This is a genomic window from Corynebacterium sp. MSK218 (assembly GCF_030232655.1).
Taxonomy (GTDB): domain Bacteria; phylum Actinomycetota; class Actinomycetes; order Mycobacteriales; family Mycobacteriaceae; genus Corynebacterium.
The window spans coordinates 225,620-281,180 of record NZ_JASPGN010000001.1; the positions used below are offsets into that span (position 1 = coordinate 225,620).

Consider the following 55,561-nt stretch of genomic DNA (forward strand, 5'->3'; position numbering starts at 1 on the left):
ACGCGCGGTGCGCCGGTGATTCGGCGCGGGGAACGAGGATTAACCCGGCGGCGGATCGGGCGGGCCAGTGCTAGCCGAACCACCGGGCGGTGAGGACGAGCGCGGCGGGTGCGCGGGGCTGGGAATTGGAACGGGCGGGCCCGCCCACGGCGGCAGGTAATGCACGCGGCCGTCGATGCGGTCCAAGCGGCCGCGGCCAGTTGGGTGCCGTGGGTCATCGTCGTTGACCGCATTGTGATACGCGCACAGCGGCACCATGTTGGCCATGTTGGTCGGCCCACCATCTTGGAAGCGGATGAGGTGATGAATCTGCGAATCCTCAGCAGGCGCATTGCAACCAGGCCACGCACACGTGGGATGCTCTGCCGACAGCGCAAGACGCTGCTTCGGGCTGGCAAAGCGGCTAGCCATGTAGAGGTTGACGGGGCCGTGGTGGGGATGGATAAGGGTGATGAGGCCGACGTCGGCAAGCTTTTCGCGCACAAACTCCGCACCCGTCATCGTGGCACCGTTGGTCAGCTGCAGCTCAATCTCCTCGCCATCGCCATCAATGATGCGGTCCATCTCATCGAGGCGCACGATGACGTTGGATTGGAGCTTCTGGCCTGAGCCGCCCCCGCCGCGGAACACGGTATGCGCCGCGGTGAGTAAGTCCTTGTCGGTCGTCTTGAGCACGGCCAGCAGCTTCGAGATGTTCAATGAGCTATCCGTGATGCTCAGCGTGTGGTTGCGGCCCTCCCGGCGCGTCACGCGCACGCCCGGGGCGGGGTCCTTGGGCGGGCGCCATTCCTTGAGCTTCGCTTTCGCCACCATGGGGATCTTCTCCCGCGGGGTAGCGGCCAGCAGCTGGCGCAACTCCCAGGCCTTGCGTGCCTTGAGCCGAGAACAGTAACGCTCGATGTCAAGGAGCGTGAACACATCGTGGCGCGTGCGGCGCGCTTTGCGCTGCCGGGAGCGGAACATGGTGTCGCCGAAGTACACCTCGTGCAGGTTGAGAAGCTTCGCCGCGAAGTCCGGCTGCGCGCCCATCTGAACCAGTTGTGCGCGCGTCACATCGGCGCACTGCTCGACGATGTCGAGCCCATGCGCTAGTGCCTGAATGTAACCCCCCAGTTGCATAGGCCACAGCCTAAACTAGGTCGAGCTATCGCGCTACTTGAGTGAAGAAATCGCAGTACACAGCTTATCGACGTCCCCCTCCTCCGTCGACCACGCCGTACAGAAACGCACCACGCGCTTATCCTCATGCTCGCCGAAGAATTCGCACACGAAGTCTTTCTTGAGCTGGTCTTCCTGCTCGCGGGTAAGAAGCGCAAACTGCTGGTTGGTGGGGGAGTCAAAGAGCATCTTGATGCCAGCGCTATGGAAGGCCCTCGCGATGCGCTGGGCCTGGGCGTTGGCGCGGGCGCAGATCTGCTCGTAGAGCGTTGCCGGAGCTGCAGCCTCAGCCTCAGTGAGCGCAGGATCACATGCACGATCAGGCTCAGGAGTGGCCGTGCTGAAGAGGGCGGAGAACTGCGCGCCGAGCAACCATCCTTTAGCTAGCAGCCCGCCGTGTTGTTTCATGGCGTGGCGGAAGCGCGGTGCACCTGTGGGGAAGACGATGGCCTCGCCGAAGAGGGCACCGCATTTGGTGCCGCCGATGGTGAAGACGTCGACAAGCGCGGCGAGATCCGGCAGGGTGACATCCGCGGCAGAAAGGCCGTAGCCGAGGCGGGCGCCGTCGACAAACAGGCGCAACTCGTACTCATTGCAGACGTTGCGTAAGTCGATGAGTTCTGCGCGGGTATAGGTGGTGCCGTATTCAGTGGGCTGCGTGATGTAGACCAGCGCGGGTTCGGGCATATGTTCCTCAATCCCGGAGGCGCGGTACTCCTCCACGCACGCGCGGACCTGCGCGGCGGTGATTTTCCCCAGCTGGTTCGGCAGGGTTATGACCTTGTGGCCGGAGTGTTCGATGGCGCCCGTCTCGTGCGTGGCGATGTGCCCGCTATCGGCCGAGATGACAGCCTCCCAGGGGCGCAGATGGTAGGCAATAATCGTGGCGTTGGCCTGAGTGCCGCCGACCATGAAGTGCACCTCGGCATCCGGCGCCTGGCAGGCGGCGCGCAGAGTATCGGCGGCCGCGGCGCACAGCTCATCGGCGCCATAGCCAGAATGCACGCCGCCTACCTCCGCGATGGCTTCCAGAACGCGGGGGTGGGCTAAACGGTGGTAGTCGTTGCCGAAGTGAATCATGCGGGCAAGTTTAGCCGGTGACGGTGAGCTCGCCGATGCCCTCGTCGATGTGGATATCCAGCAGCGCATTATCGTCATGGCGGTCCGTGCAGTTGCTTTCGCCCAGTCCGCCGTCACACGTGAGTGATACCGGGACGTCCTTCGGGAGGATGACCTCCACGGTGCCGATGCCGATATCGATGGTGACGTCGTGTTTGTCTTTCAGATCGTGGAGCTGGCTGAAGTCTACCGTTGAGGTACCGATACCCAGGTCATAGTGCTCTTCGAGCTCGTCCGCACTGGTGGGGGCGATGTGCTGAGAACCGACGTTAAAGCGGGCACTGAAGCCGGATTCCTCGTCAGCCTCGGAGACGAAGGAGACCCCAAGGAAGGCAATCGTCAGGGCGGCGCCCACGGCACCGAGAGCAATTGCTCCCTCAACCCACTGCGCACCGCGCTTCTTTTTCGGCTCTTCCCGCGGGCCCGGCTCCGGCAGGTCCCAGGCATCGGGCACTACGCCGAGAGGATCCCACGACGGCGGAGTCCTACGCCCAGGTGGGAAGGGGAAGCCCTCCGCCGGGCTATAGGCGTTAAGGTCAACCGGCTCTTCGCGCACGGGCTGTTCGGCCGCCAACAGCCCGCTGGGCGGCAGCGGCTCACGGCTATGCAGGGCGTACCACGCCAGCGCCATCAGCCCAAAGGTCAGCACGGCAGGGGGAAGGCCGCTGAGGAATTGCCCGCTCAAGAATAACGGGCCGGAGCTTAAGGTAAGAAGGACGCCAATAATCAGCATCCAGCCGAGCTCCTGCTCCTCCTTAGCGCCATCTTTGCCCAAGGCCGCATCGAGCGGGCAGTAAGGCGAGCCATAGCGCGGCATGAGCGCCCATGCGGTGAGGTAGGCGGCGATGCCACCGCCGAAAGCAAGTGTGGCGACCACAAAGGCCACGCGCACGATCGTCGGATCAATCTGGTAGCGCACCGCGATGCCTTCGCAGACACCGGCGATGTGGGCGTCGCCGCCCTGCTTTTTGGGAATACGGACAGGTCGGGTCGACCACATCTGGTTGAGTGTGTTGTTCTTCGTCATGCTTTTATCGTGCCGCGCGGGGCCTTGTGGCGAAATCGGTAATCGCCCTGATTTTTCCACCTCAGGGTTGTCCCTGATGTGCGTGAGGGGGTCACCGTGCGACTATAACGAGTATGACTTCGCCCTATGTGCCTGCAGAGAACGCAGCACCGTATCCGTTGATGTCGCGCCCCCAGTCTGGTCGCGTGGTGGCCGGCGTGGCTGCGGGGCTCGCGCAGCATCTGCAGATTCCGGTGCTCTACGTCCGCATTGCGCTTACCGTGCTGACGGTGATGGGCGGGGTGGGAGCGATGGTCTATGCCGGGCTGTGGATGTCCACGCCTGCGCTTGACGACGGCCCCTCCTCCCGCAGCCCCTTCTCCCTCCTGCTGGTGTTCTTAGCGCTGGTGGGAGGGGTAATTGGGGTGTTGGGGGTATCGGGGGCGTCGCCAAGCGCAATGGTGCCGTTGGCTGCTGTGGGCGTCGGTGCGGTCCTGGCGTGGCTAGCCTACGACCGCGGCTTGAATACGCCGGTGGGCATGGTGAGCGTCGTGGCTGGTGCCGCGTTGGTCATCGTGGGCGTTGTGGTGGCGGCGGTGACGTGGGAGAGCGGATCCGGTTCGGCGATTGTGGCTACGGCGCTGACGCTGGTGGGTTTTGGTGCGCTGGTGGTGCCGCTGGTGCTCAAGCTGTGGCGTTCCCTGTCGCAGGAGCAGGCGGCGAAGGCGGTGTCGGAGGAACGCACGGAGATTGCCTCCCGCCTGCACGATTCGGTGCTGCAGACGCTGGCGCTCATCCAGAAGCGCGCGGAGGATCCGCGGGAGGTGACGCGTTTAGCGCGTGCCCAAGAACGTGAGCTGCGGGCCTGGCTTTTCGACGCCCCCTCGTCGGCCCCCACCACCTGTTTCGGTGCTCTCGACGCGGCATGCGGGGAGGTGGAGGACCTTTTCGACCTGCGAGTCTCCCCGGTGACGGTGGGCGAGGACGCGGAACTGACGGAGTCCGCCAAGCTGCTTATCCAAGCGGCGCGCGAGGCCATGGTGAATGCCGGCAAACATGCGGGCGTGGACATGGTGGATGTGTATGCGGAGCTGCTGGCCGGCGAGTTGAGCATTTTTGTCCGTGACCGTGGAGTGGGTTTCGAGGTGGAGGACATTCCCGCTGATAGGCACGGCATTCGTGAGAGTATTCGCGCGCGCGTAGAAGGCGCTGGTGGGCGTGTGAGAATTACCTCGACCCCGGGGGAGGGCACCGAGGTGGAGCTCACGGTAGCGTTGTGAACATGGTGAAGGTCTTTCTGGTTGATGATCACTCCGTCTTCCGCGCTGGCGTGCGCGCTGAGCTGGCGGCGGCCCCGGAGATCGAGATCGTCGGGGATGCGGGCACCGTTGCGGAGGCGCTGGAGGGCATTGCGCGTACCTCGCCGGACGTGGTGCTTCTCGACGTCCACATGCCCGACGGCGGCGGCCTCGCCGTCATTAATGCGACGGCACAGCAGTCGTCGCGGCCGGTGTTTTTGGCGCTGAGCGTGTCGGATGCGGCAGAAGATGTCATTGCGCTGATTCGGGCGGGCGCGCGTGGCTATGTCACCAAGAATATTTCCGGCCCCGACTTAGCCCAAGCGATAGCGCAGGTCAACAGTGGGGACGCGTATTTCTCACCGCGGCTGGCGGGTTTTGTCCTTGATGCTTTTGCCTCCGGCGCGCCCGCCCCGGAGCCGGAGGAGGGCCAAGACCCAGTGGTGGATGCGCTCACAAGGCGTGAGCTGGAGGTCTTAAGGCTGCTTGCGCGCGGCTATACGTACCGCGAGATTGGCAAGCAGTTGTTTATTTCGGTCAAGACCGTGGAAACGCATGCCTCCAACATTTTGCGCAAGACCCAGCAGTCCAACCGCCACCAGCTCACCCGCTGGGCTACCTCACGCGATTTGGCTTAAGGTGTGTTAGGCGTAGGCGAGCCTGCGGGAGCCGTCCACATGTGGGAACAGCAGGAACGCGGCCCCGAAGACCAGTGCCCACACCAGGGCGCTGCCCCAGGCTGGTAGAGCGATAAGTGGGGCGGCCATGATGGCGAGCCACAGCACCATGAGCGGTAGCAGCTGTGCTATGGAAGGCAGCAGGGAGACGTTGTGATCCTCGGCGAACTCGCGCATACGCTGGCGGTAGGGGTGCAAGAATACCAGCGTGCAGGCCGCAAGGATAAAAACCAGACTGAGCCCGAGCGCTAGGCCGAAGTGGATACGGCTCGTGCCCACCGCCACGGCGGCACCGGCCAGCAGCGAGGCGCCGAGGCGTACCCACAGCGGAGCGGGGATGGGGGTGGTGTGCGCGTGGAGGGGGTTCATGGCGCCTAACGCTACCAGTGCAATTGCGCGTGTCCGGTGAGAGGTTCATAATAGGAGCTATGAATCAAACAGGTGTTCGCGTCGCGGGTGGCTCACGGGTCGACCAGATCGCGGCTTTGCGCGCCCAGATTCAACGTCTGGAAACACCAGACGTGGCGGCGGATGTCCAGCCAGATGTGGACATGCTCACCGTCCCCGAAGGTCTATCTTTGCTGCTACCAGGCGGTGGTTTGCCCCGAAAGCAGGCCACCGTGTGTGCGGAGTGTGCGGCTTTGGTGGTGGAACTCGTGAGCCATGTTAGCGCGGCGGGCGGACACGTGGGCATCGTAGGTTGGCCAGACCTCTCGCTCGCACAGGTGGCCGAGGAAGGAGATGTCTCCCGGGTCATCGTTGTGCCCGATCCGGGAGCCGAGCCGTGGGCAGTCGCCGGAGTGTTGTGTGAGGGGCTGGATCTTGTCGTGCACAAAGGCTTAGGCGAGCTTAGCCCCACGCGAGCGCGGCCAGTTCTGGCCAAGGTGCGCGGCGGACAAGCGGCACTGCTGACCGTCGGCGCGCGGCTACCGGGCACGGTCACGGAGATTGACGCAGATGTCGTGGCGGTGCGCGGTGTAGGTCGCGGCAGCGGGCGTATTAGGGGAGTGGACATTGAGGTGCGGGTGGCGTCGAAAAGCGCACGCCCGCGCCGAGGGGTGCTCACCTGCGGCGAGAGGGCTGAGCGCCCACGCCTGGAGGTGGTATGAGAGTCGCGGCCCTGTGGTTCCCGGATTGGCCTATCCAGGCGCTGCAGGACGCTGATAGGCCAGCATGTGTGATTGCCGCGCAGCACCACGTAGTGGTGTGCAATGCGGCGGCGCGCCGGGCCGGAGTGCGCCGCGGGATGCGCGTGCGCCAAGCCCAAGCAGTGCTGCCGGATGTGCGAGTGGAGGAGGCTAACCCGGACCGCGATGGTGCGGTCTTCGCCGAGATTGCCGCGGGGCTTGATGCGGTGGCGTCCTCGGTGGAGGTCCTGCGCCCCGGCCTGGTTATCGTGGATGCGGGTGCTGCGGGGCGTTTCCACGGAAGTGAGGATAGGGCAGTGGAGATGCTTGTCGACGCCTCCTCGAGAGCCCACCTCGACGCCACCGTCGGCGTTGCCGACGAGATTGCTACCGCGCTCATTGCCGCGCGCCACGACAACCTCGGCGCGGTGGTTTCCCCAGGTGGGTCGCGGGAGTTCCTGGCGAATCAACCAGTGGGAGTACTCGCCGCGGAGGTGGCATTGGGCTGTCCGCCTGATGTAGTCCATACCGTGCAGCGCCTCGGTGTGCGCACATTGGGAGAGCTTGCCGGCTTGCCGCTGCGCCAGGTCACCACGCGCTTCGGGGAAGCCGGGCGGCGTTGTCACGCGGTGGCCTCGGCAGCGCCCGATCGGCGCGTGGCGCCGGAACTACTTCGCCCCGACCTAGGCGTGGAGCAGGCCTTTGAGGAACCGCTCGAGCGCGTGGACGCGGCGGCGTTCGCCGCGCGCCAGCTGGCGGCACGACTACACGCGGTGCTCGATCACGCGGGCCTTATCTGCATGCGCCTGCGCGTCATCGCCGAATTTGAGGGAGGCACGCGTCTCGAGCGCATTTGGCGCACCCAGGAGGCACTGAGCGAGGCCGCTACGGCAGACCGCGTGCGTTGGCAGCTCGATGGGTGGCTGAGTAGTGCGCGGGCGGGCGAAGGTGGGGGCGTCGAGAAGCTTGTGCTGGAACCGGTGGAAGTCGCCCCACCTGGGGATAGTGTGCTTTGGGGCGCGAGTGAGTCAACGGAGCAGGCCAAGCGGGTCATCGCGCGCGTGCAATCGCAGCTCGGTGTGGACCGTGTGCTGCAGCCGCGCCCGGCGGCGGGCCGTGGGGTAGCCGAGCGTATCGAGCTGATTCCCTACGGCGAGCAGCGCGACCCTGCCCCGGAGGGCACGTGGCCCGGGCGCATCCCCGCGCCGCTGCCGGCGAGCCTGGCGCACCCCGCCGCGCGCATCCGGCTTATCGACGCCTCTGCAGCCGACATCATCGTCACCGCCGAAGCCCTCCTCTCTGGTGAACCTGCGGGCCTAGGGTGGGGGCGCCACCGCTACCGCGTGACCGGGTGGGCCGGCCCCTGGCCAGTGGATACCGGCTGGTGGGATCCGAACGAGGCGCAGCGCTGTGCGCGCCTGCAAGTCGTGGGAGAAAACGACAACGGCCAGCGCGCCTGGCTCCTCGTGTGGGCAGGCGGGCGCTGGTCGGTGGAGGCGACGTATACCTAGTTCTGGATATCGATAACCAGACGCGTCGGTGCCTTAAGTACCTGGACGGAGTAGGGGTGGCGCCCGGCAAGGCCGATGACGAACTGCGAACGGGCCTCGAAGGTGCCGGCGTTAACCACCTGGGTCACCATGCCGCCAGCGCCCTTGACCGTGCCGATGTTCGGGTCTTCCATATCGAGCTGGAAAGGATATGCTGTGCCGTCAATGCTGACGTTCAGCGCCGTGGCGCCCTCATAAGAAATCGGGTTGCCCGAGCCTTGTTGGGCGGGGGAGTCGGCGTAATCAATAAACCAGCCCGGTGAGCCATTGCCGGTGAACTCGAAGACGACGCGGTCAAAACCGTCGTGTTTGCCCACGCGCACATCCGTGACCACCAGCTCGGACGGCACTGGTGGGCGGAGGGTTTTCATCTCCAGGTTGGCATCGCCTAGTGGGGTCAGCCCGGCGGGCGCCGTGGCGTTCTGGGCAGTCGAGGTGGACGCGCCGGACAAGGTGGCGTCGACGGTAGCGGTCGGCGCGGAGGTGTCGTCGGAGGACACGGAGCAGCCCTGTAGCACGAGCGCACTCGAGGCGACGAATGCCGCCACGGAAGTGGCTGCGCGCGAGAGAGTGTGTTTCGGCATAACGTTGAGCGTAGCTGCCCAAGGCGGAATTCCTGGAACCGAAGTGAACATCGTAACCACATTGTTGTGAAAGAAGTGATGACAGTTAAACTGGCGCCATGACCTTCTGCTCCGATATCCAGGTAGAACCCCTGGCTGGTACCGCTAAGCAAGAATCCGTCTACGTCCTCTTCGAGTGGCCCGCGGCGTGGTCCCGGGATGTGCTCGACGGCCACACTTTCGGCCCCGGCCTTACGGAGAAGCTTAAGGCCAAGCTCAAGGGCGTAGCCGGCCTGCAGCTCATCCGCCGCCCAGGCCGCGCTGGTCGCGAGCGCGATACGGGGCATTTCCGCTGCTTCGTGGTCTGGGCCCGCGAGGGCCTTGTGCAGGACTACATTCTCAACGGCCCAGAGGACATTCTGGACCTTGACTTGGAGAATCCGCGCGGCACGTGCTTGCCGTTGGTATTGGTGTGTACTCACGCCAAGCGCGATGCCTGTTGTGCGGTGAAGGGGCGTCCACTGGCTGCCTCGCTCGCCTGTGAATACGAGGAGACCGTGTGGGAGACCTCGCACACCAAGGGCCACCGTTTCGCGCCTTCGGTGTTGCTCATGCCGTGGGGCTACTCTTTCGGCCGCCTCAACGTAGAGGCCGGCCGCGAGCTTGTGGGCAAGGCTTTGCGCGGTGAGTATTTCTACCCGGCCAACCGCGGCTCGGGGTTGAATACGCCGAAGGACCAGGTGGCAGAACTCGCCGTGGCGCGCGAGCTTCTCGACGCCTCCGAGAACCTCCACTACGGCGACCTCCACGTCGCCGCGGCGGATGAGCCCGCGGCGGAGGCAACTGCCGCGGAGGATAGCGTCACCGTGCGCCATCGCGATGGCCGCGCGTGGGTAGTGGAGCTCGAAGAAAAAGAGGCCTCCGGCGTCGTCTCCTCCTGCGGAGACGAGCCAAAGACCTCTTCCTACTTTGCCGCGCGTCGCGTCTTGCGACGCGACGCGTAGGGGACGGACGCGGCGCGGTTAGCGGCGCATAATCTTCGCCGAGAGCCAGTTGCCAAAGAACTGGGCTGCCTGGACCAGCACGATGATGATGAGGGTAGCCACCACGGTGACTTCCCACTCGAAGGCGCGGTAGCCGTAAACAATGGCGAAGTCACCCAAGCCACCGCCGCCGACGTAGCCGGCCATGGCGGACATGTCGACGATGCCGATAAACAGGAAGGTGTAGCCCAGCACCAGCGGGCCCAGCGCTTCCGGAATGATGACCGTGGTGATGATCTTCCACGGCGAAGCACCCATCGAACGGGCCGCTTCAATCACGCCCGGGTCGAGCGCCACGAGGTTCTGCTCCACGATGCGAGCCACCGCGAAGGTCGCCGCAATAACCATGACGAACGTGGCGGGTTCGCGGCCGATAGAACTTCCCAAGACCGCCACCGTGAGCGGCTGGACGAAGGCCAGCAAAATGATGAACGGAATCGGGCGAACGAAGTTCACCAGGATGTTGATGATGAAGTAGATGACTTTGTTCTGCAGGATTCCGCCCGGGCGGGTGGTGTAGAGCAGAATGCCGAGAACCAAGCCGATGATGCCTGCAAGCACCATGGTGGTAGCGACCATGATGAGGGTGTCTTTAATGGCGTCGACAAGCGTGCCGCCCAGCCGGTCCCAATTGGCTTCTGCGAGGTAGGTGACGTTCATCGTTGAATCTCCTCAATCTCGGTGGTGCGTTGCATGTGCGCGTAGAACTCTTCGATAGCAGCATCCGGGCCGTTGAGGCGCACGGTGATCTTGCCAAAGGAATGCTTCTGCAACGTCGTAATACCGCCGTGGACCACGGCGATGGACACGCCCGCGTCCGCAAGCTTGCCGGCGGCGCCGAAGAAGCCAGAATTTTCGGTTAGGTTGATGGTGAACAGGCGTCCCTCGTGGGCAAGCAGGTCATCGGCCTCGACCACGTCCGGGGTATTGCGCAGCGAGGTAGCCACGAACTTCTCCGCCACGCTGGTCTGCGGATTGGAGAAGACCTCGTAGACGCTGCCATCCTCAATGACGCGGCCATTTTCCATAACGGCGACCTTGTCGGCGATGGACCGTACAACGTCCATCTCGTGGGTAATGACCACGATGGTGATGCCGAGGTCGCGGTTGACCTTGCGCAGTAGGTCGAGGACCTCGTGCGTGGTAGTCGGGTCGAGGGCCGAAGTGGCCTCATCCGCCAGCAGCAGGGAAGGGTTGTTAGCCAAGGCGCGGGCGATGCCCACGCGCTGTTTCTGGCCACCGGAGAGCTGCTCCGGGTAGTTATCGCCCTTGTTCGCCAGGCCGACGAACTCCAAAAGCTCCTGGACGCGCTTCTTACGCTCCTGCTTCTCGACGCCCTGCAGCTTCAACGGGTACTCAATATTGCCCGCCGCGGTGCGCGAGGACATGAGGTTGAACTGCTGGAAAATCATGCCGATGTTACGGCGGATGCCGCGCAGCTGCTTTTCGGGCATGCCGACGACATCGGTGCCGTCGAGAAACAGCTGACCCGACGTCGGGGTGTCCAGGCCGTTGATCATGCGCACCAGCGTGGACTTGCCGGCGCCGGAGAAACCGATGATGCCGACGATCTCGCCGGACTCGACGGTTAGGGAAACATTGTCGAGCGCTTTCGTCGTGGTCTTTTTATTCTTGAAGACTTTGGTGATGTTGAGGAACTCAATCCGGGTGCCGCGAGGGGCGCCAGTGTGGTCAATCACGTGAGGTGTCCTTGTGGGGTTATATGAATCATGTGTAACGGCCAAATCCCCCGGCCACGCACCGAAGCGTGAACACGGGGGCACATATGGCGTATCAGGGCGGCGAGAGCTTAGGCTTCCTCTTCGAGGCGGTCCAGAATCTCCTGCAGCTCTTCCTGCGGGCGGTCCACAGCCACGGCGGTGTCGCCAGAGGACTTCAGGACGGCTTCGGTGACCTTCGGATCCTTCCACAGCTTGGCTAGCTCGTGGAGGGTCTCGTTGTCAGCATCCTCGGCACGTACGGCCCAGACGTTGATGTAGGGCTCTGCCTCGGTGGAGTTCGGGTCATCTTGTGCCACAGCGGACTTCGGATCGATGCCCGCGCGCTCCAGGAAGGAGTTGTTGATGACGGCCGGCTTGCCCTCGCCGTAAGCGGCTGGGGTCTGAGCGGCATCCACCGGGGTGACGGTGACCTTGGACTTCTTCTCGTCGACGTCGAGCGGAGTCGGAATCAGCGGGCTGTCCTCCTTGAGGGTGACCAGGCCCTCCTGAGCCAGCAGGCCAATGGCGCGGCCCTGGTTCGTGGAGTCATTCGGGATGGCCACTTCCTGGCCCTCAATGCCGGAAAGGTCCTTGTGGTCCTTCCAATAGATGGCCAGCGGGTAAATCTCGGTGGAGGCGAGCGGGACGAGGTCGGTGCCGTTGCCCTGGTTGTACTTGGCCAAGAACTGCAGGTGCTGGAACTTGTTGGCGGTCAGCTGACCCTGATCCAGCGCCTGGTTCGGGGTGTTGTAGTCCGCGAAGTTCTCCAGCTTCACGTCGTAGCCGGCCTCCTTGGCCAGGTCCTGGAAGACAGCCCATTCTTCCATGTTGGCATCGGTAGTGCCGATGGTGATGGTGGAGTCCTTGGTGATTTCCTCGCCGGAGCCCTGCGCTTCAGAGTCCGAGGAGTCGGAGGAGCAGGCGACCAGGCCGGTAGCGGCGATGACGGCTGCCGAGGTGGCAGCAAGTACGCGACGGATGCTCATGATGGGTCTTAGTGTCCCTTCTTCTTGGTCGTGCGGCACGTGGTGGGGCACCGCAGGTGATTACACTGCTCGAAAAACTAGCAACGATTGAACCGCTTTGTCTATTCCACTAGTTGTCCAACAAAACCTTGACGGGAACTATTGTTCGATTATAGGGTGTGGGGCTATGAGGTTCAATGGGGGTGCAGCGCTACCGTGGTCCCGCGTCGAGCGGATTTTGTCTGGCCGGCCGGGGCCCATTCCGGTGCCGGTAGATCACCTACCGGACTCCACGGATGCTCCGAAGGCGGGGCGCTCTGCCGTGCCCTTTGCGGAGCTGCATGCGGTGAGTTCGTATAGCTTCCTGCAGGGAGCTTCCGAGCCGGAGGAGCTTGTGGCGCGGGCGGTCGAGCTAGGTTTAAAGGGAATGGCGCTGGTAGATAGGGATGGATTCTATGGGCTCATGAAGTTTGCGGAGGCTGCCGCCAAGGTTGGCCTTCCTGCTGTTTTCGGCGCGGAGCTTAGTCTCGAGCCGGCGCCGCTGACTGTGCTGGCGCGCACTCCGGAGGGGTATCGTCGTTTGTCGCGGCTCATCTCCCGCGCGCGCATGGAGGCGGGGGAGAAAGATGCGGTGGTTTATCCGCCGTTGGCGGACATCGCTGCGGAGTTGCAGGAGCATTGCCTCTTCCTTGTGGGCTGGGAATGGGCAGGGAAATTCGATTATCTGCTCGAAAGAATTAAAATAGACAGCATGGTTTTGGAGTATGCCTGTACCCAACTCCCGGAGGACGCTGACCACCATGCGCTGCTGGATTCCTGCCCGGTTCCGCGCGCTATCGCTACGGCCCGCCCTGCTGCGGCAACGCGGGACCGTGCCAGGCTGGCCGGAGCCAAACAGGCCTTGTCTCGGCGCCTCGCGCTTGTCGACGCCTCCCCTAGCACCCACCCCATGGGCTCGCCCTGGCTGCGCTCGGGGGAGCAGATGGCGCAACTGTTTCCGGACCGCCCAGAACTTATTGCGGAAACCGTCCGGGTACTGGAGGAGTGCAGCTTCACCTGGGAAGCCTTGGCCCCCAACCTGCCGGATTTCGATGTGCCGGAAGGGCACACCGAGATGTCCTGGCTAGAACATCTCACCTTCGAGCGCGCGGCCGAACGCTATGCCACGCGCTCGGAGGAAATTCGGGCTCGGGCCTGGGAGCAGATGAGGTATGAGTTGGGCGTCGTGAAGCAGCTCGGTTTTCCGGGCTACTTCCTTATCGTGTGCGACTTCGTGGATTTTTGCCGGCGGGAGAACATCCTGTGCCAGGGGCGGGGCTCGGCGGCAAACTCCGCGGTGTGTTTCGCGCTGGGGATTACGAACGCGGAGCCGATTTCCGCGGGTCTTCTCTTTGAGCGCTTCTTGTCCCCGGATCGCGATGGCCCGCCGGATATCGACATCGATATTGAATCAGGCCGCCGTGAGGAGGTCATTCAGTACGTCTATGCCAAGCATGGCCGCGAGCGTGCCGCGCAGGTGGCTAACGTGATTACGTATCGCCGCAAAGGTGCACTGCGGGATGCTGCGCGGGCGTTGGGCTATCCGCAAGGCTCGGCCGATGCGTGGTCGAAAGGTGTGGCGCCTGCGCCTAGCGACGTCGAATCCTTAGCTGAGCAGTTCCTCGGTCAGCCGCGCCACCTGGGCATTCACTCTGGTGGCATGGTGCTGTGTGACCGGCCGATTGCGGATGTCGTACCTGTGGAATGGGCACGTATGGAGAATCGCTCGGTGCTGCAGTGGGATAAGGACGATTGCGCCGCAGCCGGGCTGGTGAAGTTCGACATGCTGGGGTTGGGCATGCTCGAGGCTCTGCACCACATGATGGACGTGGTGGAGGAGACCACCGGCAGGGTAGTCAACCTGTGGGAGCTGAACCTGGCGGACCCAGAAGTCTATGACATGCTCTGCCGCGCGGATGCGGTGGGGGTGTTCCAGGTGGAATCGCGCGCGCAGCTCAATACGCTGCCAAGACTCAAGCCGCGGGTCTTCTTCGACCTCGTCGTGGAGGTCGCGCTCATTCGCCCCGGACCTATTCAGGGCGGGTCGGTGCATCCTTACCTGCGCCGCCGGGATGGCAAAGAAGCGGTGGAGTATGACCATCCGGTGTTGGAAAAGTCCTTAGGCAAGACGCTGGGCATCCCACTCTTTCAGGAGCAACTCATGCAGATCGCTGTCGATGCCGCTGGTTTCAGCGGTGCGGAGGCGGACGATTTGCGGCGCGCGATGGGCTCGAAGCGTTCGCCGGCCAAGATGGCAGCACTCAAACAGCGTTTCTACGACGGATTGCAGGAGACCAACGGGATTACCGGGGAGGTCGCGGACAAGTTGTGGGCCAAGATTGTCGCCTTCGCCGCCTATGGTTTCCCGGAGTCGCACTCGCAGTCTTTTGCCTCCTTGGTGTACTTTTCGGCATGGTTTAAGCGCTATTACCCGGCGCAGTTTTGCGTGGGCCTGTTGCGCGCGCAGCCGATGGGTTTCTATTCGCCGCAGTCTCTTATCCAGGATGCGCGCCGGCACGGCGTGGAGGTGCTGCCGGCCACTGTCAACGATTCAGGCCGCGAGGCCCGCGCCGTGGTGGGCAAGGACGGCGAGGTTCGCATCCGCTTAGGCCTCAACCTCATCAAAGGCTTGGGGGATAAGGCTGCCGACCGCATTGAGGCGGCCGCGCCGTTTGCCGACGTCCCCGATCTCTCCCGCCGCGCCGATCTCACCGTCGATCACGTGGAGGTCCTCGCGGTGGCGGGGGCCTTGGAGGTCTTTGGGGTGGATCGTCGCCAAGCGCTGTGGCAGGCCGGTGTTGCCGCGACGGAACAGGCAGGGATGCTGCCAGGGCTTTCTGCCATCGAGGCGCCGTCTTTGCCGGGAATGAGTGCTTTCGAGCTCATGGCGGCGGATGTGGCGAGTACCGGCGTTACCCACAACCAGCAGCCCATGGAGCAGGTCCGCGGGGCTCTGCGTGCCCGCGGCGTCCTGGCGGCGGCGGACCTTCCAGCTGTGGAGGACGGTACCCGCGTGCGCATCGCCGGGGTGGTCACACACCGCCAGCGCCCGCAGACCGCAGCCGGTGTGGTGTTCTTCGGCCTGGAGGATGAGACCGGGCTGATGAACGTGATGGTCTCGCCCGGCCTGTGGGCTCGGGATAAGGTGACGGCTCGGACGGCTCCTGCGCTCATCGTGCGCGGAATCGTGCAGAATGCCTCCGACGCGGTCACCGTTGCTGCGGACCAATTGGAGCCGCTGGCCTTCGGCGAGGCACTCTCACGCGGCTCGCGGGACTTCCGTTAAGGTTCTTATTCCTTCGAGATGAGCTCGTCGCGGTTCATTTTGCCAGCCAAGGAACGCGCCACGGAGAAGGGCACCCATACCATGAGCAGCAGGATGATCTTGAGGTAGAGCTGGGATACAAACACGCCGTCCATCATGGGCATGGTCCGCGCGCCCCAGGCGATAAGGCCTGTGACTGGCAGCAAGATAACGAGTGCAGCGAGGGAGAATTTGAGGCCGTCGTCGCGGGCCTCGAGGTGCTGTTGCATCTCGTACTCATCAAGTTCTGTCCTGGGCAGGTCTGCCGCGTTGATGGTGGTGCGCAAACGTGCAGTCAACAGTGCACACAGCAACGTGCCGAGGCAGGCCACCATGAGCGAGGTGAAAGGGCTCCAGAACTGCAGTGGGATGGATGCGATGATAAGGACGGTGGACAGGTCGGTCAGAGTGATGTAGCGCTTGCGGGTGGTGACGGAAGTGGGAATAGGGGTGGACATGCGGGGCTTAACCTTTTCGGTAGATTTCGGAGGACATGGGGGTGAATTCGGTCCGGGAGAACACGGCTTCCACGGGTAGATTGAAGACTTCGCAGATGTTGAAGGCGAGGTCCAAGCTGGGGGAGTGGTCGCCGCGCTCGAGCGCGCCGATGGTTTGGGGGTTGACCCCGATGGCGTCGGCAAGCTGTGCGCGCGTCATGTCCCGTTCAACGCGGAGCACGCGGACCCGGTTAAAGAGTGGGCGGGTAGGTTTCTTTTTTGGGGACATACATCACAGTGTTGTATAAACCCAACAACTTGTCAAGATTTCGTGTTAGGGTGTTGGCATGAATCCCGTATCCCCGTCACTCACGAAAGCCCGCTACATCACGAATTTGAGCTGGGACATTATCCTCGCCGCCCTCGCTGCCGCCGCAGCGTATTTCTGGTGGGACTGGCTCTATTGGGTCGCCGGCGCGCTCGTTGCGTGGGCGCTCTATGAACTGTGGCTCATCCCCGCACAGGTCAAAAACTTAGGCTGGCAGGAAACCGCCGACGAACTCCTCGTCACCCGCGGCAAAATCTGGCACACCTTCACCGTCGTTCCTTATGGCCGTATCCAGTTTGTCGACGTCACGGCCGGCCCCGTGGAGCGCGCAATGGGGCTGAAGAAGGTGAAGCTGCACACGGCGTCGCCCAGCAGCGACGCCACCATTCCCGGCCTGGTTGCCGCAGACGCCGATGCCCTGCGCGAACGCCTCGCCATCAAAGCCCGCGAGAGGATGAGTGGACTGTGAAGGATCGTGCGCTTATCGACGCCGACGGCTATACCCGCGTCCACCGCCTCACCCCCCTGCTGCGCTTTTGGTCGCTGATTCTGGCGCTGCTCGCCATCTTTGTTCTCAATATCAACGCCTCGATGATCGAGGACGTTGTGTCCTACCTGCAGGGCGGACATCTGGGCGAGGTGGGCCGCAGCACTCTGCTGGCAATCGGTGGTTTTGTGCTGGTGTGTGCCGTGATCTGGCTGGTGTCCGGAGTGTGGTGGCGCAAGCTGGGTTACAAACTCACCGACGATGAAGTCGCGCTGCGTCACGGCGTGATTTCAACGTCTTTTCGCTCTGCGCGCTATGAGCGCATCCAGGCGGTGGATGTCGTTGAATCCATCATCGCCCGCCTGTTGGGGCTGGCCACGGTCCGAGTGGAAACCGCTGGCGGTAACGCCTCTGTAATCAAGATTGAGTACCTCACCAAGGCGAAGGCGGAGGAGTTGCGCGCTGAGCTGCTGCGCCGCACGAACGGTGGGCAGGCTGAGCAGCCAGAACAGGCAGTGGAAGAGGTAGCAGAACCGGCTCTTATTCCGGAGATTCCCATCCTGCGTACCATCGCTGCGGAAGCGCTGCGCCTGCCGACGCTAATTACCGCACTCATCATCGGCGGTTTGCTCTTCATCCCCGGCATGTGGACCGCATTGTTGCCCATCATCGTGGGCTTTGTGGGCCGTGTGTGGAGTCTGGTGGACTCCTCGTGGACCTTCACCGCGCTTCACGACGCCCCCTCCCACGCCCTCAACATCTCCTATGGCCTCGCCGACCGCCGCCGCCAGACCATCCGCATTGGCCGCATCCACGGCGTGCGGGTAAGCCAGCCTTTCCTGTGGCGGCGCCTCGGCTGGTATGAGGTGCACGTGTCCGTCGCCGGCTATGGCACTAAGGGCGGCGGCAAACAGTCCGGCTCGACGCGCATCCTGCCCGTGGGAACCCGTGAACAGGCGCTGGACTTGCTGGCGCTTATTTCGGATCTGGATCGCGCACAGATTGAGGATTATGCCCGGCCCGAGGGCCACACGCAGCCCACGTATACCTCGCCGCGCCGGGCGCGGTGGGTTAGCCCTATCGACCGCAAACAGCAGTCGGTAACGCTGGTGGATTCGCCTGAGCCTGTCACCATCGTGCATCGAGGCCGCATCAACCGCCGCGTCATGGTGATTGGCACCCCGCATATTCAGGAGCTCACGCTCAAGGTGGGGCCGCTGAGCCATCTTGCGGGCGTGCGTACCGTGCGCTTCGACCTCGTGGCGGGTCCCGTCAGGATGGCGGGCCAGGATCTTACGCCTGCCGACGCCTCCGAGCTCCTCACCCGCCTGCGCACCCGCCGCCTTCCGGTTCTGGAAGGCCCGCTTAACGGCCCGCTGGGCGGCGAAGCTTAAGCAACACCGGACCGCGGGTGCTGCTGGGGCCCGCGCAAGCCGACGCCGCCGAGCACGACCCGCAGCCGCCCGATGGGCACGAGCCCAGCGGTTCCATATCCAGCACCCCGCTGGCGGTGAGGTGGTCCAGGATGACATCGACCGTGCCGGGTTCCAGCCCCGTCTCCGTGGCGATGGCTGCCCGCGAGCGCACGCCAGATTCGATGGCTTCCTGCACGGCCTGGATGGGGGAGGTGGGCATTAGATAAACACCTTCAGAATCTGGAAGGCGCCCACTGCCAGCAGCCATGCGGTGGCCAGCTGAACACCGAAGCCAAAGAGCGTCCAGCGCCAGCCAATCTCGCGGCGCTGCGCGGCAATCGTGGCCACGCAGGGAGTGTAGGCCAGCAGGAAGAGCATGTAGGCCCACACTGCCGCCAGGGTATGCCCGCCGGAAGACTTCTCGAAATCTTCACGCACGTGGTCGCTGAGCGCGCTGTGGGATTGTTCTTCGGCGGAGGCGTCGGTGACGTCGTCGACGGCGTAGGTCTGTGCCCACGTCGAAATCAGCGCCTCCTTGGCCACGAAACCAGTGACCAACGGGCCGGCCAGGGACCAGGAATCGAAACCAGCCGGGGCAAAGGCCGGGGCGATGGTGCGCGAGACCGCGCCATAGGCGGAATCCTCCGGGGCCGGGGGCTCGCCCAAGGTGGTGTCGTGGGCGGCCGCGCCAACTGGGATGGCCATGAGTAGCCACACCACGACCACGGTAGTCACGATGATGCCGCCCGCAGTCTGCAGGAAACCCTTCAAACGCGTCCACATCACACTCAGTGCCAGGCGCACCGTGGGCAGCTGATACGTTGGCAGGTCAATAACGAGCGCTTCTTCCGGAACCGCGCGCCACAGCGTCTTGCGCAGCGCCAACCCGACCAGCACGAGCAGCGCGATGGAGATGACGTACATAACAAACACCACGCTGCCAGCATGTTCCGGGAAGAACGTGGCCGAGAGCATGACGAAGACTACCAAGCGCGCCGAACACGACGTAAACGGGATGAGCAGCGCGGTCATAATGCGGTGCCGGGGGCTGCCCAGCACGCGGGTGGCGGAAATCGCCGGCACGTTGCAGCCAAAGCCCACGACGATCGGGATAAAAGCCTTGCCCGGCAGGCCGATGGCCCGCATGAGGCGGTCGGTCACCACCGCCGCACGCGCCATATAACCGGAATCTTCCAGCACCGCCAAGCACAAGAACATCAGCGCCATGAGCGGGGCAAAGGTGAGGACCATGCCGACGCCGCCAATGAGGCCGTCGACAAGCAAGCCCGTAATGAGAGGGTGACCCAGACCGATAGCCCCGAGCCCCGCCCGCGCCCAGTCGCTCAAGGGGCCAGACACCAGCGCCTCCAAGCCATCCTGGAGGGGAGCTGCCACCGTCGTTGTGATTTGGAAGACCAGCCACATCACGGCCAGAAACAGCAGTGGCCCCACCACCGGGTGGAGGGCCACCGCATCGAGGCGGTGGGACAGGGGTGTGGCATGCTCGACCTCGCTTACTGAGGCCTTCGCCGCCGCATCCAGCTCCGCAAAGCGCCCCTCCAGGCCAGTGTCCTCGCGCAACTGCATGGGCGCAGACGCCAAAGACTCGAGCACGACCTCGCGCAGCTTCTCGACGCCCTCCCGCTTACGCCCATCCACAACCACCACCGGGATGGAGGTGGCCTCGGCCAGCGCGGTGGCGTCGACGACCTGCCCCTGGTTGAGCGCTACATCCGTCTTCGTCAACGCGATGATGAGGCGGTAGGGCTGTTCCGCTAGCTGGAGCGCCACGTTGAGACCGCGGGCCACGGCGGTGGCGTCGACGACCACAACGACGGCGTCGGGGCGCTCATCCTCCGCGCACTCGATGAGCATAGCGCGGGTCAGTGCCTCATCCGGGCTGAGCGGATCGAGCGAATAGGTGCCGGGGAAATCGATGAGATCGGCGGTGCGATCGCCCAGTTTCCACGCGCCGCGGCTGACCTCAACCGTGGTGCCCGGCCAGTTGCCGGTTTGCGCCTTCGCGCCGGTCAGTGCATTAAAGAGCGTGGACTTTCCGGAGTTAGGGGAGCCGACGAGAGCGAGGATAGGCGCGCCGGCAGGGGCAAGCGCGCCGCCCGGATCGCCGTGGCAGCTCGGGGAAGAGGCCATGGCTAGACCTCGATAGCTTTGAGCGTTGCCTTATCGATGGCATAGCGGCAGCTGCCCACCGACACAACACGTGCGCCGCCGGCTACGCGCGGACCCATGGTCAACGTAGCGCCGGGACGGATTCCCAGCTCCCCGAGACGTACTGCCAAAGCAGCGTCGCACGTGCAGGAAATACATTCTTTACCCAAGGTAACGGTGCATCCCATGGGGATGGCGTCGGCAGTTTGCCGTGGGCACCCAGACAACATATCGGTCGGCTCTCTTCCTATCCTGTTTACCCATATAGGGTACCCTAAGCAAAGATAGGCAGGTCTAGTCTTTGGGGTGAGAATCTTAGGTGATCCTCACCACGCGGCGCGTGGAGTTGAACTAGTTAGTCCAGCTGGTCACCTGACGCAGCATCTGGCGATTCTTCAAGCGCGAGCGGCCGAGCTTGCGCGACATTCGGTCCAAGATGCGGATGGCCTCCGTAATGTGCGGGCCCTTGTTGAGCATGACGCATTCCGCACGCAGCGCATAGCCGGCATCGGTGATTTCGGCACGCGAGGGAAGGCCGGTCTTCGCCAAGGTCTCCAGCACCTGTGTGGCCATGATGACGGGGATGTGCGCTGCCTCCGCGAGCTTCATGATGCGCCCCGGAACCTGCACCATGCGCTCAAAGCCCAGCTCCACGGCGAGGTCACCGCGAGCAATCATGATGCCGAATTTCTCGTGGCGCATGCCCTCCAACAGTACGGCGCCCAGCTGCTGGTACGCCGGGACCGTTTCGATCTTGAGCACAATTCCCAACTCACGCACGCGCTGCGCCAGCTCCTCCGACTCCTGCTCAGCAGCGATCTCCTCCACCGTGTCATAGAGGAAGGCCACATCGGAAGGTGTGCGGATAAAAGATACGGCCGCGATGTCGCAGTGCGTGGCCACAAAACGCAACGCCGCAATGTCCTCCTCGGTAAGGCTCGGCAGCGGAACCTCGGTATCGGGCAGGTTGATGCCCTTATACGCTGCCAGGTTCGTGCCGGTGGGACCTGCATGGTCGATGGTGATGACAGCCTCGCGCTCGGCCCCGTTGTCCCGAACCTCGGTAACGCGGCCGGAGATGGCGCCGTCATCGAAAATTACGGCGTGCCCCACCTCGAGCGCGGTGACCACCTCCGGGAGAGTACAACCAATCGTCGTCACCTCTCCCTCCACGACTCGCGCTGGCTCCTGCGACGTGCTTAAGACCAGCTCGTCTCCGCGGTGCAGACGAATCTTCTGCTCGAGCGCCGGAACCCCGCGCACCTGCGTCGTCGCCGCTTCATGGCTAAAGACCGTGCCCTCAGCCAGATAGCAATTGCGCTCGCCGCGCAGCACGGCAACGCCGTCCTCGACAGACTCCACGGTGAAGCTACGCGAACGGCCGCGTGCCTCAGCAAACCGCACCTCATCGCCCGGCTCCAGCGCAGCTACCCACTCGGTGTCTACTTCGAGTGCTACAGCCGGACGCGCCGCGCTTGCCGACGCCCCTCTCGCCACCTCCTGAGCTTCCTCGGCCCGGGAGACGTCGGAAAGCACCAGCGTCGGGTAGGTCAGAGGCTCGCCCGCAGCGGTGCGCTCGCCGCGCACACGGACAACCTGCGGCCCCGGCTCAATGGCACCGGTGCGCACCTTGGGGCCTGCAATATCGCAGGAAATGAGAATCTCGCGCCCCACCTCCTCGGCGGCGCGGTGGACGTTCTCAACCATCTTTTCCCACGCAGCTTCGCCATCGTGGGCGCAATTGATGCGGGCCAGCTCCATACCGGCGCGGGCAAAGTCCAACACGAGGTCATAGTCCTCCGCCGCCTCAGAAGGAAGGGTCACCATGATGCGGGCATGCGTGCCGTCCTGTGTGGGGCCGAGAAGTGCCTGCGTGTTGGCGTCGAGGATGTCATCGGCATCGGCATACGCCGAGGCGATGGCCTGCATCGGGTAGGTGGGGGCTTTACCGTCGAAAGCATCAAGCACGTTGCGCGCCGCATGGAGGCGCTCCAGCACCGCCGGCTCCGGATGGCTCAAGCTCGTCGCGCCCAACGCACTGAGGCCTTCTTGCAGCTCCACGGCGTCTTGGGAGCGCAGTGCCATGTAGCGCACCAGGTTCACCGCGCCGGGCCGGTGAGTGGGCGCGACCTGGGCAATCTGCTCGGCGTACTCGTTCGCGGCGTTCTCAACGCGCAGGGTGAGGGAATCAAGAAGTGGGCGCAAGTTCGACATGGTGCTCCTTCGTCGTGGCTGTCACCCACATTGTGCCGCGACTTCCTAGACCGCGCCACGGAAGCCGAGCTGGCGCCAGGCCTCATACACGGCTGTCGACGCCGCGTTAGACAGATTCATCGAGCGCCGCGCCGGCATCATGGGAATGCGCACGCGTTCGGTGACGCGCGGGTGGAAGGCGTGCTCCTCCGGCAGGCCGGTGGGTTCGGTGCCGAAGAGAAGGACATCACCTTCCTGGTACTCGACGTCCGTGAACCACTTATCCGTGTGGGTAGTAAAGGCGAAGACCCGCGCGCCGGGAAGAGCGTCCATGCAAGCATCGAAATCTTTGTGGATTGTCAGGTCCGCCAGGTCATGGTAGTCCAAACCTGCGCGCTTGAGGTGCTTGTCCTCGAAGTTGAAGCCGAGTGGCTCAATGAGGTGCAGACTTGCGCCCGTGACGGCGGCGGTGCGGATGGCGTTGCCGGTATTGGTGGGGATCACGGGGTTGTCGAAGACGATGTGCAGGCGGCTCATAGGCATCAGTCTAGGATGGTGGGCATGAGCGCTACCAAACTAGATGGCAACCTGTACCGCGACGAGATTTTTGAGGACTTGGCCCAGCGCGTGGCCGCTCTTAAGGAGAAGGGGATTACCCCGGGGCTGGCCACGGTCCTGGTGGGCGATGACCCAGGGTCGCATTCCTATGTGAAGATGAAGCACCGCGATTGCGAGAAACTCGGTATTAATTCGATTCGCAAGGACTTGCCTGGCGACGTTACCCAGGAAGAACTCGAGCGCGTCATCGAAGAGCTCAACCATGACGATGCCTGCACCGGCTACATCGTCCAGCTGCCGTTGCCGAAGCACTTGGATGAAAACCGCGTGCTCGAGCTCATCGACCCGGCCAAGGACGCCGATGGTTTGCACCCGATTAACCTGGGCAAGCTGGTCCTCAACGAGGACGCCCCGCTGCCATGCACGCCGAACGGCTGCATCCACTTACTGCGCCGCTTCGGTGTGGAGCTTAACGGCGCAAAGGTGGTCGTCATCGGCCGCGGCGTGACCGTGGGCCGCCCAATTGGCCTCATGCTCACCCGCCGCAGCGAAAACTCCACGGTGACGCTGTGTCACACCGGCACCAAGGACCTTGCCGCGGAGACCCGTGCGGCCGACGTCATCGTTGCGGCCGCCGGCAAGGCACACATGCTCACCGCCGATATGGTCAAGGAAGGTGCCGCGGTTCTCGACGTCGGCGTCTCCCGCGTCGACGGACAACTCGCCGGCGACGTCGCCGAGGACGTGTGGGACAAGGCCGGTTTCGTCTCCCCGAACCCGGGTGGCGTGGGCCCGCTGACGCGTGCGTTCCTGGTGAGCAACATCGTCGAGCGCGCTGAGAAGCTGGCTGCGCAGTAAGACTGAGCACTCAAGGTCTATGACTACGCAGGGTCCAGGGGAGGGGCGTCGAGAAGCGCCGCCGGTGTCGTTGTCGAACCCACACGACGCGCACCTGAAGCCTTCGCCGTTGCCCCCGGCGGTGCAGTGGGTCGCCATCGGCCTGTTCGTGGTGGCGGTTGTGGTGTCGGGTTTTTATGCCGTGTTCGAGCACTGGCGGCGTGCCACGATGCTGCTGGGAGGGGCACTCCTGTGGCTCACCGTGGTGCGCCTGACTTGTGATTCCTCACGCGTTGGCGTGCTGGCGGTGCGCTCGCGGCGCTTCGATGCCTGCTTCACCGGCATCTTAGGTGCGGCGATGGTGTTCATGGCCTTGTCCATCGACGCGCTTGGATCGTGACGCGTTTGGCTCCTGGAAAGAACCACACGGCTTCTTAAATGAAATACTCGTCGCCCACGTAGGCCGGTCCCACATCAAGGCCATTCGGCGCTGACAGCAACAGGAAGTTGCGCAGGATGCGGTTCATCTGCCGGGTTTCGGTGAGGAAGGCATCGTGGCCCACGGGGGAGACAATTTTGGCCATGGCTAGCAGCTGGTTGACGTTGCGGGAGATGTGCTCCTGCTGGTGATAGGGATAAAGGATGTCCGTGTCTACGCCCACGACCATGGTCGGCACTTGGGAGGCGGCCAAGGCCTTGATGAGCCCGCCGCGCCCGCGGCCGACGTCATGGCGGTTGAGCGCCTCCGTCAGCGTGACATAGGAACCAGCATCAAACCGTTCCGTGAGCTTTTTCCCCTGGTAATCCAGGTAGGAGTTCACCGCAAAACGCTGATTGAGCCGGCGGTGCGGGCCCAAGGGGTTTTCGCCCTGCTGCGCGGACGCGCCAAAGCGCTCATCGATTTCCTGCTCACCGCGATACGTCAGGTGCGCAATGCGGCGCGCGGCTGCCAAACCATCGCACGGGGTTTTATCCGTGTGGTAGTAATTGCCACCATGCCAGAAAGGGTCGCGCTCGATGGCGGAAATCTGCGCCGATTGGATGCCAATCTGCCAGCCGGACGCCCGGGCCGACACCGCAATCACGCACACCGCAGACACACTGTCTGGGTGCATGAGGCTCCATTCCAGCGTGCGCGCTCCTCCCATCGAGCCACCGATGACCGCATGGACGTGGGAAATGCCGAGCTCTTGCAGGCACGCGTACTCGGCCTCCACCAAGTCCCGAATGGACAGCGCCGGGAAGCGCCCTCCCCACGGCTGGCCATCCGGGTGCAGGCTGCTCGGCCCGGTGGAGCCATTGCAGCCGCCCAGCGCATTGGTCGCGATGACGCACCAGCGCGTGGTGTCCAGGGCCTTGCCGGGGCCGACCAAGTCGGACCACCAGTCGGCTACGTTGGAGTCTCCGGTCAATGCGTGCTCGACGAGCAGGACGTTGTTAACCCCGTCCGGGTCGCCGGCGAAGGCTCCCCAGCGTTGGTAGGCCAGGGAGGCGTCGGCAAGCACGGCGCCTGCTTCGGTGGTGAAGTCGCCGATGGGGACGTGGGCGAGCTCGCCTTCGGGCGCGAGTTCCGGAATCGGGTTAGCCAATGGCCGCGAACCCACGCTCGAGGTCGGCGATGATGTCGTTGACATCCTCGATGCCCACCGACAGGCGCACCGTGGCCTGGGTAATACCCGCGGCCTGGAGCGCAGCTTCGTCGGACTGGGAGTGCGTGGTAGTGGCCGGATGCACCACCAGCGAGCGGGTATCGCCGATGTTGGCCAGGTTGGAGTGCAGTTTCAGCGCATCGATGAACGCCCATGCCTCCTCGCGGCCGCCGTCGATGTCGAAGGAGAGCACGGAGCCGGTGTAGGCGTACCCCAGCTTCTCCTTGGTGGCCTTGTACGGCGAGGATTCCAGGCCGGCGTAGTTGACCTTCGTGACCTTGGCGTGGGACTCCAGGTACTCGGCCACGGCCTGGGCGTTGGCATTGTGCTTATCGACGCGCAACTGCAACGTCTCAATACCATTCAGCGTCAGCCACGCATTGAAGGGCGAAATGGCGGCACCCGTATCGCGCAGCAGGCCCGCGCGCGCCTTGATAGCGAAGGCGGGAGCGCCCAGGTCAGCGTACTTGAGGCCGTGGTAAGCCTCGTCCGGGGTGACGAAGTAAGGGAAGACGGGGTCGCCGTCGCGCTCGACGGTCCAGTCGAAGGAGCCGCCGTCGATGATGGCACCGCCGATGGCGGAACCGTTGCCGGTGTAGAACTTCGTGGTGGAAACCACGACGATGTCCGCGCCCAACTCCAGCGGGCGGGCCAGTGCGCCGGTAGCGATGGTGTTGTCCACGATGAGCGGGACCTGGTTGTTGTGCGCTACCTCGGCGATGGCGGGGATGTCGAGGACATCGGCGACCGGATTGCCGAAGGTCTCGCCGTACAAGGCCTTCGTGTTCGGCTGGACGGCGTCCTGCCAGGAGGCTGGGTCATCGGGGTTCTCGACGAGGGTGACGTCGATGCCCAGGCGCTTCAGCGTCACGGTAAACAGCGTGGACGTGCCGCCGTAGAGGCGCGGGGAGGTGACGATGTGGTCGCCGGCGGAAGCGAGATTCAATATTGCCGCGGTCTCGGCGGCCTGGCCGGAGGCGAAAGCCACGGCGGCGACGCCGCCTTCGAGCGACGCCAACCGGGCCTCCAACGCATCCTGCGTGGGGTTGGTCAGGCGGGTATAAATCGGGCCGGCGTCCGAGAGGTTAAAGCGATTAGCGGCATGTTCGGCGTCGTTGAAGACATAAGACGTGGTCTGGTAAATCGGCACGTTGCGTGCGTTGGTGGAGCCGTCCAGGTTCTGGCCGGCGTGAAGGGCGCGGGTGGCAAAAGACCACTCGCCTACTGCGGAATTATCGTATTTGGTGCTCATGTGCGGCAACGGTAGACCAAGCGGTTCATAACTGTAAGTGTCTCGTCAAAAACCGCAGGCGGGCGTAAGAATAAAAATAGACCGAGCGGTTGGTTGATGATCGTCTCATCGTGTTCGAAGCTCCCCAACGGAGTTGATAGATCTTTTCCAGTTTCGTGGTCGGATAAGCACGTAGGCGATAAAATCTAGAAAACCGGAGGAGCGTCTTTATGGTGTCTACTGTTGATCGCGGAGTGTTGCTGATACATAGGTTCGTGGTCGGCTTGGCAGTCATAGTGTCCTGCGGAGCGGCACTTGCCGCGTGGAGTGCAATGAGTCTTCTCTGGTTGCTGCTGGGCTTGGGGGTGGCTATCTCTAGTATTCGTCCACGTGCTTCCATAGCGATTGTTTTTGCTCTGTTTCTTATCCTTAATGCTCAAGGGCTCAATGGATACGCGTTGAACGCGGTCAGTGCATTGTTCATTTGTTGCTTAGCTGTTCTCGGTTTTGTGCGAACAGGGCTTGTAGGAATCTTTCTCGTTGGATATGTTCCGCTGGTGTTTGTTCTTGTTCCTGCGTGGACAGATCCAGGAGAACCATTTTCTACGTCCCCTTTTGCGGCGTCAACAGCAGTGATGGGAATTGCTGGGCTCTTATGGGTACTAGGATTTGGCTTGCAGGCAACGGTGAAACGAAGCACCGATGTCCGGCGTGAACAAGAGGAATCACTGCGGGAGTACTTGCATGACAATGTGGGTAATCCATTAAGCATTGCCACGTTGGGTGCGCAATTGGCGGCAGCTCAGCATGGTGATTCGGGGCAGTTAAATCTTGTTATGCAGGAAGTTCAACGGGCTGCTGAGGCATTATCACATGTCGCAAGCCAAGCGGGGAAAGGCCGTAGACGCACTGTTCGAGGCGCGGCGATGGAATGGGCTGACAAGATGCAAGCATGTGGATTGTTCCCGTCAGTGTCGTTGGAGAGTAGCGCGAGAATTTCTGAAGTGCACAAAGCAGTTCTTCTCAGAGCAATGGATGAGCTGTGCTCTAACGTGATAAGGAATTCCGAAAAGGGAGCCGTAGTTTCACTCAGGCTTGAATCGAATCGGTCGACCCATGCTTTAACTGTCTCTAACGAGCTTTCATCATTGGGGCACCCTGCGGGTGTCAGTGGGATGGGAATTGGCTTAGACAATCTCGAGAAGGTTGTACGCGCGCACGGCGGAACAATGGTAGTGAAGAGGGAAGCACATCAATGGGTCAGTGAGATCCGGCTTGAACATGAAGAAAGCGGTGAAATCGGGTATGGGAATATCACTGCTTATCGTGGAAGATGAAAAGAAGTTCGCTGCGCTTCTCCAGTCGATTTTTTGGAACCACCCCGATATTTCACATGTAGAGACAGTCCATGATGCTGAGACTGCCGCCGAAAAGCTGAGGGAGGCAACCTACGACGTTGTGCTTACAGATTTTCGCCTTCCAGGGGCTGATGGCTTTGAATTGATGTGCTCTCAAGACGGGAGCGAGAAGGCGCCTCCGTTCGTCGTAATGACCTCCTTTGACACCGATGAAGCGCTGCTTGAAAGCTATTCACTTGGGGCAATGGGATATGTTCCCAAGACGGCTGGCCCCGAAGCTTTCGTTTCTAGCGTTGTCAATGCGGCTGTGGGTAAAAAGACCATCGAGGCCGATGTGGCACAGCGGGTTCTCGCGAACAGTTTTGGCTCACCGAGAGTGCAAACTACTCAAAAAATGGTTCGACGATTAAAACCAGAGGATCAGAGGGTTCTACGGCTACTAGTAGAGGGGCACTCAAATTCCGAAATTGCTCAAAAGCTTCACTATGCGGAATCAACGATTAAACAAAAGGTACGCGTGCTGTTCGATCACTTTGGTGTGACCTCGAGAACCAAACTTATTGCCCGGCTCCAGGGTGTCCCTCTTGGACTTTTGCGCTGAGAGTTTGGGATTCTTGGTCCCGAAGCGGCAGTGGGTGGGACCCTTGTTCTGATTTAGGGCCTTTTCCTATTTTTCTTCCTCCGGCGGAGGTCATCAAGCCCCTCGGCCGAATTGCCTACTTTCGTCGGTGAAAGGACGAAAACTCTTGCAGGGAGTTAATGGCGCCACAGATACTGTGCCTGTCAGTTATCGAAAGAAGGGAATCCTGAAATGAAGAAGCTTGCCTTGGGCGCTGTCGTGTTTAGTGGGGTGATCGCCATGCAGCAGTCAGTCGCAGTTGCGCAGGAGCGACCTCACGAAGTTTCCGTTGAGCAGCTGCTGCAGGTCAATGGCAATGGGTACGAGTCCAATTTTGAAGCTGAGCTTGAGCCTTACAAGTATTCGATTGGCGCAGAGATGCCCCTGATCGATGTGGAGAGAGCAAAAGAAGATGGGCTATCTATCGAGGCAATTCAAGTAGCAATCTATTACAACGATATCGTCTCGCATGATTACGGTAGCGGGCCCAGAGACCGTGCTTCTCTAGCCGATAGGTGGAACTGGTGTGGAAAGTACCGGACTGGAGGGAACGTACTAAATAGTGCGGATGGAGTGTGTAAGCGTCACGATTTATGCCTAGCTAATGCAGGAAATCAGAGGGCAGCAGAGATCGCGTGTGATAACCAATTCATTGACGGGATGAACAAGGTCAAGGGAAGCTACCGCGGCGCTGATCGCGTATATATTGAAGCTGCAATTCTGGCAATTAAGGGAGCCCGAGTCTGTCGGCCGGGCTGCTAAAAAGTTAAGAGCGATGAAGTAAAGAGGAGTGTGACAATGCTAGGCCTGCTTTTTGGAGTTTTGCCACTATGCGCTGTAATCGGGCTGACATGGTTCGTTGTGGCTAATTCACAGAACTTTGCGCTCCGAATCCCCTGGATTGGAGCCTTAGCCGGGCTCGGTATTGCCCTGTGGATTGTATGTGCTCCCGAAGCCGTGAGTGATTCCTGGTGGGAATACCTAGTGCCGCTTTTCCTTGTGGTGATTGCCGCTTGGGTGGGGGCGCTGCGTCGTCCTTCTATAGCAAATTCGATGGTGGAGACCAGCGCTGCTTCGGCAGTGGTTGTAGCAGGGCTCGTCATTTATTCGCTGGCTGACAAGGGCGATGGAACCGGATTGGATGCGGTGGCCTTTGTTCTTTATTGGTTTGGGATTTACCTTCCGGGAACTCTGGTCGGCACGCTTCTCGGCGGACTAGCCAGCCGCCGGAAAGCCTAACCTTAGTTACACTAGAACAGCTTCGCCGAGCGCGGGGCGCTGATAGCTGGTCACACCGGCGCGTTGGAGCATGCCGTCGGTGATGTGCTTGCCGACGTCGGAAAGCACAGCGTCATGAATCGGCACCGTGAGGCGCGCGCCGATGCGCATGGCGTAGTCCGCGGCGTCCGCCCCGCGCACCCAGGGCCCGGCGATGGGAAGCAGCAAAACCTCAACCGTGCGTCCCTCAGGGACACACCACTGATCACCTGGGTGGAGCACACCGCCGAAGAAATAACCTAGGTTTTCTGGGCGCGGGATGTTCGGGTGGATTTCCTCGTGGAGGCCGCCCAGAGCCTGAATCTCAAGGCCCAGAACTGTCAACGTCTCACCCGCATGCACGACGGTGCCGGAGCCAATAGCGTCGATAGCCTCTTGCGTTCCCCACACCGGCAGGTCGCTAGCGCGCACGGCGTCGACGTCGAGGTGGTCTCCATGCGCGTGCGTGAGCAGCACCGCGCCGGCACCCTCGAGGCAGCTCAAGTCGGAGAAGGGGCCGGGATCGATGACGATGCGGCCCTGGGGCGCCTCGACGGCCACTGTGGATTGTCCATGCAGCGAAATCTTCATGATCCCCACGCTAGCCAAAAGTAAAGGAATACAGCGAGAGCCCTTCGCTGACTTCCAGCTCGATGGTTTCGGTGTGGTTTTCGGGGTCGCGGACGAGATCCACCGTGCCGTCCTCGGTGATGTCGAAAGTGCGAACCGAACCATCGGCGCGATGCAGGCGGATTGTGCCGCGCCCGGACGTGACCAGCTGTACCCAGCCGGCGCGATAGTTGAGGCGCAGGCGTGCGTTGGAGCCGGCAGTAATAGGTTGGTCAGCCAGCGTCCATGTACCACCCAGCGAATACTGTTCCAACAGCGGATTGCCCAGGGCGAACTGGTGGGTTCCGTTGCGGTAATCGGCATGGGCGAAGAATTGCGCGCGAGCGGTGCCGAGGTAGGTCTCTGGCGAGCGCGGCGCGCTGTGAGTATCTGCGGCGGCCTCAATCGGTGCGGGCAGCTTAACGGAGGGGTCGCGCTCGATAAGAAGCTCACGAATGAGGCGCTCGGTCTCGGCGTAGTCACCTTCGCCATGGTGGGAGTGGCGCAGCATGCCGTGCTTATCGACGACATAGTGCGCCGGCCAGTACCGATTCTCAAAGTTCTTCCACGTGGCGAAGTCGTTGTCCTGGGCCACCGGATATTCGATTCCCTGTTCGCGGGCCGCTCGGCGCACGTTGTCGGCCTCGTGCTCGAAGGCGTACTCCGGTGCGTGGATGCCGATAATGTCGAAGCCGTAGTCCTTGTAGTGCGCATACAGCTTGGTCAGGTGAGTGTTGTTGCGCTGGCAGTTGATGCAGGCGTAGGCCCAAAAATCAATGAGCGTGACTTTGCCGGAGGTGCGCGGATCGATGGGGGCATCCGTGTTGAACCAGCCGGTTAACCCCGCAAATTCGGGAACAGGGGTTCCTTCTGCGGTGAGGGCGGCTTGCTCAACTGGGGCGGCGTCAACGTTAATGCTGGGGAGTTTCTGTTGCAGCCACGCCGGTGCGCCGAGTGACATCGCGCCGGCCATGGCGATCACCACAATTCCCGCGGTGATGCGTACCCCGCGCTGGTGGGAGCGGAAAGCATCGACGCGATTGCCTACTTCGTTGCCGCCGAGAGCGAACGCGAGTAGCGGGATGGCTACACCCAGGGCGAAGGAGAGGCAGAGGACGAGGATGTGGGCGTCGATAGTCCCAGTGGCGCCCGCTACGGAAATTGCGGCGAGTACGGGGCCCGCGCAGGGAACGAAGACCACGCCCATAGCTAGGCCGACGACGAAGCCTCCCTTGTCGCGGGCTTTGGCCTGTAAGCTGCCGGCTTTTGGGAGTTTCTGAAAAGGCCACTCCAGGATGTCCTGTACGCGGGGAAACACCATTCCTAGGCCCACGAGGACCAGCAGCGCGATTCCTACTTTCCACACAATATCGGCGGGCAGGCCAAGCGTGTTGAGCAACGCTGTGGCAAACAGCGTGACGAGGCTAAAGCTCGTCACCAACCCGCCCACGACTTGCCATGGCCGCCACCGTGAGCCGCCGCTGACTGCGAGGACCAAGGGTAAGACGGGCAGGATGCAGGGCGAAATGCCGGTAATCAGACCACCGGTAAACCCGATGAAGAGCGTTGATAACATGCTGTACTCCTTCGCTGTGAGTGCGGTGTGGGTATGCAACCAGTTCGGAGCGCAAGCAATAAACGGATTGCCACAAACTCTTTTTAAATCTGTCCAATCCGCAACCCCGGGTGGCTCCGAATGGTGAGTTACAGGGCCCCGGAAAGGCCGGGCCCGAACGCTTGAAAAGGAGCACCGAAATGAAGAAGCTTGTTACCACCGCCGCTGCGCTTGCCATTGCCGCCAGTGGGCTGGTTGCCTGCAACGACAAGAAGGAAGTGGTGGACATGATGCCCAGCTCTGAGATGATGGCCCCCAGCTCGGACGCCATGATGACTGAGGACAAGATGACTGAAGACAAGATGACCGAAGAGATGAAGAGCGAAGAAATGAGCAAGTAAAACTGCCATGCCCGCCCCGCTGCTGGAGGTAAGCTCTACACCTGTGCCTGCGATGTCACCTGATGAACATGCACGGCTGAACCACCTTTTGGTTCAGACCGCTGCCGCAGACAAGCATGCCTTCAGCGCGCTATACGACGCCCTCGCGCCCACCGTCTACAGCGTGTGCCTGAGCGTTCTGCGCAATCCCGCCTTGGCAGAGGAAGTCGCCCAAGACGTTTTCGTTGAAGTGTGGACCTCCGCGGTGAAATTCGATCCGCAGAGAGGGAATGCGCGGTCGTGGGTGGGCAGGTTGGCGCATGGGAGGGCCGTCGATAAGCTGCGTAGCCACGTTGCCACAGTACAACGCGATGACCGCGACGCGATGCTCACCCAGGCCACCTTTGCTGAGACGCTTGAAGATGAAGCCCTCGGAAACGTCGAAGCGCAGCAGCTGCGCCAGGCCATCGACAAGATCGGGGAACCGCATTCCACCGCGGTGGCCCTCGCGTTTTTCGATGGCTTGACGCATGCCGAACTGGCAGAATCAACGGGAGTACCGCTGGGTACTGCGAAGACGCGCGTGCGCGACGGCATTAGGAAGCTAAAAGCGATTCTCGGAAAGGAGGGATGATGAGCAACACGCATGAGTTTTCTGATGAGACTTTCGATGACTTCCTCGATTCCCTCCCCGAGGTCGAACCGCCGGCGCGGATGAAAGATGCCGTCTTTGAGAACATCGACGCCACTGGTGATGCTGAGGTTGTGGAGCTTCCACGCCGCCGCTGGCGAGCCTTCGTGGCGGTGCCAGCTGCCGCGGCGGTGCTTGTGGTGGGCGTGGTGGCTGCGCCGCAACTGCTGCAGTTGGGGCAACCCGATGCAGCGGACAGTGCGCAGGTAGAGGCCGAATCGCCCGGCGAAAAGTCGATGCACGCCATTATGGGGGCCGACGACCTCATGCAGGGCAACGCCGATGCGTCGGGAGCGCAGTTGGATATCGTTTCTTCGGCGTCGATGGCGAAATCCGGCGCGATGGTGGATGGCCAGCCGCAGCTCGCCGACGGCATGGGCGCCCAGGTGTGGGCAGTCAGTGCTGACGGTGATATGGCCTCGGCGGGGGTCATCGGCCAGGATCCGCACGATGGGGTGTGGATGCCTTTCGACGGCGCGGCGGTCAAGGTCATGGTCACCGAGGAACCTGTAGGCGGCAGCGCGCAGCCGACGGGCCGTACCCTCGCCACCGTGACCTTGGCCAGCGCCGGCTAGGCCTCAGTTCGCAAGCGCCTGCTTGACGAGCTCGAGGGCGGCGGCGAGCTCGACGTCGCTTAGGTGCCCAAAACCCAACACCACACCTTCCTCGGCGGCCGCACCACCCCAGTAATCCCGCAGTGGGGTGAGGGTGAGGCCCAAGTCGGCCGCGCGCTTGACGACGCCCTCCTCACACAACAACACCGCATGGAGCCCACCATGGATGGGCAGGAGGGTGGCGGGGGTATCCTCCAGCGCGGCGCGGACGAGGTCGCGGCGGCGCTTGTAGGCGCGGCGCATTCGGCCGGTATGACGCCGCAGCGCGCCGCTGGCCAGATAGTTTGCCAAGGCTGCTTGGGGGATAGCTCCCACCGGCTGGCCAAAGACCTCCCGCACCTGATCCACCGCCGAGCGCAAGCCCGGCGGCACCACGAGGTAGCCACACGCAATCGACGGCGAAATCACCGAGGAAAAAGTACCCAGCAACACCGTGTGCTCCGGGGCGAGCGCCGCCAGCGCTGGAAGCGGTTGGCCGACGTAGCGCAACTCGGAATCGAAGTCATCCTCGATGATGAGCACGTTATTGTCTCGCGCCCACTCGACGAGCTCCGCGCGCCGGGCAGCCGGCAGGGAACCGCCGTAAGGGTGCTGATGGGACGGCGTGACGATGAGAACGTCGAGGTCAACGGTGGGGACGGTGACGCCTTCGGTGTCGGTGGGGACGTCGATAAGCACGTGGCCCAAAGCCTGGGGAACGCGGCGCAAACTGGGATAGCCCGGCGATTCCACGCCCACGCGAAGCTGGCCGCCCAGCGCGCGCAGCAGCACCGACAGCCCGTCGCGGGCGCCGGCGGTGATGACAACATAGGCGGGGTCGACCGTCAGCCCACGCATGTGGCGAAGGTGAGTGGCCACCTCGCGGGGGAGATCGCCGGATGGGTCTACGGCGGCCTTGCGCCACGCCGCCCTCCATTCGGGGGTGATGATTCCGGCCGTATCGGGCAAACCGGGAGTCAACTCCACGCGCGGCGGGGTGGGGGTGGACCGCGGCGCAGGAGCAGGCTGCGGAGCGCGCCCGTGCGGCAGGTGCGGGTTGATGACGGTACCCGAACCAACTTCCGCGGTGAGATAGCCCTCGGCGGTGAGCTGTTCGTAGGCGGTGACCACGCTGCCTCGGGAAATGCCGAGCTGACTCGCCAATGCGCGCGTGGAGGGAACCTGCTCGCCGGGTAAAAGAATTCCGGCGGCCACCTGGGTGCGGAGGGCTTCGGCAATCTGCACCGGCAGGGCGCGCGTATCAGATGGGTCGAGGCGGAGAGGCATGGCCCCATCATAAGTGGTCTAATTCAACACCCGGAAAATGGCTCTTGTCTTGGACCACTTTTCGGGGCCATGATGTGACCTATGACTGAACAGAAGAATGAACAGGGACGCGCCACCACGCGCGTCAAACGTGGACTGGCTGACATGCTCAAGGGTGGCGTCATCATGGATGTCGTAACCCCGGAGCAGGCACGAATCGCAGAGGACGCGGGTGCGTCTGCCGTCATGGCGCTCGAGCGTGTGCCGGCTGATATCCGTGCCCAAGGTGGCGTGGCTCGCATGTCGGACCCGGACCTCATTGAGGGCATCGTCAATGCCGTCGACATCCCGGTGATGGCGAAGGCCCGCATCGGCCACTTCGTCGAGGCGCAGATTCTGGGCGAGCTGGGCGTGGACTTCATCGATGAGTCCGAGGTGCTCAGCCCGGCCGATTACGTCAACCACATCAACAAGTGGGGCTTTGACGTGCCGTTCGTGTGCGGTGCGACGAACCTGGGCGAGGCCCTGCGCCGCATCACCGAGGGTGCGGCGATGATCCGTTCCAAGGGCGAGGCCGGTACTGGCGACGTCTCCGAGGCCGTCAAGCACCTGCGCACCATCAAGGGCGAAATCGCGCGCCTTCAGAACCTGGACCGCGATGAGCTCTACGTGGCGGCCAAGGAACTGCAGGCGCCGTACGACCTGGTTGCTGAGGTGGCAGAGACCGGAAAGCTGCCGGTCGTGCTGTTCGTCGCCGGTGGCGTGGCCACGCCTGCCGACGCCGCCCTCGTCCGCCAGATGGGCGCCGAAGGTGTCTTCGTCGGCTCCGGCATCTTCAAGTCCGGTGAGCCTGCCAAGCGCGCGGAGGCCATCGTCAAGGCGGCGACCCTCTATGACCAGCCGGCAGAGTTGGCCAAGATTTCCCGCGGCCTGGGTGAGGCTATGGTGGGCATAAACGTTAACGACGTCCCCGCGCCGCATCGCCTGGCTGAACGCGGATGGTAACCACCGTCGGGGTCCTCGCGCTGCAGGGCGGCGTAGAAGAGCACATCGCTGTGCTGGAAGGTCTCGGCGTGACTACGCGCCGGGTACGTCTTCCCCAGGATCTCGACGGGCTCGACGGCATCATTCTGCCCGGCGGCGAGTCGAGCACGATTGACAAGCTGGCGCGCTCTTTTGGCGTCGCTGAGCCGCTGCGCCGCGCCGTCGAAAATGGGCTGCCGGTCCTCGCGACATGCGCAGGACTCATCTACAGTGCCCGCGAGCTCGACAACCCCGCGCCGGGCCAGCAGACGCTCGCGCTTATCGACGTCTCCGTTCGCCGCAACGCCTTCGGCAACCAGCGCTTCTCCGAGGAGCGCATCGTCCCGGTCGTCATGCCCACCGCCGCCGGCAGCAATGAGGCGGCGGGTGATGAGGTGATGGATATCGAGGCGAGCTTTATCCGTGCGCCCATCGTTACTCGCGTGGGCGAAGGGGTGGAGGTCATCGCGACCGTGCCGTTCTTGGCTCCCGTGGGAGAAGGCACGGACCGTGACGTGGATGGACAGAAATCCTCACTGGATGCGGGTGGCGACGCAATCGTTGGCGTGCGGCAGGGCAACGTTACGGCGCTGAGCTTTCACCCGGAAGAAAACGGGGATTCCCGCCTCCATGCCGCGTGGTTGGCGTCGCTCGAGGCGGAGGCAGCTAATTTAGCTGTTTAACTATCGCTTGATAGTGATGTGGGCTACATTGAAGGCTAAACGCTGAACAGATCACGTCCAGAAAGGCCCGCTGTGAGCACACCCGCCCCAGAACAAGTCCGCGAAGATATCCGCCTTCTTGGCCGAGTGCTGGGCAGGGTCATCGCTCAACAAGAGGGCGAGGACGTCTTCGACCTCGTCGAATCTACCCGCCGCATGGCCTTCGACGTTGCCCACGGCGATGCCAAGCCGGAAGACCTCGTTGCCATCTTCCGCGACCTCGACATCACCAAGGTCAACCTCGTCGCCCGCGCCTTTAGCTACTTCGCGCTCATTGCCAACCTTGCGGAGGACTTAGAAGACGAGTCTGTTGATGCGCCGGTGTCGCTGCGCAAGACCTTCGCCAAGCTCAAAGCCGAGGGCGTCGCGCCTGCCGACGCCTCCTCCATCATCCGCGGCGCCCACGTCGCTCCCGTGCTCACCGCACACCCCACCGAAACCCGCCGCCGTACCGTCTTCGATACCCAGACGCGCATCAAAGACCTGCTCAAGGAATCACACCGCGGCGGCGACATGGCGGCAATCGAAAAAGAGATGTACCTGCGCATGACGCTGCTGTGGCAAACCGCGCTCATCCGCATCGCACGCCCCACCTTGGAAGACGAGGTGGACGTTGGCTTGCGCTACTACAAGCTTTCCCTGCTCGACCAAGTCCCCGCCCTCAACCGCGCCATCCGCCATGCCATGCGCGAGACCTTTGGCCAGCAGCTGCCGGATTCCCCGGTCGTGCGCCCGGGCTCCTGGATCGGCGGCGACCATGACGGCAACCCTTATGTCACCGAGCACACCCTCACCTACGCCACCCGCAAGGCCGCAAAAACGGTATTGCGCTACTACGAAGAGCAGCTGGCCGAGTTGGAGCGCGAGCTTTCCCTCTCCGACCGTTACTCCTCCAGCTCCAAGGAGCTGGGCGCGCTTGCCGACGCCGCAAATAACACCGAAGAATCCCGCGTCGACGAACCATACCGCCGCGCCATTTACGGTATCCGGCACCGCGTGAAGGCGACGCTGCAGGAGGTGAAGGGGGAGAAGAGGGGGACGTCGGCAAGCGCGTATGCCTCGCCGGAAGAACTCAAGCGTGACTTGGGCGTGATCGACCGTTCGCTGCGCCAGTTCAACGACGACATCATCGCCGATGACCGCCTCGCGCGTTTACGCTCCGCAGTGACGACCTTTGGCTTTCACCTCTATTCGCTGGATATGCGCCAGAATTCGGAGTCCTTCGAGAATGTGCTGACGGAGATTTTCGCGGAAGCGAGCATCGACGAGGAGTATCGCGCGCTGAGCGAGGAGGAGAAGATTGAGCTGCTGGTGAAGGAACTGCAGACCAACCGCCCGCTGCTGTTTTCCGATGCGGAATTCAGCGAGGACACCGCCAAGGAGCTTGGCATCTTCCGGGCGGCTGCGCGGGCGGTGCGGGATTTGGGGCCGGAGTCGGTGTCGCACTGCATCATCTCCATGACGGGCACGGTTTCCGATATTTTGGAGCCGATGGTGCTGCTCAAGGAAGTGGGGCTCAAGCAGGTGGATGTGGTGCCGCTGTTTGAAACCATTGAGGACCTGAAGGCCGGTGCGGGCATTCTGGAGAAGCTGTGGGCGGTGCCGGTGTATCGCGAGCATCTGCGCTCGCGTGGTGACATCCAGGAGGTCATGCTGGGCTACTCCGATTCCAACAAGGATGGCGGCTACCTGCAGGCCAACTGGGCGCTGTATGACGCCGAGCTTGACTTGGTGGAGCTGTGTCAACGCTTCGGTATTGGGCTGCGCCTCGCGCATGGCCGCGGTGGGGCGGTTGGTCGCGGTGGCGGTCCGACCTATGATGCGATTTTGGCGCAGCCGAAGGGAGCGGTGGCCGGTTCGGTGCGTATTACCGAGCAAGGAGAGGTCATCTCCGCAAAGTACGGTGCGCCGGAGACTGCGCGCCGCCACTTAGAGGCTTTCGTCTCTGGTGCGCTGGAGGCGTCGTTGCTCGATACTGAGCCGATTGCAGACCCGGAGCGCGCCTACGAGATCATGCGCGAGCTGGCGTCCTTGAGCGGCGCGGCGTACCGCCAGCTTGTCGACGACCCCGGCTTCATCGCCTACTTCACCCAGTCCACGCCTTTACACGAGATTGGCGAGCTTAACCTGGGTTCGCGCCCGACCTCCCGCAAGCAGACCACCGCGATTTCGGATCTGCGCGCGATTCCGTGGGTGCTGTCGTGGTCGCAGTCTCGCACTAACATTCCTGGCTGGTTCGGTGTGGGAAGCGCAGTGACGTCGTGGGTAGCCCAAGGCGCTGGCACCGCCGGAAGTAGTGACGACACGTCACCCGGCGGAGAGGTTAAGAGCAGCGAGGTCAAGAGCGGCGAGGTCATAGCCGGTGAAGAGGAGCGCTGGGAGGAGCTGCGTGAGCTCTATCGCACCTGGCCATTCTTCCGCTCGGTATTTTCCAACATGGCCCAGGTCATGGCGAAGGCGGAGATGCAGCTAGCGCGCCTCTACGCCAACCTGGTTGATGATAAGACCACCGCCGAGCGCATCTTTGCTCTCATCTCGGAGGAGTTTGAGCGAACCCGCGAGGTCTACCTCAAGGTCACAGGCAACGCGGATCTGGTCAGCGAGAATCAGCGCCAGGCGCGCTCGCTCAAGCGCCGCTACCCGTACTTGCTCCCGCTCAACGCCGTTCAGCTCGAGCTGCTGCGCCGCTACCGTCAAGGCGATGACCAGTTCCTCGTGTCCAAGACCATCCAGGTCACGATGAACGGTCTCGCCACAGCACTGCGCAACGCCGGCTAAATTGCACAGCCTGCTCTCCAGCGAGCCGGCCTTCCTGTGAGCCGGCCTTTTGCAGTGCTGGTTCACCACCCAACTCAGCCACAGGCCCCAGAAGAATAATGTGGCTCAGCATCACCCTCCTGCGCCCAGCTGCACACGTTGCGCTTTCTTAGCTACTAGTCCGTGCTTCCTGTCTCATCTTCCGTTTGCACTAATGCGCGTTTTTCGTGAACCATGTGCGATAGACCATTTAGACGATCGATTTGTTCCTCTAGATAATCATCATCTATCCAGAATCGCCTTCCATCAAGCACGAATTTGCCGTTCTCTCTCTTAACATTGGCTCGATAAAGGCGTTGATCCTGATCTGGGTGCGTCGCAGGTCGAGCATGGAGGATATCGTTTCGGATCTCAGCTACTTCTTTGAGAGCTTTTCCGCATGCCGCAACATAGTCCCGTAGTGGACCTGGCTGCATATTTTTCGCTGCATTTGAAGCTATCTTGCCAATGCTTCCCGTTGTTAAGGCCTCCAGCTGGCTTGGCAAGAGCGAATCTGGCAGATCACCACCGCATCGGTAAAGGTCACCAATAAGCGTGCACTCCAGTGACGATACAGCGTAGGCGATTTCCCCAATTCGAATCAGGTACTCAGTGTCAGGGAGGGCAACGTGTACATGCTTCATACCTCCACCATAAAGCCATGCCGATTCCCGCTTCGTTTTCGCCGCGACGATCATGTGCGCCAAGCCTTCAAGAGCTTATTAAGGTTGTCCGGCTCAGCTGTAACAGCCTCGTAGATATTGTTCTACTGTTGGGGCGCCGTGAGAATCGCGCCGAACCCCTTGGTTTTAAATGTATTCGTTCCCGCCACCTGGGAAACATCATTTCCCGAGTTAAAGCCTGAACTGTTGCATCCTCCATGAGGATGCTGTAGCCAGCCCGGTTCATTCAACTCGCTGCCTTAACTGCCCCGTCAATCCCCAGAGTAGATAAGCTCTCATCAACCTGATCCATTGCCTCATCGAACGCGGCCTTCACAGACAAATGCATGATCGTCAATCCCAGGACGCGCCAAAGAACCATCGATTTCTGTTAACGCTAACCTGAGATCCACACCATCAGTGATGGGCCCTACCGTAACACCCACCAGGTCAATATCGTTGGTGTAATCATCGCCATCATCCTGGCGATCAAGGACAAAATTCTCCGCCAACAATCCCGGCACAATAGCCCTCTTGTGCAGCAACACATCCTGGAAATCCACAATCTGGCGGAGGTACTCCCACGCATGGGCGTACTTATTTAAGTTGGCCCTGAACGTTCCCCGGCTGGCCACACTGGCACGCCGAATGCCCCGCGAGGAGGTGATTTCCTGCGGGGATTCGGGACAATCATGCGCTGCCAAGGTGGGGGTGCGGTGGCTAGTTGAAGGGGCTGGTGAAGACCGGGGAGGCGTCGTAAGGCGGAATCCATGCCACCCGCCCACCGATGCGATCCATGCGGCCGCGCGAGGGCGGGGCATCGGGGTCATCGTCGTTGACGCCGTTATGGTACGGGCACAGCGGCACCAAGTTGAGGATGTTGGTCGGCCCGCCGCGGGCCCAAGCCTTGATGTGGTGAATCTGGCACTTCTCAAAAGGCACTTTGCAGCCCTTCCACGCGCAGCAGGGATTCTCTGCAGCCAAGGCGAGGCGCTGTTTGGCGGTGGCGAAGCGCTGGAAGCGGAAAACATCGAGCGGGCCATGCTCGCGGCTGACCGCCACGATGATGCCTTTATCCAGCATCGCGCGTTCCACCAGCTGCGAGCCGGTCATCGTCGCACCATCGGTGGTCCGGACAATGAACTCTTCACCATCTTTCTCGGTATTGCCTTTGAGCAGCTCCGCGTAATCATCGAGCTGCAGGACCGCCATGGCAGTCACCTGAGTCTTGACACCGCCGCCCGAAAGGTTTTCCAAGAAGCTTGCGCCGGGGCGGTCTTGGTCGATGCCCTTGAAGACGTCGCTAAGCTCCAGCGAATCCGCCGTCACCGTGAGCGTGGCAAGGCCGTTGTCATGCTGGGTAAGCTTGGCGCGCTCGGCATAGGTGCGGGGCTTGCGCATCTCACGCAGGCGCTTGCGAGCGACGTTCTCCACCAGCTCCGCGCTGGTCTGGCACAGCTCTACGCGCAGGTCCCACGCTTTATTATGGTCCCGGACTTTGGCGACGAAACTTTCGATGAGCTGCAACGTGACCAATCCGTGGCCACGACGGCGGGCGGACTCTGTGGCGGTGCGCTGCTTCCGGGTGGAGGTCGTGTGCCCGAAGTAGGTGTGGTGGAGGGAGAGGAGGAGGGAGGCATCGGCAGGCGTAGCTCCAAAGGACACGAGGTCAGATTCAGACAGACCCGTGCACTCGGCCACCAAGTCAATGGCTCGGCCGAGTGCGGCGAAGAAAGTCTGTAATCTCATACCCCGCAGCCTAAAAGCGCCTCATCCCGCCGCCAAGCCCCACACCAGCTTCCTACTGAAATCTGTGGATAACTAGCCCTGACTCAGGCACCAGCGAGACCGCGGCGTTTAAGTAGCGGGGCGACATCTTTGTCGCGGCCGCGGAACTCGCGGTAGGCCTCCGTGAAGTCGCGGGATGCGCCCTTGGACAAGATGACCTCGCGGAATTTCTCGCCGGCGGCGCGCAGGTCGGACTGATCTTTGAACCACTCGAAGCCATCGGCATCGAGGGCCTCGGCCCACAGATAGGAGTAGTAGCCCGCGGAGTAACCACCGGCGAAGATGTGATTAAAGTACGTCGAGCGGTAGCGCGGCGCGATGAGCGGGTTATCCAAACCAGCAGCGCGCAGGGCTTCGGCCTCGAATTCGGCGACTGCTTCCGGGGTGGCCTCCAGCTTGGCGGCGTCGGCAGCACTGAGCGAATGCCAGGCCAAGTCGATGATCGATGCCCCCAAATACTCCGAGGTAGCGAAACCCTGGCCGAATTCGGAAGCCGAGGTGATGGCGTCGAGGAGCTCGTCTGGGATGGGCTCGCCGGTCTCGACGTGGCGTGCGTATTCCTTGACCAGAGACCTATCGAGCGCCCAGTTCTCGTTGATCTGCGAGGGGAATTCTACCCAGTCGCGCGGGACGTTGGTGCCGGCGAAGGTGGAGTAGCGGACGTCGGAAAGCAGGCCGTGCAGGGCGTGGCCAAATTCGTGGAAGACGGTGCGGACCTCGTCCATGCTGAGCAGCGGCTGCGAGCCGTCGGCGGGCTTAGTAATTCCCATGACGTTGACGATGACCGGCTTGCGCTCCAGCAGGCGGGACTGGCCCACGAACTCGCTCATCCACGCGCCGCCGCGCTTGGTGGGACGTCCGAAGTAGTCGGTAAGGAGAAGACCGATCCCGTGCGAGTCCTTATCCTCGTGCGAGATGTCCCCATCTCGCACCTCCCAGACGCGTACCCCCTCTGCGTACCCTTCGAGGTCATCGCGCGGGTTAACGGTGATGCCGTAGAGGCGCTCGGCGGCGGCGAAGACGCCCTGCTCCAGGACCTGGTCTAGCGGGAAGTATTTGCGCAGCTCGGCCTCGTCGAGGGAGAAGTCGCGGGCACGGACCTTGGATTCCCAGTAAGGCCAGTCCGCGGCGGAGAATCCTTGGCCGTTGAGTTCAGCTTCTTCGGCGAGGAGTTTCTGCTCGCCGGCGGCGTTGGCTGCGGCGGCGGGGGCGAGGTCAAAGAGCATGGAGCGGGCGGCGTCGGCAGTCGCGGCGGTTTCTTCGGCGATGACGTAGTCCGCATGTGTGGCGTAGCCCAGCAGCTCGGCGCGTTCGGCGCGCAGTTGCACGGCCTCGATGAGCCCCGGGATGTTGTTCTCGGAGCCCCTGCTTGCCGACGCCCCATACAGCCTCCCCCTTGCATCCTCCCGCGCCAAGCGGCTCAGCTCTGACTGCACGGTCGGCAGCTCTAGCGGGATGACATGGCCCTCGCGGCCCAGCGCTTCGGCATCGGTCTTGGCAGAAGCGATGCGCTCTGCGGGCAAGCCCTCGAGTTCCTCTTCGGTGAAGGAGACCGCGCGCTCGCGGGTAGACGCCATGAGGTTGCGGCCGAATTCCTCCGACAGTGCAGAAAGACGCTGGTTGATTTCGGAGAGACGGGCCTTGCCGGCCGCGTCGAGGTCGGCACCTTTGCGAGCAAAGGTACGCAGGAGGTGATCGTGGAGGCGCTGGCCCTCGGGGTCGTCGGCAGGCGGCGTGGCCTCCTTAAGCCGCGCGTAGAGCACCTCGTTCTGGTACATCGCGTCATAGTGCGCGGACAGGCGCGGATATATGTCGGCGGCGATCTCCTCCATCTCATCAGTGACATCCGTGCCGGAGAGGTTGCCAAAGACCGCCATGACGCGGTCAAGGTCCTGGCCGGAGCACTCGAGCGCCTCCACGGTGTTTTCCCACGTGGGGTCGGAGGGGTTGTCGGTGATGGAGGCGATTTCGGCGTCGTGAAGCGCGAGTGCTTCGTCGAAAGCGGGGCGGTAGTGCTCTACCTTGATGTCCGCAAAGGGCGGCAGCTGGTACGGCAGCGTGGACGGGGTGAGTAGTGGGTTAGTCATAAGAAACAACCGTACCTATGCAGAGTGTTCTATGTGATGGCTTTCACTAGTTTCTTCTGTTGTGGCTTGCGGCTGCGGTGAATGAGGATGACGTCAAGAACCAGAAACGCCGCGAGCGTAATTCCCAAAAGCGGCAGGAAGACGCCGACGGTGGCGGCAAACAGCGCGCCGAATCCCGTCGTAGACCAGGAGAAGTGAGTCGTCGGGAGGAAGCGGGGGCGGCGTTTGAACCACATGTAATAGCCCAGCACCACGAGGGCAGCGGTGGCGAGGCCCAGGGCGAGCAGCGCGATCTGCAGTGGCAGCCCGAACATGATTCCCATGTGGAGGTAGATGCCCCAGCTGCGGAGCTTGCTAAACAGCGGCAGGCTGGAGAAAGGCTGGCGGTCGATGACCTCTCCGGTAGCGCCGTCTACGGAGACCGCGTCGGAGGTGGTGCGCCATTCTACCCAGCGTTCGCTGACCTGCCAGGCGGAGTGGGCGTCCTCTGGCGGGTATAGGCGCAGCGGTCCGGTGAGTCCTTCGGCGCGGCCGGTGGCGAGGACGCGCTCGGCCTCGGCAGCTACGTTCGCGCTTGACGACGCCCCTCCGACCCCATGCCCTTCATGTCCTTCATGGCCGGTGTGCTCATGTGTTTCAGCGGTGGTGCCGGGGAGGGCAGTTTCGATGGGGGTGGCCTTCCAATGCATGCGCTCGACGAGGGAATCGACGTTGTCGCCGGCCAGACCCGACCAGGTGATGCCGGTGGCAGACAGGCCAAGCAGGCCGATGAATATCCAGGCGCCGATGGTGGAATGCAGGCGGGTAGCTTTCCAGCGGGCGGAGCGCTTGGGTTGCTGTTGCGGGGTGTTCGCGGTTGCCTTGTTCTTAGGCCGGCGGCGAATCCACCACATATAGAGGCCGCCGCAGGCCATGACCCACAACCACGAGGCGGCCAGCTCCGAGTAGAGCTCGCCGACCTTGCCTAGGTGGAAGCTTTCGTGCAGGGAGGAAATCCAGCGTCGCAGCGGCATCTCGCCTAAACCGGAGTAGGTGGGGTAGTCCCCGATGACCTTGGCGGTGGCTGGGTCGATGAAGACGGTGCGCTGGAGACTCTCGTCGATGCTGTCATCGGAGACAAGCACGCGTGTGGAATCCGTTGGCGCCGTGGCTGGCCACACCTGCGTAACTGGCATGTCTGGGTGCTCGTGCTGTGCGGCCTGGATTTGCTCCTCCAAGCTCACTGGGTGCTCGACCGCCGGAACGGTCATGACGTCGCGGTACACCACCTTCTCCAGGGAAGGCGCCACGGCATAAAGACAGCCGGTCAGGGCCGCGATGAGGATGAAGGGGCCGACGAACATGCCGCCGTAGAAGTGGATGCGCTGAATGAAGGATCGCAGAGCCGTCCGACTCATATGTAGTGCTCTTTCGGGGTCTATCGATTAGGGCCCCTGCTGAACGTTCGCGGGGCGTTCAGGAGGGGTGATGGACAGGTGCTGATATCAACTGCACTAGTAGTCGGAGGCGATGGTTTCTCGGTTCCCGAAAATTGAAAAACTTTTTAACTAACCGAGGTCTTCGGCCTTGAAAGGATGAAAATTCCGCGCGATCAGGTGTGAGAAGCAAGAAACAGTCAAGAAAAAGTTCTCGCAGCTCAACGGGTAAAAATAGCGTCCGGATCTGTGGTTTTGGGCCTATCTGTGGTTAATGAAGCAAGAAAAGACCGCCTCGAACTCCAGGGAGGAGACGAAGCGGTCTTTTGTTAAGCGCCTAGCGCAGAATTACTTCTTCAGGCCATCGATGATGTCGTTGAAGGCAGCGACTGGGCGCATGGTTTGGTTGAGCTTCTCCTCGTTCGGGGCGTAGTAGCCGCCGAGGTCGACGGGGGAGCCCTGGACGTCGAGAAGCGCCTGCTCAATCTCGCCTGCCTTGGCCTCGAGGGCCTCAGCAACTGGCTTGAAGGCCTCGGCCAGCTCGGCGTCGTCAATCTGTGCAGCCAGCTCCTTGGCCCAGTTGAGGGTCAGGAAGAAGTGGGAGCCGCGGTTGTCGTTTTCGCCCACCTTGCGGGACGGGGACTTGCCCTCATCCAGCAGGGTTTCGGTGGCCTTGTCCAGTGCTGCGGCCAGGACGCCTGCCTTGGCGTTGCCGTTGGTGTTGTGCTCGTGGCGGAAGGACTCAGCCAGGGCCAGGAACTCACCGAGGGAATCCCAGCGCAGGTGGTTCTCCTCCTGGACCTGCTGGACGTGCTTCGGGGCGGAGCCGCCGGCACCGGTCTCGAACAGGCCGCCGCCAGCCATGAGCGGAACTACGGACAGCATCTTGGCGGAGGTGCCCAGCTCGAGGATGGGGAAAAGGTCCGTGTTGTAGTCACGCAGGACGTTACCGGTCACGGAGATGGTGTCCTCGCCCTTGCGGATGCGCTCGACGGAGATCTTGGTCGCGGTGACCGGGTCCTCGATGGAGATGTCGAGGCCCTCGGTATCGTGATCCTCAAGGTACTTCTTGACCAACTCGATGAGGTTGGCGTCGTGGCCGCGCTCCGGGTCGAGCCAGAAGATAGCCTTCATGCCGGACAGGCGGGCACGGTTGACGGCCAGCTTGACCCAGTCCTGGATCGGGGCGTCCTTGGTCTGGCAGGCGCGCCAGATGTCGCCAGCTTCCACGTCGTGGGAGATGAGGGCCTCGCCCTGGGAGTTGCGAACCTCAACGGTGCCCGCAGCCGGGATCTTGAAGGTCTTGTTGTGGGAACCGTACTCCTCAGCCTTCTGCGCCATGAGGCCGACGTTCGGGACGGTACCCATGGTGGTCGGGTCGTAGGCGCCGTTAGCCTTGCAGTCCTCGATGACGGCCTGGTAGACGCCAGCGTAGGAGGAATCCGGGATGACGGCGAGGGTGTCCTGCTCCTCGTCGTTCTTGTTCCACATGTGGCCGGAGGTGCGGATCATGGCCGGCATGGAGGCGTCAATGATGACGTCAGACGGAACGTGCAGGTTGGTAATACCCTTGTGGGAATTGACCATGGCGAGGTCAGGGCCGTCGACAAGCGCGGCGTCGAAAGCAGCCTTGATCTCAGCACCATTCTCCAGCTTGTCCAGGCCCTCGTAGATAGCGCCCAGGCCGTTCTCGCCGTTGAGGCCAGCGGCCTCGAGCTCCTCGCCGTACTTCTCAAAGACGTCAGCGAAGAAAGCGCGCACGACGTGGCCGAAGATGATGGGGTCAGAGACCTTCATCATGGTGGCCTTGAGGTGAGCGGAGAAGAGAACGCCCTCCTCCTTGGCGCGGGCAACCTGTGCCTTGAGGAACTCGTCGAGTGCCTTGGCGGACATGAAGGTGCCGTCGATAACCTCGCCCTTGAGCACCGGCAGCTCCTCCAGCAGAGTCTGGTCGCCCTCGGCAGTCTTCAAGACGATGGAGAGGGTGTCCTCCTCCGGCATGATGACGGACTTCTCGTTGTGGCGGAAGTCGTTAGCGTCCATGGTGGCCACGTTGGTCTTGGAATCAGCAGACCACGCGCCCATCTTGTGCGGGTTCTTCTTAGCAAAGTTCTTGACCGCAATCGGAGCGCGGCGGTCGGAGTTGCCCTCACGCAGAACCGGGTTCACAGCGGAACCCTTAACCGCGTCGTACTTCTCCTGTGCCTCTTCGTACTCCGGAAGGTCGAAGCCGGCGGCCTGCAGCTCAGCAATGGCCTTCTTCAGCTGCACGAGGGATGCGGAGATGTTCGGCAGCTTGATGATGTTAGCTTCCGGGGTTTTCGCCAGCTGGCCAAGCTCTGCCAGGGCGTCGGAGACCTTCTTGTCACCAAGGCGCTCCGGGAACTGGGCCAGGATGCGGCCGGCCAGGGAAATGTCGCGGGTCTCTACCTCAATACCTGCGGTGGAGGCGAAGGCCTCCACAACCGGCTTGAAAGAGTAGGTCGCCAGCAGCGGCGCCTCGTCGGTGCGGGTCCAGATAATCTTAGCCATGGTTCTCCTCGATTAGTTGAAAACTGTTCAACCTCACAGGATACCTGTCTTGTTATCGCCGCGTGGCGGCCCCCGTGTGACACGTACCACCTGTGGGGGAGGGTTGTTGACTTGGCACAACCTTCCTGTCTGAGCTTACGAGCCCCGTAGGAGAAGTACTAAGGTCTGCCCACGTGAACCCGATGAAGCCAGCCACTCGCATCAAACGCCGTCCCGTCCCGCGCCAGACGGAAATTTCCGCGTCGCGCCGCACCATCGTCATGATCGCCATGGCGTTGGGCGCCTTCGCCATCGGCACTACAGAGTTCACCTCCATGGGCCTTCTACCCCTCATCGCGGATGATTTCGGCATTACGGAAGACACGGCGTCGGTAGTCATCTCCGTCTACGCGCTTGGCGTCGTCGTGGGCGCGCCGGTCATCGCGGCACTCACGGGCAAGCTTCCGCGCCGCCGACTCATCATCTTGCTCATTGGCTTTTTGCTTGTGGGTAACCTGCTCACGGCCGTAGCACCGAACTATGGAGTCCTCCTCGCAGCCCGTTTCATCGCCGGTCTGCCGCACGGCGCCTACTTCTCCGTAGCTAACCTAGCAGCGGTCTCGATGGCGCCTCCCGGCCGTCAAGGTTTTGCTATGTCGATGGTCGGCATGGGCCTGTCCGTTGCCACCGTGATTGGTGTGCCAGCAGCCCAGGCGTTGGGCCAAGAGCTCGGCTGGCATGCGGCGTACTTCCTAGTCGTGGCCATCGCGGCGCTGACGATGGTGCTGCTCTTTTTCCTCTTCCCGCACATGACGCGTATGCCGCAAACGGATATGTTTACTGAGCTTGGCGCGCTGAAAAACAGCCAGGTCTTGCTCACCGTATTCCTCGGCACCGTGGGTTTCGGCGGTATGTTTGCTGTCTATACCTACATCACGTGGACCATGACGGAGGTCGCCGGCATGGACCCGAGCCACACGTGGCTTGTGCTCATGGCGTATGGCATCGGCATGACCACCGGCAACGTCGCCGGCGGTTGGTTGGCGGACCGCAACCTGGAATTCGGCATCATTTTTGCACTCATCTGCATGGTTGGAGTGTCCGTGACCTTCTACTTCGTGGCGCACAACGCGTGGGCCGGCACAATTGTCTTCGGCGTCTTGGCCTTCTTTGGTTCCATCCTCGTGCCGTCGCTGCAGCTGCGCCTGGTCAACGTGGCGGGGGATGCGCAGACCCTCGCGGCGGCGTTGAATCAGTCCGCCCTCAACATCGCGAATGCGGCCGGCGCTGCCATTGGCGGCGTGGTCGTGGGCGCGGGCTACTCCTATAACTCCACCGCGCTGGCGGGCGCTGCTCTGGCAGTGTCCGGCATTCTTACCTGGTTTGTCACCATGTGGGACAAGCGCCGCCTGGGCCCTTCCGTAAAGATCATCGAACACCGTTAGACTGACCGGCATGAGTTTCACCATCGCCTCCGTCAACGTCAATGGCATCCGCGCGGCCTGCAAACAGCGCAATGACGACAACCCCGGTATGAATGCGTGGCTGGAGACCACGCCTGCCGACGTCGTCCTGATGCAGGAGGTGCGCGCCAATCCCGAGCAGACTCAGAAGGCCCTGGCCCCGGCCCTGGAGGCTGGATGGAACCTGGTTCAGGCCGAATCCGCCGCGAAGGGTCGTGCGGGCGTGGGCATCCTATCGAAGCATGCGCTTGGCGACGTCTCCGTGGGCTTCGGCTCCTTCGCCGAATCCGGCCGCTTCATCGCCGCCACCGTGGAAGGTGTCCGCGTGGCTTCTTTGTACCTGCCTTCCGGTGATGTGGATTCCCCGAAGCAGGATGAAAAGTACCTCTTCTTGGATGAGTTTTCTGAGGTTTTGGATGACATGGCTGAGGCCTCCCCGGAGGCCGTTATTGGCGGCGACTGGAACATCTGCCACCGCGCCCAGGACTTGAAGAACAACAAGGCCAACGAGAAGAAGTCCGGCCACCTACCGGAGGAGCGCGCCTTCATGGACCGCGTCTTTGGCTCCTTCCCAGATGCTGAACCCCAGGCCAAGAAGGGGCTCGGGAACTGGCTCGGCGTGGTGGACTATGACGCGAAGACCACATGGGAGGCGACTGCGGACCCGCAGTGGTTTGACGTCGCCAGGCGCCTGCACCCGGAGGCGGACGGGCCCTACACGTGGTGGACCTACCGCGGCCAAGCCTTCAACAACGATGCAGGCTGGCGCATTGACTATCAGGCCGCCACGAAGGCCATGCTGGAGCGCGCGCAGCGCACCTGGGTGGAGAAGGCGCCGACTGTGGAGCAGCGCTGGTCTGATCACTCTCCGCTTCTCGTCGAGTATAAGTAGCCGAATACAAGTAGTGGTACGATAAGTCCGAATTAACGTCCTTTCTATATCGCAGGAGATGCTCATGACCCGCGCACTTATCTTTTTTGTCCTCGGCGCAATTCTGCTCGCCCTGGGTATCTGGTGGTGGACCATTGTTGGCCCGTCCTTCGCCTTCCTTGGACCGATTGTCCTCCAGGGCGTCGGTGGTGCATTCATGGTGGCCGGTTTCGCGGTCATGATGGACGTTATTAGCCCGACCTCCCGCAAGATTTAAGGCCCACAACGCCGCGCGGAGGCGGCGGCAGAGTAGAGTAGTCAACCATGACTGACTCCACTTCTGCATCGTCCTCCGCATCCCGAGTCCTCTCGGGAATCCAGCCCACGGCGGATTCCTACCACTTGGGCAACTACCTCGGAGCTCTCAAGCAGTGGATTGACCTGCAGGAGAGCTACGAGGCTTTTTACTTTATCCCGGACCTGCACGCCATCACGGTGGAGCAGAACCCGGAGGAGCTGCGCCACCGCACTATCGCGGGTGCCGCCCAGCTCATCGCCTTGGGCATTGACCCGGCGAAATCTACCCTCTTTGTGCAGTCCCACGTGCCCGCGCATGCGGAGCTGACCTGGGTACTGCAGTGCCTGACCGGTTTCGGTGAAGCCTCCCGCATGACCCAGTTCAAGGACAAGTCCTCCAAGCAGGGCCAAGACCGCACCACGGTGGGCCTGTTTACCTATCCCATGCTCATGGCCGCCGATATTCTTCTGTACTCACCGCACTATGTGCCGGTGGGGGAGGACCAGCGCCAGCACCTCGAGCTCACTCGCAACCTGGCGGAGCGCTTCAACAACAAGTACGGCGAGGTTTTCCGCGTGCCGGAGCCTTTCATTCCGGAAGGCTCGGCCAAGATTTATGACTTGCAGGAGCCGACCTCCAAGATGTCGAAGTCGGGTGCGAACCCGAAGGGCATTGTCAATCTTCTCGACGCCCCAAAGACCTCCGCCAAGCGCATCAAGTCCGCCGTGACCGATGACCTTGGTGTGGTGGCCTTTGACCGCGAGAAGCAGCCGGGCGTGTCCAACCTGTTGGCTATTCAGTCTGCGCTGACGGGCGAGAGCATCGATGCCCTCGTGGAGAAGTACGCAGGCCAAGGTTATGGCCACCTCAAGGTCGATACGGCCGAAGCCCTAGAGGCGTTTACCACTCCGCTCAAGGCTCGCTACGACGAGCTCATGGAGGACCGCGGCGAGCTCGAGCGAATTTTGGCCGCGGGCGCTGCGCGCGCGACGGAGATTGCTTCCCCGCTCGTGGACAAGGTCTACGAGGCAGTGGGCTTCCTCCCCGCACGTCGCGCCTGAGTTGGTTAGCATGTGAGGGACGTTTAATAGACAACATAAAAGGGGTGTGCCCGTGGCACCAACGACACGCACTGATGAGAAGAAGACCGATGAATACGGTATCGAGCGCGCGCACGCTGATGAACCGGGTGCGGTAGACAAGGCCCGTGAGAAGTCTGGCTTCATCGACCACATTATGAAGATGCTGGACCGCTACGGCAGCCAAGGCGGCAATCAGTTTGCCGCGGGTATCACCTACTTCTCGGTTCTGGCTATCTTCCCCATTTTCATGCTCGTTGTCGCCGGTGCGGCCACGGTGCTGGCCAACCGCCCAGACTTGATGCAGCAGTTGGAAGAACAGATTGCCAACTCTGTTTCCGGTGATCTCGGTGATTCCATTACCGAGCTGCTCAAGACAGCCATCGATCAGCGCGGCGCCATGTACGGCATCGGTGGTCTGACCACCCTGTGGTCCGGATTGGGCTGGATGAACAACCTGCGCATCGGTATTTCTGCAATGTGGATGCAGGATCCTACTGACGCTCCTGGCAACTTTGTGACCAAGAAGCTCAGCGACCTGCTGGGTCTTATCGGTCTGCTTGTCGCCTTGGTGATTGCATTCGGCGTTACCGCGGCTGGTTCTTCTGGTTTGACCCAGAAGGTCTTTGAATGGGTAGGTATTGATGCCTTCCCAGGCATGGATGCAGTGCTTGTTGTGGCCGGTATTGTCATTGGCCTCATCGCGAACTTCTTCGTCTTCTGGTGGATGGTGGCCTTCCTGCCACGCACCAAGGTGCCCACCAAGTCTGGTCTTATCGGTGCGCTTATCGGCGCTGTAATCTTTGAGGTCCTGAAGCAGCTGTCCACCGTCATCATGTCTTCGGCGACTGGCAACCCGGCGGGCGCAGTCTTTGGACCGGTCATCGTCCTCATGGTTGTCATGTACCTGGTGTGGCGCGTCGTGCTCTACGTATCTGCCTGGACCGCCACCACCGAGGAATCCCTTGAGCTGCTCGAGCCGCCAGTCCCAGCCCAGGCAGTCATCCGCGTACGCAACGAAATCAAGAAGGGCCCGAACACGGGCGTAACCCTGGGCGCAGGTGCTGCCCTGGGTGCGGTTGCTGCCAGCGCTGTGGCCCTGCTGCGTCGAAAGTAGGCTTGTGCTTCCCGAAACCCCTGCACCGAACCTGTATACCCACTTCACCCTGGACCCGCAGGCGACGTCGAACGACCTTGGCGTGCAGCTCGCGGCTGCCGACGCCAACCTAGAAGACATCGGCTACATCCCCGAGGATGTCGAGCGCCAAGAGATAGCGGTGGCCGCCCGCATTCTGTGCGAGCCGTCGTCCCGCGCCACCTACGATCAGGGCCTTGAGAGCGGGCGCCAGCCAACGTGGCGCCAACTGGAAGAGTTCGCGGAAACGGGGCGCTGGCGCACTGAAGCTTCGAGTACAGACGCTTCGAGTACAGAAGCTTCCAGCGCAGAAAGCTTTAGCCCCGAATCTCAGCCTGTTTCTGTCGACCCCAGCCCGGCTCCGTCTCAGGACTCCCAGCGCGCTACCCCCGGCAACCGCGTGCTTATGGCGATTCTCGATTACATCATTGCAGCCGTCGCCGTCTCAGCCGTTGTGAGCTTTGGCCTCTCTGACCCCAATGCCCACGCCGCCCTCGTGATGGGCGCATCTAGCCTGTTTAGCGTGGCCTACTACCTTGTCTCCGAGGTTTACCTCGGTGCTACGCCAGCAAAGCTGATCGCTGGTTACACCGTCCGTGATGTGACAACACACAAGAATCTCACCTGGCAACAGAGCATTCAGCGCAACTGGTGGCGTGTGGCCTCCCTCGTGCCGCTCATTGGACCACTTGTGGCTTTGGTTGGCGCGCTTTACGTGGTCACCACCATTGGCCCTAAGAACGCGCTGCGCGGCCAGCACGACATCATGGCTAACGCCGAAGTAGTGAAAAAGTAGCCACGACCACCACGAGCAAGGCGACGAGCCCCGCCACCATCCAACCGATCCAGCCCTGCGAGTCCTCGAACGATGAGGATGAGCGGGGCTGAGTCGTTGCTGGGGCCTCGGTAGAGGTAGGCGGAGTGGGTGTCGGAACGACTGTGGTTTCCTCAGCCGCCTGGGCTGAGAAATCCTCCAGCTGGCCTACGCCATGGCCGGGGGTGACGGTGGAGGATTCGTCGAGAAGCATCTGCGCCTGCTCCCAGGCCCTAAAGCCGTGATCGACGGTGGTGTCCAGGATGACGGCCTGGAGGCGCCGCCCGTCGCGATCAATGGCGCCGACGAAGGTGTGCTGCGCGTCCTCGGTATAGCCGGTCTTGCCGCCGATGCCATCGGGGTCATTGAGATAGAGCCCGTTGTCATTCCAGAGTTCGTAACCGGGCATCTCGCCCCAGCCGGGAAAATCCACGTGTTCGGTGTCGACGATGCGCGCAAAGGTGTCATTGGCAAAAGCCTCGCGATAGATGAGCGAGATATCCGCGGCAGACGTCGACATTCCCGCGGCATCGAGCCCCGAGTAACTCGCCGCGACGGTCGAGCGTGTGCCAATCTCGCGAGCCTTCTCATTCACCTTGCGGAGGGTGTCCTCGTCGCCACCCAGCGCGGTTGCCAGAGCATGCGCGGCATCGTTGCCTGAGGCCATGAGCAGGCCCTGCAACAGTTGCTCCACCGTGTAGGTGCCCTCCGGACCAATGCCAACGGCGGAACCTTCGACAGAAGCGTCTTCCATCGTGGCGGTAATGCGCTGGTCTAACGGGAGCTCCTCAATCACCACGAGCGCCAGCAGGGCCTTGATGATTGAGGCTGGGCGGTAGCGCCCATTGGGGTCCTTCATCGCGATGATCTCACCCGAGTCAAGGTCACTGACCATCCAGGCTGAGGCCACAACATCTTTGTTGACCTTAAAACCACGTGGCGCCGTGACCCCGCAGGCGGCGCCGTCCACCGGCGGCAGGGGAGTAGGCGTGGCCTGGCCGGGGGCGAGCTCCTCAGAGGTCGTGCTCGGCTCGGCCGGGACGAGCGAGTGCGGGCAGGAATCAGTATCGGGTGCCGTGGTACGTGTGGGCAAAGACGATGATGTCTCGTCGGATTCCTCCGCGTACGCCGGTGGGGTGATGAGCAGCGTGAGGGTAGCGATAAGCGCGGAGACATGTTTCATAACGTGCTTAATCCTAGACCCCGCCCTAGGATGAACCCATGCATGACGCACCTTTGATTAGCCCCGAAAACAAGGACTCTGGAGCCGAAATTTTCGCCTCCCTGCCCAAGGTCACGCTGTTCGTACCGCTGCCGACGGACGCTTCCACCCCGGAGGAGCTGCGCGCGGCCACTCGTTCCGTGGTGCAGGCGCTTGTCGACGACCACGTGGTCTACGCCGAACTCCGCCTCCCCGCCGACTCGTTCCCCTTCTCACGCGATGAGGCCCTAGCGGCAGCCGCTGAGGGTCTTGAGGTGCCGGGGATCGACGCGCGACTGGTTGTGCACGGAAAAGCATCCGAGCATGCGGCGGGCGTAGTCCTGAGTGATCTCACGAAGGCCCCGGCGCTGCGCGAGGAGTTCATTCCGTGGGAGTTCGATGCCGCGTCTTATGACGACGCGGTGGCGGCTGTGCGCGCGGGTGCCACCCGTCTTGTTCACGCGACGGATCTCATTGATGATTTCAGCGCTGAC

The 55,561-nt window shown here is 62.3% G+C and carries 54 protein-coding genes (1 of these 54 only partly in view); 27 read left to right on the plus strand and 27 right to left on the minus strand.

Features of this window, described 5'->3' with window-relative positions:
- Positions 1 to 39 precede the first annotated feature (39 nt).
- The 3 genes from QP922_RS01140 to QP922_RS01150 are packed head-to-tail and all read right to left on the minus strand — an operon-like array spanning position 40 to position 3,304.
- Positions 40 to 1,119 (minus strand): HNH endonuclease signature motif containing protein, encoded by a 1,080-nt coding sequence (locus QP922_RS01140; protein WP_284807415.1) that lies wholly within the window; start codon positions 1,117 to 1,119, stop codon positions 40 to 42.
- A 33-nt stretch (positions 1,120 to 1,152) separates the two neighbouring features.
- On the minus strand, positions 1,153 to 2,238 hold the full coding sequence (locus QP922_RS01145) for a threonine aldolase family protein (protein WP_284807416.1): 1,086 nt from the start codon (positions 2,236 to 2,238) through the stop codon (positions 1,153 to 1,155).
- A 10-nt stretch (positions 2,239 to 2,248) separates the two neighbouring features.
- Complete coding sequence (locus QP922_RS01150) at positions 2,249 to 3,304, minus strand: PspC domain-containing protein (RefSeq protein WP_284807417.1); 1,056 nt, start codon at positions 3,302 to 3,304, stop codon at positions 2,249 to 2,251.
- Between the two features lie 113 nt (positions 3,305 to 3,417).
- Between QP922_RS01150 and QP922_RS01155 the strand changes: the two genes are divergently transcribed.
- Entirely contained in the window at positions 3,418 to 4,563 is a 1,146-nt protein-coding gene (locus QP922_RS01155; protein WP_284807418.1) for an ATP-binding protein, read from the plus strand.
- A gap of 2 nt (positions 4,564 to 4,565) precedes the next feature.
- Entirely contained in the window at positions 4,566 to 5,219 is a 654-nt protein-coding gene (locus tag QP922_RS01160) for a response regulator (RefSeq protein ID WP_284807419.1), read from the plus strand.
- Positions 5,220 to 5,225: 6 nt separating this feature from the next.
- On the opposite strand, the gene QP922_RS01165 is transcribed toward QP922_RS01160, so the two are convergent.
- A complete protein-coding gene (locus QP922_RS01165) occupies positions 5,226 to 5,627 on the minus strand; it encodes a hypothetical protein (protein ID WP_284807421.1) in 402 nt (133 codons plus the stop codon).
- A gap of 59 nt (positions 5,628 to 5,686) precedes the next feature.
- Here QP922_RS01165 and imuA' point away from each other — a divergent pair, with 59 nt between their 5' ends.
- Positions 5,687 to 6,367 carry a DnaE2-dependent mutagenesis accessory factor ImuA' gene (gene imuA' / locus QP922_RS01170; RefSeq protein WP_284807422.1) on the plus strand — a complete coding sequence of 227 codons (681 nt, stop codon included), beginning with the start codon at positions 5,687 to 5,689 and terminating at the stop codon, positions 6,365 to 6,367.
- Positions 6,364 to 7,896, plus strand: coding sequence for a DNA polymerase Y family protein (locus QP922_RS01175; RefSeq protein ID WP_284807423.1), 1,533 nt, complete (start codon positions 6,364 to 6,366; stop codon positions 7,894 to 7,896). The genes imuA' and QP922_RS01175 overlap by 4 nt, the downstream gene beginning before the upstream one ends.
- Here the strand turns inward: QP922_RS01175 and QP922_RS01180 are convergent.
- Positions 7,893 to 8,519: an AMIN-like domain-containing (lipo)protein gene (locus QP922_RS01180; protein ID WP_284807425.1), complete on the minus strand. Its 627-nt coding sequence runs from the start codon at positions 8,517 to 8,519 to the stop codon at positions 7,893 to 7,895. The genes QP922_RS01175 and QP922_RS01180 overlap by 4 nt on opposite strands.
- A 98-nt stretch (positions 8,520 to 8,617) precedes the next feature.
- Here QP922_RS01180 and QP922_RS01185 point away from each other — a divergent pair, with 98 nt between their 5' ends.
- Entirely contained in the window at positions 8,618 to 9,502 is an 885-nt protein-coding gene (locus tag QP922_RS01185; RefSeq protein WP_070673564.1) for a sucrase ferredoxin, read from the plus strand.
- Positions 9,503 to 9,520: 18 nt separating this feature from the next.
- On the opposite strand, the gene QP922_RS01190 is transcribed toward QP922_RS01185, so the two are convergent.
- The 3 genes from QP922_RS01190 to QP922_RS01200 form a co-directional block, all read right to left on the minus strand.
- A complete protein-coding gene (locus QP922_RS01190; protein WP_070673566.1) occupies positions 9,521 to 10,201 on the minus strand; it encodes a methionine ABC transporter permease in 681 nt (226 codons plus the stop codon).
- Positions 10,198 to 11,241: a methionine ABC transporter ATP-binding protein gene (locus QP922_RS01195; protein ID WP_284807426.1), complete on the minus strand. Its 1,044-nt coding sequence runs from the start codon at positions 11,239 to 11,241 to the stop codon at positions 10,198 to 10,200. Before QP922_RS01195 ends, QP922_RS01190 begins: the two co-directional genes overlap by 4 nt.
- A gap of 110 nt (positions 11,242 to 11,351) precedes the next feature.
- Positions 11,352 to 12,248 carry a MetQ/NlpA family ABC transporter substrate-binding protein gene (locus QP922_RS01200; RefSeq protein ID WP_284807427.1) on the minus strand — a complete coding sequence of 299 codons (897 nt, stop codon included), beginning with the start codon at positions 12,246 to 12,248 and terminating at the stop codon, positions 11,352 to 11,354.
- Between the two features lie 166 nt (positions 12,249 to 12,414).
- Between QP922_RS01200 and QP922_RS01205 the strand changes: the two genes are divergently transcribed.
- Positions 12,415 to 15,552, plus strand: coding sequence for an error-prone DNA polymerase (locus QP922_RS01205; protein WP_284807428.1), 3,138 nt, complete (start codon positions 12,415 to 12,417; stop codon positions 15,550 to 15,552).
- A 5-nt stretch (positions 15,553 to 15,557) separates the two neighbouring features.
- On the opposite strand, the gene QP922_RS01210 is transcribed toward QP922_RS01205, so the two are convergent.
- Together QP922_RS01210 and QP922_RS01215 are read right to left on the minus strand one after the other, a co-directional pair.
- A complete protein-coding gene (locus QP922_RS01210) occupies positions 15,558 to 16,028 on the minus strand; it encodes a hypothetical protein (protein ID WP_284807429.1) in 471 nt (156 codons plus the stop codon).
- A gap of 7 nt (positions 16,029 to 16,035) precedes the next feature.
- A complete protein-coding gene (locus tag QP922_RS01215) occupies positions 16,036 to 16,296 on the minus strand; it encodes a helix-turn-helix transcriptional regulator (RefSeq protein WP_070673576.1) in 261 nt (86 codons plus the stop codon).
- Positions 16,297 to 16,354: 58 nt separating this feature from the next.
- Here QP922_RS01215 and QP922_RS01220 point away from each other — a divergent pair, with 58 nt between their 5' ends.
- Together QP922_RS01220 and QP922_RS01225 are read left to right on the plus strand one after the other, a co-directional pair.
- On the plus strand, positions 16,355 to 16,804 hold the full coding sequence (locus QP922_RS01220) for a PH domain-containing protein (RefSeq protein ID WP_284807431.1): 450 nt from the start codon (positions 16,355 to 16,357) through the stop codon (positions 16,802 to 16,804).
- Complete coding sequence (locus QP922_RS01225; RefSeq protein ID WP_284807432.1) at positions 16,801 to 18,216, plus strand: PH domain-containing protein; 1,416 nt, start codon at positions 16,801 to 16,803, stop codon at positions 18,214 to 18,216. The genes QP922_RS01220 and QP922_RS01225 overlap by 4 nt, the downstream gene beginning before the upstream one ends.
- Here the strand turns inward: QP922_RS01225 and QP922_RS01230 are convergent.
- The 5 genes from QP922_RS01230 to QP922_RS01250 form a co-directional block, all read right to left on the minus strand.
- Positions 18,188 to 18,457: a FeoC-like transcriptional regulator gene (locus tag QP922_RS01230; protein WP_284807433.1), complete on the minus strand. Its 270-nt coding sequence runs from the start codon at positions 18,455 to 18,457 to the stop codon at positions 18,188 to 18,190. The two genes, QP922_RS01225 and QP922_RS01230, sit on opposite strands and share 29 nt — an antisense overlap.
- Complete coding sequence (gene feoB, locus QP922_RS01235) at positions 18,457 to 20,388, minus strand: ferrous iron transport protein B (protein ID WP_284807435.1); 1,932 nt, start codon at positions 20,386 to 20,388, stop codon at positions 18,457 to 18,459. Before feoB ends, QP922_RS01230 begins: the two co-directional genes overlap by 1 nt.
- 2 nt (positions 20,389 to 20,390) lie before the next feature.
- Positions 20,391 to 20,636, minus strand: coding sequence for a FeoA family protein (locus tag QP922_RS01240; RefSeq protein ID WP_204098926.1), 246 nt, complete (start codon positions 20,634 to 20,636; stop codon positions 20,391 to 20,393).
- Positions 20,637 to 20,757: 121 nt separating this feature from the next.
- Positions 20,758 to 22,620 carry a pyruvate kinase gene (locus QP922_RS01245; protein ID WP_284807436.1) on the minus strand — a complete coding sequence of 621 codons (1,863 nt, stop codon included), beginning with the start codon at positions 22,618 to 22,620 and terminating at the stop codon, positions 20,758 to 20,760.
- A 45-nt stretch (positions 22,621 to 22,665) separates the two neighbouring features.
- The gene (locus QP922_RS01250) at positions 22,666 to 23,136 is read right to left on the minus strand and encodes a tRNA (cytidine(34)-2'-O)-methyltransferase (RefSeq protein ID WP_204098924.1); all 471 of its coding nucleotides are present in this window, start codon (positions 23,134 to 23,136) and stop codon (positions 22,666 to 22,668) included.
- A 24-nt stretch (positions 23,137 to 23,160) separates the two neighbouring features.
- Here QP922_RS01250 and QP922_RS01255 point away from each other — a divergent pair, with 24 nt between their 5' ends.
- Positions 23,161 to 24,015 carry a bifunctional methylenetetrahydrofolate dehydrogenase/methenyltetrahydrofolate cyclohydrolase gene (locus QP922_RS01255; protein ID WP_284807437.1) on the plus strand — a complete coding sequence of 285 codons (855 nt, stop codon included), beginning with the start codon at positions 23,161 to 23,163 and terminating at the stop codon, positions 24,013 to 24,015.
- 64 nt (positions 24,016 to 24,079) lie between these two features.
- Entirely contained in the window at positions 24,080 to 24,394 is a 315-nt protein-coding gene (locus QP922_RS01260; protein WP_502869579.1) for a DUF3017 domain-containing protein, read from the plus strand.
- A gap of 34 nt (positions 24,395 to 24,428) precedes the next feature.
- Here the strand turns inward: QP922_RS01260 and metX are convergent, their stop codons facing one another.
- Complete coding sequence (gene metX / locus QP922_RS01265) at positions 24,429 to 25,628, minus strand: homoserine O-acetyltransferase MetX (RefSeq protein WP_284807439.1); 1,200 nt, start codon at positions 25,626 to 25,628, stop codon at positions 24,429 to 24,431.
- Entirely contained in the window at positions 25,576 to 26,895 is a 1,320-nt protein-coding gene (locus QP922_RS01270) for an O-acetylhomoserine/O-acetylserine sulfhydrylase (RefSeq protein ID WP_284807440.1), read from the minus strand. The genes metX and QP922_RS01270 overlap by 53 nt, the downstream gene beginning before the upstream one ends.
- Positions 26,896 to 27,206: 311 nt before the next feature.
- Between QP922_RS01270 and QP922_RS01275 the strand changes: the two genes are divergently transcribed.
- The 4 genes from QP922_RS01275 (at position 27,207) to QP922_RS01290 (ending at position 30,090) form a co-directional block, all read left to right on the plus strand.
- Positions 27,207 to 28,211, plus strand: a complete 1,005-nt coding sequence (locus QP922_RS01275; RefSeq protein ID WP_284807441.1) for a sensor histidine kinase — start codon at positions 27,207 to 27,209, stop codon at positions 28,209 to 28,211.
- A complete protein-coding gene (locus QP922_RS01280; RefSeq protein WP_284807443.1) occupies positions 28,201 to 28,833 on the plus strand; it encodes a response regulator transcription factor in 633 nt (210 codons plus the stop codon). Before QP922_RS01275 ends, QP922_RS01280 begins: the two co-directional genes overlap by 11 nt.
- A 210-nt stretch (positions 28,834 to 29,043) precedes the next feature.
- Positions 29,044 to 29,613 carry a hypothetical protein gene (locus QP922_RS01285; RefSeq protein ID WP_284807444.1) on the plus strand — a complete coding sequence of 190 codons (570 nt, stop codon included), beginning with the start codon at positions 29,044 to 29,046 and terminating at the stop codon, positions 29,611 to 29,613.
- A 99-nt stretch (positions 29,614 to 29,712) separates the two neighbouring features.
- Positions 29,713 to 30,090: a hypothetical protein gene (locus QP922_RS01290; RefSeq protein WP_147279311.1), complete on the plus strand. Its 378-nt coding sequence runs from the start codon at positions 29,713 to 29,715 to the stop codon at positions 30,088 to 30,090.
- A 6-nt stretch (positions 30,091 to 30,096) separates the two neighbouring features.
- On the opposite strand, the gene QP922_RS01295 is transcribed toward QP922_RS01290, so the two are convergent.
- Positions 30,097 to 30,699 carry an MBL fold metallo-hydrolase gene (locus QP922_RS01295; RefSeq protein WP_284807446.1) on the minus strand — a complete coding sequence of 201 codons (603 nt, stop codon included), beginning with the start codon at positions 30,697 to 30,699 and terminating at the stop codon, positions 30,097 to 30,099.
- A 10-nt stretch (positions 30,700 to 30,709) separates the two neighbouring features.
- Positions 30,710 to 32,293: a redoxin domain-containing protein gene (locus QP922_RS01300; RefSeq protein WP_284807447.1), complete on the minus strand. Its 1,584-nt coding sequence runs from the start codon at positions 32,291 to 32,293 to the stop codon at positions 30,710 to 30,712.
- A gap of 179 nt (positions 32,294 to 32,472) precedes the next feature.
- Here QP922_RS01300 and QP922_RS01305 point away from each other — a divergent pair, with 179 nt between their 5' ends.
- The 3 genes from QP922_RS01305 to QP922_RS01315 are packed head-to-tail and all read left to right on the plus strand — an operon-like array spanning position 32,473 to position 33,918.
- Positions 32,473 to 32,673 carry a hypothetical protein gene (locus QP922_RS01305; protein ID WP_284807448.1) on the plus strand — a complete coding sequence of 67 codons (201 nt, stop codon included), beginning with the start codon at positions 32,473 to 32,475 and terminating at the stop codon, positions 32,671 to 32,673.
- A gap of 7 nt (positions 32,674 to 32,680) precedes the next feature.
- Entirely contained in the window at positions 32,681 to 33,286 is a 606-nt protein-coding gene (locus QP922_RS01310; protein ID WP_448314183.1) for a sigma-70 family RNA polymerase sigma factor, read from the plus strand.
- Positions 33,286 to 33,918 carry an anti-sigma factor gene (locus QP922_RS01315; RefSeq protein WP_070673602.1) on the plus strand — a complete coding sequence of 211 codons (633 nt, stop codon included), beginning with the start codon at positions 33,286 to 33,288 and terminating at the stop codon, positions 33,916 to 33,918. Before QP922_RS01310 ends, QP922_RS01315 begins: the two co-directional genes overlap by 1 nt.
- A gap of 3 nt (positions 33,919 to 33,921) precedes the next feature.
- On the opposite strand, the gene pdxR is transcribed toward QP922_RS01315, so the two are convergent.
- On the minus strand, positions 33,922 to 35,223 hold the full coding sequence (pdxR, locus tag QP922_RS01320) for a MocR-like pyridoxine biosynthesis transcription factor PdxR (RefSeq protein ID WP_284807449.1): 1,302 nt from the start codon (positions 35,221 to 35,223) through the stop codon (positions 33,922 to 33,924).
- A gap of 81 nt (positions 35,224 to 35,304) precedes the next feature.
- On the opposite strand from pdxR, the gene pdxS reads away from it, so the two are divergent.
- The 3 genes from pdxS to ppc all read left to right on the plus strand — a co-directional run bounded on the left by pdxS (position 35,305) and on the right by ppc (position 39,725).
- Positions 35,305 to 36,207 (plus strand): pyridoxal 5'-phosphate synthase lyase subunit PdxS, encoded by a 903-nt coding sequence (gene pdxS / locus QP922_RS01325; RefSeq protein ID WP_070673606.1) that lies wholly within the window; start codon positions 35,305 to 35,307, stop codon positions 36,205 to 36,207.
- On the plus strand, positions 36,201 to 36,908 hold the full coding sequence (pdxT, locus tag QP922_RS01330) for a pyridoxal 5'-phosphate synthase glutaminase subunit PdxT (protein ID WP_284807450.1): 708 nt from the start codon (positions 36,201 to 36,203) through the stop codon (positions 36,906 to 36,908). Before pdxS ends, pdxT begins: the two co-directional genes overlap by 7 nt.
- Positions 36,909 to 36,980: 72 nt before the next feature.
- A complete protein-coding gene (gene ppc, locus QP922_RS01335; RefSeq protein WP_284807451.1) occupies positions 36,981 to 39,725 on the plus strand; it encodes a phosphoenolpyruvate carboxylase in 2,745 nt (914 codons plus the stop codon).
- A 155-nt stretch (positions 39,726 to 39,880) separates the two neighbouring features.
- Here the strand turns inward: ppc and QP922_RS01340 are convergent, their stop codons facing one another.
- From QP922_RS01340 to QP922_RS01365, 6 genes are all read right to left on the minus strand, one after another.
- Positions 39,881 to 40,441 (minus strand): hypothetical protein, encoded by a 561-nt coding sequence (locus QP922_RS01340; RefSeq protein ID WP_284807452.1) that lies wholly within the window; start codon positions 40,439 to 40,441, stop codon positions 39,881 to 39,883.
- 281 nt (positions 40,442 to 40,722) lie between these two features.
- Positions 40,723 to 41,109: a hypothetical protein gene (locus QP922_RS01345; protein WP_284807453.1), complete on the minus strand. Its 387-nt coding sequence runs from the start codon at positions 41,107 to 41,109 to the stop codon at positions 40,723 to 40,725.
- Positions 41,110 to 41,125: 16 nt separating this feature from the next.
- On the minus strand, positions 41,126 to 42,154 hold the full coding sequence (locus QP922_RS01350) for an HNH endonuclease signature motif containing protein (protein WP_284807454.1): 1,029 nt from the start codon (positions 42,152 to 42,154) through the stop codon (positions 41,126 to 41,128).
- A gap of 83 nt (positions 42,155 to 42,237) precedes the next feature.
- Positions 42,238 to 44,280, minus strand: a complete 2,043-nt coding sequence (locus QP922_RS01355) for a M3 family metallopeptidase (RefSeq protein WP_284807455.1) — start codon at positions 44,278 to 44,280, stop codon at positions 42,238 to 42,240.
- A gap of 29 nt (positions 44,281 to 44,309) precedes the next feature.
- Complete coding sequence (locus tag QP922_RS01360) at positions 44,310 to 45,677, minus strand: PepSY-associated TM helix domain-containing protein (protein WP_284807456.1); 1,368 nt, start codon at positions 45,675 to 45,677, stop codon at positions 44,310 to 44,312.
- A 366-nt stretch (positions 45,678 to 46,043) separates the two neighbouring features.
- Entirely contained in the window at positions 46,044 to 48,227 is a 2,184-nt protein-coding gene (locus tag QP922_RS01365; RefSeq protein WP_284807457.1) for an NADP-dependent isocitrate dehydrogenase, read from the minus strand.
- Between the two features lie 182 nt (positions 48,228 to 48,409).
- Here QP922_RS01365 and QP922_RS01370 point away from each other — a divergent pair, with 182 nt between their 5' ends.
- From QP922_RS01370 to QP922_RS01395, 6 genes are all read left to right on the plus strand, one after another.
- Positions 48,410 to 49,651 (plus strand): MFS transporter, encoded by a 1,242-nt coding sequence (locus QP922_RS01370; protein ID WP_284807526.1) that lies wholly within the window; start codon positions 48,410 to 48,412, stop codon positions 49,649 to 49,651.
- Between the two features lie 10 nt (positions 49,652 to 49,661).
- The gene (locus tag QP922_RS01375) at positions 49,662 to 50,561 is read left to right on the plus strand and encodes an exodeoxyribonuclease III (protein WP_284807458.1); all 900 of its coding nucleotides are present in this window, start codon (positions 49,662 to 49,664) and stop codon (positions 50,559 to 50,561) included.
- A 64-nt stretch (positions 50,562 to 50,625) separates the two neighbouring features.
- Entirely contained in the window at positions 50,626 to 50,817 is a 192-nt protein-coding gene (locus QP922_RS01380) for a hypothetical protein (RefSeq protein WP_070673616.1), read from the plus strand.
- Between the two features lie 47 nt (positions 50,818 to 50,864).
- A complete protein-coding gene (trpS, locus tag QP922_RS01385; RefSeq protein WP_070673617.1) occupies positions 50,865 to 51,899 on the plus strand; it encodes a tryptophan--tRNA ligase in 1,035 nt (344 codons plus the stop codon).
- 52 nt (positions 51,900 to 51,951) lie between these two features.
- Positions 51,952 to 53,034 (plus strand): YhjD/YihY/BrkB family envelope integrity protein, encoded by a 1,083-nt coding sequence (locus QP922_RS01390; protein ID WP_284807460.1) that lies wholly within the window; start codon positions 51,952 to 51,954, stop codon positions 53,032 to 53,034.
- 4 nt (positions 53,035 to 53,038) lie between these two features.
- Complete coding sequence (locus QP922_RS01395) at positions 53,039 to 53,848, plus strand: RDD family protein (protein WP_284807461.1); 810 nt, start codon at positions 53,039 to 53,041, stop codon at positions 53,846 to 53,848.
- Here the strand turns inward: QP922_RS01395 and QP922_RS01400 are convergent.
- A complete protein-coding gene (locus QP922_RS01400; protein WP_284807463.1) occupies positions 53,823 to 55,049 on the minus strand; it encodes a D-alanyl-D-alanine carboxypeptidase family protein in 1,227 nt (408 codons plus the stop codon). The genes QP922_RS01395 and QP922_RS01400 overlap by 26 nt on opposite strands.
- Before the next feature lie 38 nt (positions 55,050 to 55,087).
- Here QP922_RS01400 and QP922_RS01405 point away from each other — a divergent pair, with 38 nt between their 5' ends.
- Positions 55,088 to 55,561, plus strand: partial view of an amidohydrolase family protein gene (locus QP922_RS01405; RefSeq protein WP_284807464.1) — the 5' portion only. It continues 387 nt past the right edge of the window; 474 of the gene's 861 nt are visible here — the first part of the coding sequence; the start codon lies at positions 55,088 to 55,090; its stop codon lies off the right edge, out of view.

Excerpts from the sequence above, each read along its gene's own strand:
- QP922_RS01140 (WP_284807415.1), bottom strand. The coding sequence starts at position 1,119 with ATGCAACTGGGGGGTTACATTCAGGCACTAGCGCATGGGCTCGACATC.
- QP922_RS01250 (WP_204098924.1), bottom strand. The coding sequence starts at position 23,136 with ATGAGCCGCCTGCACATCGTCTTCGACAACCCCGTGATCCCCACCAAT.
- QP922_RS01360 (WP_284807456.1), bottom strand. The coding sequence starts at position 45,677 with ATGAGTCGGACGGCTCTGCGATCCTTCATTCAGCGCATCCACTTCTAC.
- QP922_RS01305 (WP_284807448.1), top strand. The coding sequence starts at position 32,473 with ATGAAGAAGCTTGTTACCACCGCCGCTGCGCTTGCCATTGCCGCCAGT.
- QP922_RS01370 (WP_284807526.1), top strand. The coding sequence starts at position 48,410 with ATGAAGCCAGCCACTCGCATCAAACGCCGTCCCGTCCCGCGCCAGACG.
- QP922_RS01350 (WP_284807454.1), bottom strand. The coding sequence starts at position 42,154 with ATGAGATTACAGACTTTCTTCGCCGCACTCGGCCGAGCCATTGACTTG.
- imuA' (WP_284807422.1), top strand. The coding sequence starts at position 5,687 with ATGAATCAAACAGGTGTTCGCGTCGCGGGTGGCTCACGGGTCGACCAG.
- QP922_RS01165 (WP_284807421.1), bottom strand. The coding sequence starts at position 5,627 with ATGAACCCCCTCCACGCGCACACCACCCCCATCCCCGCTCCGCTGTGG.
- pdxS (WP_070673606.1), top strand. The coding sequence starts at position 35,305 with ATGACTGAACAGAAGAATGAACAGGGACGCGCCACCACGCGCGTCAAA.
- QP922_RS01230 (WP_284807433.1), bottom strand. The coding sequence starts at position 18,457 with ATGCCCACCTCCCCCATCCAGGCCGTGCAGGAAGCCATCGAATCTGGC.
- QP922_RS01375 (WP_284807458.1), top strand. The coding sequence starts at position 49,662 with ATGAGTTTCACCATCGCCTCCGTCAACGTCAATGGCATCCGCGCGGCC.
- QP922_RS01355 (WP_284807455.1), bottom strand. The coding sequence starts at position 44,280 with ATGACTAACCCACTACTCACCCCGTCCACGCTGCCGTACCAGCTGCCG.
- QP922_RS01255 (WP_284807437.1), top strand. The coding sequence starts at position 23,161 with ATGAGCGCTACCAAACTAGATGGCAACCTGTACCGCGACGAGATTTTT.
- QP922_RS01220 (WP_284807431.1), top strand. The coding sequence starts at position 16,355 with ATGAATCCCGTATCCCCGTCACTCACGAAAGCCCGCTACATCACGAAT.
- QP922_RS01155 (WP_284807418.1), top strand. The coding sequence starts at position 3,418 with ATGACTTCGCCCTATGTGCCTGCAGAGAACGCAGCACCGTATCCGTTG.
- QP922_RS01380 (WP_070673616.1), top strand. The coding sequence starts at position 50,626 with ATGACCCGCGCACTTATCTTTTTTGTCCTCGGCGCAATTCTGCTCGCC.
- QP922_RS01215 (WP_070673576.1), bottom strand. The coding sequence starts at position 16,296 with ATGTCCCCAAAAAAGAAACCTACCCGCCCACTCTTTAACCGGGTCCGC.
- QP922_RS01275 (WP_284807441.1), top strand. The coding sequence starts at position 27,207 with ATGAGTCTTCTCTGGTTGCTGCTGGGCTTGGGGGTGGCTATCTCTAGT.
- QP922_RS01285 (WP_284807444.1), top strand. The coding sequence starts at position 29,044 with ATGAAGAAGCTTGCCTTGGGCGCTGTCGTGTTTAGTGGGGTGATCGCC.
- QP922_RS01240 (WP_204098926.1), bottom strand. The coding sequence starts at position 20,636 with ATGTTGTCTGGGTGCCCACGGCAAACTGCCGACGCCATCCCCATGGGA.
- pdxR (WP_284807449.1), bottom strand. The coding sequence starts at position 35,223 with ATGCCTCTCCGCCTCGACCCATCTGATACGCGCGCCCTGCCGGTGCAG.
- QP922_RS01400 (WP_284807463.1), bottom strand. The coding sequence starts at position 55,049 with ATGAAACATGTCTCCGCGCTTATCGCTACCCTCACGCTGCTCATCACC.
- QP922_RS01315 (WP_070673602.1), top strand. The coding sequence starts at position 33,286 with ATGAGCAACACGCATGAGTTTTCTGATGAGACTTTCGATGACTTCCTC.
- QP922_RS01210 (WP_284807429.1), bottom strand. The coding sequence starts at position 16,028 with ATGTCCACCCCTATTCCCACTTCCGTCACCACCCGCAAGCGCTACATC.
- QP922_RS01150 (WP_284807417.1), bottom strand. The coding sequence starts at position 3,304 with ATGACGAAGAACAACACACTCAACCAGATGTGGTCGACCCGACCTGTC.
- feoB (WP_284807435.1), bottom strand. The coding sequence starts at position 20,388 with ATGGCCTCTTCCCCGAGCTGCCACGGCGATCCGGGCGGCGCGCTTGCC.
- QP922_RS01190 (WP_070673566.1), bottom strand. The coding sequence starts at position 10,201 with ATGAACGTCACCTACCTCGCAGAAGCCAATTGGGACCGGCTGGGCGGC.
- QP922_RS01295 (WP_284807446.1), bottom strand. The coding sequence starts at position 30,699 with ATGAAGATTTCGCTGCATGGACAATCCACAGTGGCCGTCGAGGCGCCC.
- QP922_RS01270 (WP_284807440.1), bottom strand. The coding sequence starts at position 26,895 with ATGAGCACCAAATACGATAATTCCGCAGTAGGCGAGTGGTCTTTTGCC.
- QP922_RS01180 (WP_284807425.1), bottom strand. The coding sequence starts at position 8,519 with ATGCCGAAACACACTCTCTCGCGCGCAGCCACTTCCGTGGCGGCATTC.
- QP922_RS01185 (WP_070673564.1), top strand. The coding sequence starts at position 8,618 with ATGACCTTCTGCTCCGATATCCAGGTAGAACCCCTGGCTGGTACCGCT.
- QP922_RS01175 (WP_284807423.1), top strand. The coding sequence starts at position 6,364 with ATGAGAGTCGCGGCCCTGTGGTTCCCGGATTGGCCTATCCAGGCGCTG.
- QP922_RS01205 (WP_284807428.1), top strand. The coding sequence starts at position 12,415 with ATGAGGTTCAATGGGGGTGCAGCGCTACCGTGGTCCCGCGTCGAGCGG.
- trpS (WP_070673617.1), top strand. The coding sequence starts at position 50,865 with ATGACTGACTCCACTTCTGCATCGTCCTCCGCATCCCGAGTCCTCTCG.
- QP922_RS01200 (WP_284807427.1), bottom strand. The coding sequence starts at position 12,248 with ATGAGCATCCGTCGCGTACTTGCTGCCACCTCGGCAGCCGTCATCGCC.
- QP922_RS01310 (WP_448314183.1), top strand. The coding sequence starts at position 32,681 with ATGCCCGCCCCGCTGCTGGAGGTAAGCTCTACACCTGTGCCTGCGATG.
- QP922_RS01245 (WP_284807436.1), bottom strand. The coding sequence starts at position 22,620 with ATGTCGAACTTGCGCCCACTTCTTGATTCCCTCACCCTGCGCGTTGAG.
- QP922_RS01300 (WP_284807447.1), bottom strand. The coding sequence starts at position 32,293 with ATGTTATCAACGCTCTTCATCGGGTTTACCGGTGGTCTGATTACCGGC.
- QP922_RS01160 (WP_284807419.1), top strand. The coding sequence starts at position 4,566 with ATGGTGAAGGTCTTTCTGGTTGATGATCACTCCGTCTTCCGCGCTGGC.
- metX (WP_284807439.1), bottom strand. The coding sequence starts at position 25,628 with ATGTCAACGACATCATCGCCGACCTCGAGCGTGGGTTCGCGGCCATTG.
- QP922_RS01145 (WP_284807416.1), bottom strand. The coding sequence starts at position 2,238 with ATGATTCACTTCGGCAACGACTACCACCGTTTAGCCCACCCCCGCGTT.
- QP922_RS01340 (WP_284807452.1), bottom strand. The coding sequence starts at position 40,441 with ATGATCGTCGCGGCGAAAACGAAGCGGGAATCGGCATGGCTTTATGGT.
- QP922_RS01365 (WP_284807457.1), bottom strand. The coding sequence starts at position 48,227 with ATGGCTAAGATTATCTGGACCCGCACCGACGAGGCGCCGCTGCTGGCG.
- pdxT (WP_284807450.1), top strand. The coding sequence starts at position 36,201 with ATGGTAACCACCGTCGGGGTCCTCGCGCTGCAGGGCGGCGTAGAAGAG.